This is a genomic window from Mycoplasma sp. 332, from assembly GCF_052378275.1.
Lineage (GTDB): Bacteria > Bacillota_I > Bacilli_A > Mycoplasmatales > Metamycoplasmataceae > Metamycoplasma.
In genome coordinates, this window is record NZ_CP198998.1 from 115,343 (window position 1) to 173,013 (window position 57,671).

Below are 57,671 nucleotides of genomic sequence, written 5' to 3' on the forward strand. Positions count from 1 at the left end.
ATGAAAAATATTTATAAATCCAGCAACCTGGATGAGGCTTCAAGGCTTCTTGAAATTTTTGAACAAAAATGAGATTCTAAATATGATTATGCAGTCAAAATTTGAAGAAATAATTTCGATGAATTAGTTACTTTTTTAATTTTCCAGCGGAAATTAGTAAACTAATTTATACAACAAATGTTATTGAAAATTTAAATAGAAATATTAGAAAAATTTCTAAAAATAAAACTTCATTTCCTACTGATGACTCTTTAATAAAAATAGTTTATTTTGCAATTCAAAATAAAGTTGAAAAATGAGATAAATCCGTTCCTAACTGAGGGGGTTGTTTATAACCAATTGCAAATAATTTTCGAATAATAATAATTTAAAATAACCAAATAACATTTCGGAGATTAAATTTCCGATTTTGTTATGTTATTTGGTTATTTTTGAATAATAAATTTAGATTTGTGTGATTGCTATTCTCAAATCTCTTACTCAAAAAGTAACCAGGAGATAAATTTACACAAAATTTACTACACTACCCCGGCGGAAAGAAATAATAAAAAATCTGGATTAAATCCAGATTTTATTTATTATATTTTCAACAATTAATGATGTAGTAATTTACAGCTTTTTGGAGTACTTCCCGGTTTGAGTCATGAGTAATGCGATTCACCATAGCTTCTTCAATTCCAACTCACTCAACTATTTCTATTTCTCCTGGCTTATTTTTTATATCAAAATTTTTTGGTTTTGCTAAAAAAAATATAACATCTTTAGTTGTGTTTTTGAATGGAGAATATGTTGTTTTTTCTTTGAAGCCATCAATGATTTCAATATCAACATTTGTTTCTTCTTTAACTTCTCTTAGTGTTGTTTCGATCTCTGTCTCATTTTTTTCCATATGTCCCTTAGGAAAAGTCCAATGGCCGGCTGTTTGTTGAACAAGCAAAACATATAATTTAGATTCAATATTATTTAACACTACTGCGCCGCATGATTTAACGTATTTCATTTAAGATGCCACCTCTTTTTTTAATTGTAATATTTATTCCCAATATTGTAATTATATTTAAAATTAGAAGAGAATCAAAAATTAACTTGATTATTTTTAAATTCATGAATAAATTAATATTCTTTTCCTTACTATGTAGATTTTTTTGTAAGTAAGCATTTATTATAGCCTGGTGAGTCCCATTGATTAGAAATATTAGTAGAAAAAAAATTAAAATAAAAGCAATTAAAGCAATAACTAGACCAAAAACGGTTTTTAATAATTTATTATGATTAAGATTTTTTCTTTCCTTAAATATTGGCATATAGCTAAGGCTAGTTAACAACATAATAATATTTGTTAGTGTAATTATAGCTAATATTCCAATTAATAAATTTTTATTGATGTCTTTTTTTAATAATGCTGAAGCAATTATTTGTATAACGGATGCCAATAGAGCTACTATTACTAATACAAAGAAAGTGTAGAAATTGCGCTTGATTTGTGACTTGATTAGGTTATCAATTTTATTCATATTTATTATTATATATATTAAAATAAATACTTTTTACTATTAGTTAGAACTTAGTAAATGTTTTTTAATTTCAATAATAATAGTTTGTTTTATGTTAACATGATTTTTTTAAAAAAAGAAGTTTTGATAATTTTTGCTTATATAATTTAATACAATAATAGCATAGAATACCTTTGCTTTTTTGATAGACCTTTAACTAAAGGTTATTGTGTTTTTTAAATTTAAAACATTGGTATAAAATATATTATTTATGTTTAGGGAGAGTTCTGTGATCACAAAAAAATATTTAGCTCTATATCGTCAATATCGTCCAAAGACATTTGAGGAAATTTGTGGACAACAACACATAGTAGAGACACTAAAAAATATTATTCATGAAAACAAAATTGGCCATGCCTATCTATTTTGTGGTCCGCATGGTAATGGTAAAACTTCGACAGCAAAGATTTTTGCAAATGCTATTAATTGTATCCACCGTAGCTCAGAAAGTCCATGTTTAGAATGCATTAAATCGATTGATAATAATATTGATATTATTGAAATCGATGCTGCTTCAAATACCGGAATTGAAGATATTCGAGAACTTAAAGAGAAAATCAAACATTTGCCTACGAATGGTAAATATAAAATTTATATTATTGATGAAGTCCATATGTTATCAAAAGCAGCTTTTAATGCTCTTCTAAAAACTCTCGAGGAACCGCCAAAACACGCTATATTTATTTTAGCAACCACTGATCCTCAGAAGATCCCGCTAACAATATTAAGTCGTGTTCAAAGGTTTAACTTTAAAAAGATTGATAAAAAAGTATTATTTAATCAGCTTGTTAATATCTTTAAGAGAGAAAATATAGTAGCAAAGGATGATGCCATTAAGTTAATTGTTGATTTGGGTAATGGCAGTTTTAGAGACACGTTAAGTATTGCTGATCAAGTCGCTATTTATTGTGCAAATGAAGAAATAACTAAAGAAGCAATAGAAAGGCTCTTCGGAATAGTAGATTTTCAAAATATCTGATACTTAATAAAATGTATATGTGCCAACGAGCATAAGCCCTTAATTGACAAGTTTAATTATTTGGTTGAAAATGGCGCTAGCATTGAAAAAATTGTTCTGCAAATATTTAAGGCATTTAAAGACTATATAATTATGAAAAAAACTCATGACGAATCATTATTAGAGTTTGCTAATAAACAGCAACTTAGTGAACTTGATATTGATGATGAAGCTTTATTTAAATATATAGAATTAATTCAAAGCGCAATAAGAGATTCAAAAAATTCTGATATTCCCAAAGAACTTATTGATCTTTATTTATTAAAGATGTCTTCTTATAAGAAAAATAATTTAAATGATGGGATTATCAAAAAAAATATTGAAGATAATAATTTTTCATTTAATAATAAAGAAAAAGTTCATCAATATAATTTGAATAATGATTTCCAACTGGTTGATGACGAAATTGCTAATAATGATAATCATAAACAATTTAATTCAATTTTTGATCTTAAAAGCATTTCTAATCAATTTGAAGCTCCTAATGAAATTAGCACACAATCAATCAAAAAAGAGCTCAAAGATGTTGGAATTGAAGAAATAAATGTTGATCAATTGCTTGAAAAAACATCAGAAATTCTTATTGTAGAAACGGCCAAGGAATATGAGAATTCAGATTTATTAAATGATATTATTAGTGCTGAGTATAATGATCTTGCCCCTTCTAAGACTGTCGAAATCCTTAAGGCAGAGTTAGACCAAGATGAGGTTAATTCGCTTGTTTTTATTTACCAATACGTGCGAATGAAGATTTATAATTACGATTCCAAGGCTAAGACAGATATTGATACTATGTATTACAATATGATTGAAAGAAGAATTAAGAAGGAACTTGGATATTTGATTCCTTTGTTGACAGATTTTAAAATATTTTATAGTATTGATGACCTCATTGTTTTAAAAAGTGAAGACATTGCAAGGGTTCATCAACTAAATTTAAAAAGAACTAGTCCTGATTTTATTGAGGCTGTTAATAGCATTTTTGGTAGATACACAAATGTTGTTGCAATAACGCGTAACCAGCTTGATAATGCTATAAAATATTGTAAAGAAAATTGAGCAAGCAAAAAAGGCGAAGAAATTAAAATTATTAATTTGCCAAATTTAGATAAGTATAAAAATAAACAAAATCCCAATGTAGAATTTGCTAAGAAATTATTTGGCGATATTGTGAAGACATAAGGAAATTAAAAAAAGTAAGGAGAATTATTATGAACATTAATGAAATGTTAAAGAATGCAAAGAGAATTCAAGGAGAAATGGAAAAGGATGAGCAAGCTGTTGCTCAACAAAAGTTTGTTGTTGAAAAGCAAGGAATCAAGGTTACAATGAGTGGCCAAAGAAAAATTACAGAGATTATTATAAATGAAGCATTAATAGATCCTGAGGATCCTGAATTAATACAGGATTTAGTTATGCTTGCAGTTAATGAGGCTCTTGAAAAAATTGAAGCTGCATATGATGAAATTGGGACAAAGTATTCAAATAGCGGGTTACCATTTTAATGAATTTACAACTTAGAGATAAAATCGTTGAAGCTCTAAAGATGATACCTGGTATTTCAAAAAAGCAGGCAGGCAAAATTGTGACTTATTTTCTTGAGGTTAATCCAGAATACACAAGTACATTGTTTTTGGATATTATAGACTTACAAAAGCAAACCAAGAAGTGTACACAATGCTTAGCATATACTACTAAGGATATTTGTGATATTTGCTTAGATAAAAAAAGAGGTAAAAAACTTTTTGTAGTCCAAGATAACAATGATATTGAAAAAATTGAGCAGTTGGACATTGAAAAAGGCAAATATTTTGTTTTTAATGAATATATCAATACTAAACAAATTAGTAATGAAACAACTAAAAAAATCAACCATTTATTAAGTGTAGCATCAAAAAATGATGAAATTATTTTAGCTTTAAATACTGATATAAATGGCCAAATAACAATGAAATTTCTTGAGAAAAAGATACGAGATGAATTAAAAAATAAGGATCTGTATCAGCTATCTGTTGGTATTCCTTTTGGAATGTCAATCGATGCCGCCGATCCGATTTCGTTAAAACAGTCAATATTAAACAAGAAAAAGGTGTAGGAGTATTTATGGGTCGAACAGGTAAATTTATTGCTTTTGAAGGAATGGACGGATCTGGAAAAACAACTATTATTCAAATGCTAAAGAATGATCTTATTAAGGATGGATTAATTGATAATTTTGTATTTACTAGAGAACCAGGATCTGCTTTTTCAAAAGAGGCTGAACACATTCGACAATTAATTCTTGATAATGAAAATTCATTTAGCTCGATGGTTGATGCTTTGCTTTTTGCAACAAGTAGACGCCTAAACCTTGAAAAAGGTATATGGCCTGCCTTGCAGGAAGAAAAACATGTAATTACAGATCGTTATACAACATCATCATATGTTTATCAAGGAGTTTTAGGTGATGCTGGCTTGGAAAAAGTGGAAATAATTAACCAAATAGCAACAAATAAAACTGAACCTGATTTAATAATATTTTTTGATCTTGAACCTTCTGTATCGGTTGAAAGAATTACTAAGATGCGTGAAGGAATGGATAGATTCGAGACTTCCGATGTATCATATTATTTTTCTTTGCGAGAGGCTTATAATAAGGTTATTGCAAAAAACCGCTCTAGATACCGTGTTATTGATGCAAATTGTTCTATTATTGATTTATATGAGAAAGTTTTAGAAATTCTTAAAAAAGAAAATATTTTATAATGATTGATTTTGTTTTTAAAAAAATAATTGATAACTCTCTCTTAGAGCAAAAATTAGGGCAAGTTTATTTATTTTCATCAAAAAATATTAAAAGTTTTGATGAATATTTTTTATATTTTATTAATAATGTTAATGGTGAATGTTTTGAAAAAATTAGCGACATTAAACTAGGCGATATTTATTTTTATGTGGATGGAAGAAAAAATACAATTGGCAAAGAAAATATTCTTGATGTTATGAATGAAACAACTGAAACATCGTTGTTATCTAAAAATAAGAAAAAAATACTAATAATTGACACTGTCGAAAATGGTACACAGCAATCACTTAATAGTCTCTTAAAGTTTTTAGAAAATCCACCCCAAAACACCGTTGTTTTAATGTCTTGTAATTATATTTCTCAGGTTATAAGTACAATTAAATCACGTGCATTCATTATTGAATTAAATAATACCTTAAATACAAGAGATATTAATGAATTTAAGCCATTTAAGAATTTTTTTGTTCATACAAATAGTGAATATAATGAAGACATTATTCCTATTTTTACAGAATTAAGCAAGTCAATAGTTAATTCCAATAAAGAGCCACAAAAATTATTAGTTAAAATTATTAGTCATTTTAATTATGATAATAAGGAAGCAATCATAAATTTTATGATCATGGCATTTATGGATATATATAAAGTAAAAAAAGGATTTAATGATTTACTAATCTTGAATGATTATAAAATACAACCAACATCATTTGATTATGTTCCTATTTATAAAATATTATGTGTTCTTCAAGAAACTAAAGTAAATCTAAAAAATGCAGCAAACTTTAATCTACAAAAGGCTATTTTATTGTTGAAATTAGAGGAGTTCTATGGAGTTTAAAATTTATATCGTTGGAACCCCTATTGGAAACTTAGAAGATATAACCTTGCGCGCTATTAGAATTCTAAATGAAGTCGAAATTATCTTGTGCGAAGATATAAGAGTAAGTAAGAAGTTATTAAATAATTTTAAAATAACAGGCAAAAAATTGATTTCTTATCATAAGTTTAATGAGAAAGAATTGGCTCCCCGTGTTATTTCCTATATATTATCTGGGAAAAAAGTTGCTTTAATTTCTGATGCTGGTATGCCTTGCATTTCTGATCCTGGTTTTAATTTAATTAGTGAAGCGAATAAAAATGGAATTTTTGTTGATGTTATAGGGGGAGTTACTGCATTTACTCATGCATTCATAAAATCTAACTTTGGATCTACATTTAACTTTATTGGTTTTTTGAAAGATAAAAGTGGCGAGAGAATTAATCAGTTAAAAAAAATTAATGAGGGTGTTTATGTGGCGTATATATCGCCATATAAGCTAATAAGTACATTAAAAGATTTTGATGAAGTTTTTTCTAAAAAAGTTGATATTTACTTATGCAAAGAGTTAACTAAACTTTTTGAAAAAGATTATCGCGGGACTCCAAATGAAATTATTAAATTATTAGAAAATGAGCCAATTAAAGGCGAATATGTAATTGTCTTTAATATTAAAAAAGAAAAGCATATTAAGATTAATAAATATGCAAAAAAATAAAAACCGGAATTTTCCGGTTTTTAAAAAATTATTTATTAAGAATTAATTCTTTGATTTAGCAATAAATGCATCTAAACGGCTAGCTTTTCTTGCACCATTATTTTGGTGTAAAACACCCTTTGAAACAGCTTTATCAATTTCATGGTGTGCTTTAGCAACTAATTCAGCTGCTTTTTCATCTTGTGATGTTGCTGCTAATTTAGCTTTTTTGATAGCAGTCTTTACAGTTGATTTAATAGCTGAGTTACGTGCGTTAGCTTTTTCGTTAGATAATATTGCTTTTTGTTTTGATTTAATGTTTGCCATTTTTTTGCCTTTCTTGCTAAAAAAAATAATTAGCATACTAATTTTACATAAAAACGCAATATTTTTTTGTATTTAGTTACTATTTTTGTTTTTTGTTACTTTTTTTAATAATTACACATTATTTATTTTAATTTATTAAAATATTTTTATATGAAAAGCCCTAATATGACTGTTTATAGAATAATAAATAAAGAAAAATATTTAATAAAACTTTATTATACTTACGATAATTCCTTTTTGCTATTGCAAGAAAATAATTATTATGTTTTGCAAGGTTCAATTATAAAATTATGCTCTAAGGAATGCTGAAGATTTGTGGATGAAACAATATTAAAAATAACTCAAAAAATCAATATTGATAATCAATATTTTCTTGGTGTTGATTATAATAAGAAAACATTTTATTACTTAGGCAAAAAAGTTAATTTTAAAATAAAAGAAAATCTTATCATTTTTGATGATGAAAAATTTGAGTCAATAAAAATCTCTAAAAAAATAACTCCTTTGTTAGCTGAAACTTATGTAAATGATCAATTGAATAAAAAACTAATTGCCGTATTTAAGTTTTATGCTGATGAGGCATATAAAAAAATTGTTGGTGAGGAATGCAATCTAAAATTTATTGTTATGAAAAAAAATACATCTTGAGCTTCAATAAATATAAGGACGCATAGGATAAGCATATGCAATAAATTAATTCATTTTAGTGAAGAAATAATAAGATATGTTGCCTATCATGAGATCTGCCATATAATTCATCCAAATCACTCAAAAGCATTTCGGGATTTGTTAGAATCATTTATCCCCAATTTTCGTGAACTTGATAAAAAACAAAAAAGACACATTTTGGTCTAAGGAGAAATTTATAAATGGAAAAACAAGCTGTGGTGTTGTTGATTGTTATTTACACAATGTTAGCAATAATATTAATCATTGACTTAATTTTTATTATAAGACATTTCAAAAACAAAAAAAGAAGTGAAATGCAAAATGAAGAAAGTGAAATTAATAAAGTTGATCTAAACACCGAAATTAAGAAAATAAGTAGGTTTATACCTAACACGAAATATATAAAGGAAGGTAAATATAGACCTGAAAAATTTGACTCCTTTATTAGTGGTGCCCTAATCATAAATAGCTATGGTCTTTTTGTTATTAAAAATATAAAAGATAATGCTATGCTAGTTGAAGGTGATTATAATAATCGTGAATGGTTTTTAACTACGCCCAAAGCCAAATATTGTATTAATAACTTATTTTGGGATTTGAATAAAAATATTGATAATTTACTCCCTTTACTTCCTAATAATCTTCCAGTGATTGGAATTTTAATATTTGAAGATATCGATAAAATTGATATTAATAATTATCCAGGATATTTAGGCTTCTCTAAACTCAAAGATTTATCAAGTTTTATGAATGATGCAAAGCGCCAATTAAAGCCTATAATAACTCCTGAAAATGTTGAAAAAATTGTTGAATTATTAAATAATAAACGTCTTGAATTTTAGTTTGATGTTCTTATAAGAAGTATTGCTAAAACATTGCTTGTTTATTGAAAATGATTGCTTTTTTAGTATTTAGTATCTTAAAAAAATAAAAATTGTTTATATAAATGAATTAAATTATTTTTTTTGTCTATAATTAAAGCATAATATTATATAAAATATAAAACAATAGAAAGGAAATAATGACCAAAAGTAAACTAGAAAGATATTACATTTCTGAAAAGATTGGTGATGATAAAAAAGTGTCATTTAATTTCAAAAAAGCAAATCAAAAAATTTCAGGTAATTTTACTGAATTTGTTGATGCTGTTTCAGAATTTATTAGAGTTAGTGAAAAATCAAAAAATGATACTCGTGTGTGATTTCATCAAGACGGGGCCTACCGTGGAAGTGTTGATATAAAGAAAGCTCGTAACATAATTGAAAAAATATTAGAAGTTAAAGTTGAAAATGAAAAGGCTATTGAATATATTGAAAAGGAGGATTTGGTGGATAAACCAATGCCAGTTAAAAAGATGAAAACTACCCCTATGATCGATTTAGAAGCAGAAGCATCACAAACAACTTTTTATGTTGAAAATATTGAAACAAGAAAGGCTTCACAAGTTTCGGCTCTTGATGTTAAATCATTTTCAAAATACATAACAATTATTGAAAAGGTTAAACAGTTAGGCAATACATTAGTTGTTTCATTTCATTTAGAAAACGAAGGCAATTCATCAATGACTCATGAATACATTATTACAGGTTTTGCTGAAGAAGCAATGAGCTCATGTTCATCATGCAAAGCAATGCCTCACAATAAAAAACTTGGTTTATGACGTGAAAAAAGAGCTTTCCTTGCTTTATTCACAATATTAACATTATTAATTATTGTTAACATTATTTTAATTGTATTACGTGTAAAGGCTATAATCTAAATTAGATATATAAAAAGTAAAAATTTTTAAAAAAGTTAGGGCTACCTAACTTTTTAAATTATTTTAATTCGCGTTTCAGCATTGATAATTTGGTTATAAATTCTTCTTTTGAATATATTTCGGTTTTTTCGCTGCCATATTCTCTTACAGCTAATTTGTTATTTTCAACCTCTTGGCGTCCGATAATAACTATAAATTTAGATTTTTGAATTTGTGCATCACGAATTTTTTTATTTATTCTTTCGTTTCTTAAGTCAACATTAACATTAAAATCTAAATCCAAAAATTCCTCAAATAGAGATTGACAATAATCATTTAAATCACTTACAATTGGCATTATTGTAACTTGTCTTGGACTTAATCAAAACGGTAGAATACCTTTGGTTTGTTCCAATAATGTAGCGATAAATCTTTCATAAGTTCCAATTAAGCCACGATGAATTAAAACAGGTGTTTCAAATTCTTCATTATCATTAACAAACTTCATGTTAAATCTATGAGGGAGCAAGAAATCAAGTTGAAGTGTTGACATTGTTATTATTCTATTTAACGCAGTTCTGACTTGAAAATCGACCTTTGGACCATAAAAAGCTGCTTCACCTATAAATTCCTTGTATTCAATGTTTAATTCCCTTAATACTTCACGAAGGTCATTTTCGGCTTTGTTTCACATTTGATCATCCTTAAAGAATTTTTCTTCATCATTTGGGTCTCTTAAAGAAAGCGAAACATGGTCTATTTCAATTTTAAAATCCTTGAGTGCCTGTAGAATCATTTTATAAAGGTGTTTAAATTCAGATTTAATTTGGTCTGGTCTAACAAAAATATGTCCTTCGGTTAAATCCATAGATCTAACTCTTTCTAATCCAGAAAGGGCACCTGATTTTTCATAGCGGTACAACCTAGATTGTTCAGAATATCGTATAGGTAAATCACGATATGAACGTCTTGTTGAATTAAATAAGATTATATGATGCGGACAAGTCATAGGGCGTGCCACAAGAGTTTCATTATCCATCAATATAGGACTAAACATAACGTCTTGATAATGTGATCAGTGACCACTTATTTCATATAATTTTTTTTCTCCAAAGTGGGGAGTTAAAACCTCGGTGAAACCAAATTTTTTATCTAACTTTAAAACATATCTTTGGATTGAATTATGAATTTTCATTCCATCTTCGAGTCAAATTGGGAAACCTTGGCCTGACAGTTGGCTAAACATAAAAAGGTTTAGATCCTTGCCTATTTTGCGGTGGTCTCTTTCCCTTCTTTCTTTTAGAATTTCTATGTAATCATCAAGTTCTTGTTTAGTTTCTCACGAAGTACCATAGATTCTTGTTAGCATTTTGTTATTAGAATTACCCTTTCAATAGGCCCCTGCAATTGATAGCAACTTAAAATGCTTAATTTCTTTAGTATTTTCGATATGCCCACCGGCGCAAAGATCTGTGAATAAAATTTCATTAGTTTTTGGGTGTTTGAATTGAAAGAAGGTTATTTCTTTTTTTTCATTTACGAATTTATCATATAATTCTTGCTTGTAGGGTTGATTCTCAAAAGAGAAAAAGTCTTTTTCGACTTTTTTCATTTCATAACCTTGTTCAGCTAGTTTTTTCATTGTTTTTTCAATTCGAGGTAAGTCTGATTCAAAAATTGGATTTTCAAATTCAAAGTCATAGTAAAAACCCTCCTCGATAGCAGGACCAATTGCCAGTTTTGTATTTGGATACATTTTTAAAATTGCTGCAGCTAATAGATGACTAGTTGAGTGATTTAATTTATTATTTGATTTCATTATTTAAACCTAGGCCTTTCATAAATTTTTTAAGAGTAATTGAAGCAGTTTTTGAAGCCTTTTGTGCTCCCTTTTGTGCTTTTTTTTCGATATCTTTTATTACTTCATTGTATTTTGATTGAATTTTAGTTAAAAAATCTTTAACTAAGGTGCCCACTTCTTGCTTTAATTCACCATAATTTTTTTCTTTGAAATGTTGTTCAGCTTCCCTTAAGTCTATATCTTTAAGTGAAGAATAAATTGATAATAAATTTTTAATGCCCGGCTTATCGTCTGAGATGTAAATTTTTCCTTCAGAATCAGTAACTGCTTTCATTATTTTTTTATATCCTAATTCAGGATCGTCCAATAAATAAATTGCTGATTTTTCATTTGCATCTGATTTTGACATTTTTTTAGTTGGGTCAACTAGTGACATAATTTTTGCCCCAACTTCCGGTATATATGGCTCAGGAACCTTGAATTTAATATTGAATTTATTATTTAGTCTTTGAGCTATATTTCTTGTTAATTCAACATGCTGCTTCTGATCAATTCCGACAGGCACTAAATCAGCATCATATAAGAGAATATCAGCAACCATCAATGTTGGATACATTAAAAGTCCTGTTGGAATTGTTTCCATACCATTTGAACTTTTTACTTTTTGAGATTTATCTTTAAATTGAGTCATTCTGGATAATTCACCAATAGTTGTATTTGTTAAAATTAACCAGTTCATTAAACCGTGTTCCATAACATCTGATTGAAAAAAAAGGGTCGATTTTTCAGGATCAATTCCACAGGCAATAAATAAAGCGTATATATTTTTACGATTTTCTTCAAGGATATGTGGTTCAATAGGGAGGGTTAGAGCATGGAGATCAGCGATAAATATATAGCTATCATAATTTTCTTGCAATTTAACCATATTTTTTATTGCTCCAATATAGTTTGCTATGGTTAATTTTCCTGTAGCCGTAATTCCACTTAAAACTCTTTTTTTGTCCATTTTGTGCCTTCTTTTTTAATAAATTCTTGTATAAATTTTATAACTTTTTTAAAAATATCATATTAAATAATTTATTATTTAATAATCCAACATTATAACTTTTTTATGCTTAAATTAAGTTGAAAAAATAATTAATAAATTTTATTTGATATCTTTGTTGAAAATTACTATTAATTAAATGTTTTTTTGATATTAATTTTAAATTAAAATATAATTTAAAAGTAGAAATTTTTAAGTGAAAAAGGTGTTAATATGAACCCAAAAAACAAATTTTTATATATCTTTTTAATCATAGTTACTTTTGGATTTATTTTAATTTATTGAAAGAAAAGATTTAGACAAACCAAACCCAAGAATTATCTCTCAAAGGAAACTAAATTAAGTTTTAATTTTGATGTATTTGTTTCGCTATTAGGTGGAAAAGAAAATATTAAATCGGTATCAGCTACACAAAAAATTTTAAAAATTAATTTTTTTGATAAGACCAAGATTGCTATACCGCAATTAAAAAATCTTGATGGTATAACCGGAGTTGCAATTCAAAGTAAAACTATTTCTTTTGTAGTTGGTAATGTAGCCAAACACATAGAGCACTTAATTAATGAGGTAAATTAAAATGAATAACAATACCAAATATCAAATGTTAATGGCTAATCTGCTAAATATTGATACCTTTGATTCTTCATTGTACAGTTCAATTGATAACGAAAAATATTTTGATGTGTTAAAAAATTTCGGTGAAGAAACTTTTGATCATATATACAATAATTTTAATATAAATTGCACGATTTCTGATATTGCAAATCGGATGATTGCAACAAAGGTTTATGAAGCTAAAAATAAGAATGAAGTAATTGCTATTTTTGAAGACTATAATAAACGAATTCCAGAAAATTTATTTAAGATGCTTGGTACAAATTTTGAAAAAGCAAAAGCCATTATTGTTGCTAGTCAGGAAACGGAGTTTCAAAAATCAGTTGTTAAGTGAAAGAAAATTTTAAATAAAGCGCAAAATATCAATATTGAAACCAATATTTGGCCTTTGCATATAGGCTTTTTCTATATATCAATAAAAACAGAAAATAAAACAATTTATGCTCCATTATTTTTTAAAGAGATATTAGTTGAAGTTAAAAATTCATTAGTAACCTTAAGTTCTAGTTCTGACATAAGAGTAAATAGCAAGCTAGTCACGTTTTTGAATCAAGAAGGCTTTTCACTCAATGTTGACTCATTTGATTTTAATAACCTATCAATTCGTGAAGTATTCGAAAGTTTTAAAAATGCTTGAAAACCACTCTTCAATATGCCCTTAACTTTGAAAGAAGGTATTAAAAATTTAACAATTGAAAATATTGAAAATAGCTCAATAGAATTTTATCCCGGAATAGTTCTTGGTTTTTATAATGTTTCGTCAGGATATTTGTGAAATCAAATGAAAAAAATTATTGAAAATGATGAGTTCGATGAGATTTTAAATCCAAATTTTAATAAGAATTTATATCGTGAAAAGGTTAATAGAGTAATTTTTGATAACAAATTTAAGCTTTTTAAAATTCAAGAAACTAATTTTTCTCAGGATGTTGCAACAATCTCGTCACTATATCAGGATACAATTATTTGAGGTCCTCCTGGGACAGGGAAATCACAAACTATTTCTAATTTAATAACTAATATTATGACAAGAGGCTACACTGCTTTAGTTGTAAGTCAAAAGAAAGCGGCATTAGACGTTTTACGTAGCAGGCTAAAAAAGCTTTCTATTTTTTGCTTATTTGCATTAAATGATAAAAATCTGAGACCTGAGAATTTTTACAAGCCATTGCGTGAATTTATTCATTTGTTAGAAAATTATGAAAATTCAAATGCTGAAGAAGGTCTTAGTGTTTTTAGCGATGAAGATGAAAGTTATGTTGATAATGTAAATTTAATTAAGCAAACTAAAAATATAGATAATATCATTAATTTTTATAGCGCGGTAATGAATGGTAATTTTAGTGTACAAACATATGAAAACCTTAAAAAAATGGATCATAATCTTAAATATAATCAATGTTGCGAATTTAGTGATAAGAAGTTAATTATAAAAAAACTATATGAAAAAAATTTTAATAAGAAATGCACTATTTTTAGTATTATTCCTAAAATAATTAAAAACATGGCGGAAATAATATCGAATGATCAAAGTTTAATGACTATTGATATTGATGAGGCGCTTAAATATGTAAATCTTGTTTCATTTGAAGAAATTACTAATTTTGAAAAACAATATAAAAAAATTCTCAACAAAAAAACCAATTATTTAAATGATGATAAAAATATTGTTAAGATGCTTCTTGAAAAAACATTTGATCGGATGACCAATTTTAGTGATGAGCAAAAAATGCAATATACTTCCTTTGCTATGGCTATAAGAACTGGCCATTTAAAGCCTTACAAGTTTTTTCACAAACATAAGGAGATGATTAAGATATTATTTCCAATAATTATCACTACTCCTGAACTTGATTTGTCGATGTGATCTAAACAAGAATTTGATTTTGCTATTCTTGATGAATCATCGCAAATGTTTATTGAAAAGGGCATTCCAATTTTATATTTAGCAAAGCGAAAAATTCTTGCCGGTGATAGCCAACAAATGCAACCCACAAGATGATTCTCTGCGACATATAGTTTTGATGAAGAAGATGACTTTGGCAATATTGAATCGTTGCTAGATTATGCTAGGGCAAGAGGTGTTTATTCACTGCTATTAGATAAAAATTACCGTTCTAAAAAGGCGACATTAATGACTTTTTCATCAAAGCATTTTTATGAATCAAAACTTGATGTTATTGATAACTATGAACTATCGGTTTCTAATGAAAAAGCAATTGAGGTTTTTCAAGTTGATGGAACTTGGGATAATAGCATGAATGTTGCTGAGGGTGAAAAGGTTATTGAATTATGCAAGCAAAATCTTGAAAAATATAACAAAATAATCATTTTAGTTTTTAATGTTAAACAACAAGAATATCTATTTAATAGAATATTCGGAAATGATCCAGAATTAGAAGATGCTCTAAATAGTGAAAAAGTTGTTTTGAAAAATATTGAAAATATCCAAGGCGATGAAGCTGATTTGGTTATTATGTCAGTTGTGTATGATAAAAATACTGCTTTATATAACACATACGTTGCAAGAAAAGGCGGGAAAAATGCTCTTAATGTGGCAATATCACGTGCTAAAGAAAAGGTCTTTGTTGTTAAATCGATTTATGCCGATGATATTGAAATTACAGATCGATCAACAGCTGACATGATAGTATTTAAGGAATGATTAAAATTTCTTGACTTATCAATTGATGAGCAAAAAAATTATTTAGATGAGGTTGAAGATTTTTTGGCTACTAAAATTATTTCATTACCCGAAGATATTAAATTCAAGGTTGATGTACTAGATGAACTTCGCAATTTTATTGATGACAAAAACCTTCAATTTCAAACAGATTACTCTGTTGGAACTAAAACCATCGATATTGTTTTAATTAATAAGCTTAACAACAAGCTTATTCAAGGATTTATTTTAGATAATTTTTTATATAAGAATGATTATCGTAAATATCTTATTTTTAGAGACAATATTAAGTTTCTTGAATCTAAGGAATATCCAATTATTACTATTTCTGAAATTGAATGGCCAATTATTAAAAATAAGATATTTGCATATTTAGAAGCATTGATATCACAACAACAAGTAGAAAATCAAGCTATTATAGAATTACAAAAAAATAATATGTATGAATTAAAAGAATATAAAGAAGTTAATTTTATTCCTCAATCTGGAGAAGAAGATATGAATATAGAAACTAAACTAAAAGATAATAATATTGTTAGTTTGAAAGAAAATAATATAAAAACAGGTGATGAAACAGCAAAAAGGAATGATCATATTGATGACGTCGATGATTTTTATGTCGCAGAAATGGATAATCATAATCAAATAGCGGTTGAAATTGATGAATTCGAAGAACAAAATAATTATTTGGAAATTCATCCAGATGAGACAGATGATATTGACTCTCTTACTGATGATTTTAAGGTAGAACAATTTAAGCAAGATGATTTGGAAGTTGCTCAGGATAATGAAGATTATTCTTCCGATGTTATTATGAATTTAAATGAAAATACACATGAAGAATTCGAAGATAGTGAAGTTTCATTAAATAATTTATCATCTGATTTTTCGGAAGATGATACCTATATAATTGATCAAGAAAATGATGAAACTATCTCAAAAACTGAAATTAATGATTTTAAAATAAATTCCAACAAGATAAACAATGAGACGGATGAGTTTAATAATATTGAATTATTAGGATTATCTAGTGTTGAAGAAAATGATTTTGAATTTGAAGAATTAAAAGAAACTAATGTTAGAGCAGATCAGGAAAAACAGGTTGATTTTAAAAAGATAGAGAATACACCGGATAATATAATTGATGAGTTTGGTTTAGTTGATACTGATGAAAAAACAACGGAATTTGAATTTGGGGATTAATGAAAAAAGATAACAAAGATTTGGAATTTGATTGGGTTGATTCGATTGACAAGGATGTTAGCTTTGAAGACCAATTAAAACATAAAAAAGTTGCTCAACGTCTAACGAAAGCAAAGAAGATAAGAAAAATATTATTTTGGTCACTTTCAGGTGGTTTGCTTTCTTCTGTTATTATTGCAACAGTTAGTATACAACTTACAAAACCTAAAAAAGCACTTATTTATTGGTTTAATAGTGTTAAAAAATACTCATTTAATTCAAATAATAATAAAAACAAAGATGTTAATATAAAAATAAACAACGATATAAAAATTGATGGCACTCCAGAAAGTGTCATGGCTAAAATTATTAATAATAGTGATTCTGATAATATTAGTCTTTTGTTTAAAAAAAATGTTCAAAAAGAAATAAGTGAATATGCAATTTTTGAAAATAAAAATTCTAATGTTAAATGGAAAATTGAATTTGAAAATTTTGTAATTGATACATTATCTAAAAATATATTGTTTGTTGATCTTGTTTTTAAACATCAAGAAGGGACAAATACTGAATTTGTTATTAGAAATTTTCCTATTTATACAACATTAAAAACAAAGCAATTCAATGAAGAAACAATAAAGAAAAAACAAGACCAATTTGATAGTAAATTTATTGAATCAATTAAGAATAAGGTCGCTTATAAGTTGTTTTTACCTATTGATGTAAAAGATAAATTTTCTAATGAAAAAATTAATAGATATAAAGCGGAATTTAGAAAATTTATACAAGACTTTAATGATAAATTTTCTTCTATTAAAAATGACTCATCAAAATTAATTGATTATTCTTGGGCTTTTGGTGAACCACATAAGATAAATAACGGCATTGAACAAATGACGGTTGTATCTAACTTTGTAACAGAAACTAATAATTTTTATTCCCCTATTTTATTTACATCTCCAATAAAAATTGAGGGTTTTGATAATGAAGATTGAAAAACATCAACACGAATAAAATTTAAGGGTAGAATTATTACCTTATCTACAAATAAAGAGAAACTAGGTAGATACCATTCTCAATATGGCATTTATATCGAACCTAACTATGGCAATAACCAAAAGGAAATAGAGTTTGATGTTCCATTATTTTTTGAAAAAGGTTAATAAGAAAAATAGGTTATTATCTAACCTATTTTTCTATTACAAAACTTGCAAATCTTTGTCTTTTGCTCATGGACTCTTTTTATTTATTCTATCTATAAATAATCCACCTTGTAAATGGTCAAATTCATGCTGAAATACGATTGCACTATAACCACTTGCTTCAAATCTTTTGTATTTCTTTTCCATATATGAATATCCATCAAAAATAACTCTTGCATATCTAGGAACTAAGCCTTCCTGATTTGGTCAATCTTCGCTAACACTTAGGCATCCTTCGCCTTCTGATAAGGCAATTTTATGCTCTGAGTGACCAATAAGTTTTGGGTTTATTATGGCATCATTAAAAATCACATTGTTATTATTATCAACTATCAGAATATAAAATATGTTTTTTGGTATTCCATATTGAATAGCTGCGACACCGACAGCTGGTCTAAATTTTGTATTTTGTTTTTGACTATCGCTGACATGAAAAATCATTTTTTCAATCAAATCAATATTTTCTTGTGATAAGGGAATTTCTACATCTTTTGATTTTTCTCGTAATATTTTTTTAGGTAATTGCACTATACTAACATCTTCAAATTTAAACATAATATAACATTATAAAATATTTAAATATAAATAATAATTATTTTTGCTATTATATAATACTAATGATAGTTATATTTTAAATTTTTGTATGGAGACATTTAGATGGACCTCGAACCTTGACATTACGCTTTATTAATAATTTTACTAGCCATATTGCTCGTTTGTTCTGGAATTTTTTCCGCAACTGAAACAGCATATACTTCTTTAACCAAGGCCAAAATCGAGACAATGATTGAAAAGAATCAAAAAAGATATAAAATAATTCTAAAACAGCACAATTTCTTTAATAGAACACTCGGAACCATTCTGATTGCTAATAATCTGGTAAATATTGGTTCTTCAACATTATTAGTTTATCTTTTAACACAAGCCTTTGGAGCTCCTAAGGCAGGCTTGGCATCAATTATTTCAACAATTGTAATGACACCAATTATTGTTTTATTTGCTGAAATATTGCCAAAATTGGTTGCAAAGCGCTATCCAGAAAAAACCGTTAAATCATTTTATTGGTTTATTGAAATGTTATATTGAATATTTATTCCCATAACATATCCTATTTCTAAAATTGGAAAGAAGATTTATATTACCAATACTGAGGAAGATGTTAAAAACTTATTAAATATCGCGCATGATGAGGGTGTTTTGGAATTTAAAGAATCTGCAATGGCCCAAAATGTCTTAGATCTTGATTCAACTAAGGTTTCACAGCATTATATTAAAATGAAAAATGTGGATTTTATCAGTTCTAAGGCTACTATGCAAGAAGCACTAAAAATGTTTAGAGAAACTAATTATTCACGAATACCAGTTGAAAAAGATGGTAATTTAATTGGCATATTGTTGCTTAAGGATATATTTTTTCTTAAAAAAGGAAATATTTTAAATTATATTAAAACTGTTCCTAAAGTTTCTGCTAACTCAATCTTATCATCAGCACTTGAAAAGTTGAGACAATCGCGCGCCCAAATGGCCTTCGTTACCGAAACTAACAGTGATGATAAACCAATAGGTATTATTACTATCGAGGATATTCTTGAAGAAGTTGTTGGCGAAATATATGACGAATATGACAATGATGAACAAATCTACGAAATTAGTCTTGAAAGATGCGAAGCTAAGGGTTCTGTTCTAATGAAGGTTCTATGAAAACAATTGGAGCTTTATGAATATCTCGATTATCAATTAACTGATAAGGAAAAGAATCAAACACTTTCAAGTTGGATTGAGTCAAAAAAAGGTCATTCATTAAGAAAAAATACCAAATTTGAACTTGAAGACAAAATAACGTTTTTGGTATTAGAAAAGAAGTCAAGAGAAAAAAAATATGATTATTTCGAGATAGATTGAAGCAATTAGCTAAATTTAAAAATCCGGAAACTAATTTCCGGATTTTATTAATTAATATCCCATAGCTTCTTCATATTCGTCGAGATTTCCATAAAATAAGAAACTTGATTTTGGTTTTATTTCAAGAATAACATTCGCGCATTCTTTAATCATAGCACGATTATAGGTTGTAAAAATGCATGAGCTCTTATATGATTTAACGCCTTCAATTAAGCTATCAATTGACTCCGAATCTAAGTGATCAAGAGGTTGATCAAAAATTAAAAAGTTGCTTTCTTCTAGCATCAATTTAGACATCATTAACCTAACCTTTTCTCCCCCACTTGTTACTTGGACGTTTTTAAAAACACTATCATTAGAAAATAACATTCTTCCCAGAAATGCTCTCATTCTAGCATCACTGTTATCTTTTGTTTCTTGTGTAGTGTTATTTAATGGTCATTTACTTAATCAATCAATAATACTTTCTGATTCATTAAAATATTCTTGATTATTTGAGGGAAAATAGTTAGGAGAAATAGTTATACCTCATTCAACAGTCCCAGAAGTTGGCTTTCTTCTATTCATTAATATTTCAAGGAATCTGGTTTTAGCAATATCATCATTGCCTACAATAACCATTTTATCACCAGGTTTTAAGGAAAAAGTTACATTTTCAAATAGTGTGTCTCCATTTTCATTTTTATATGTTAAATTATGAACATTTAAAATTTGTTTTCCGGGCAATCTATTTAGTTCAAATTTAATATATGGATACTTTCTTGATGAAGGTTTTAGTTCATCAATTACAATTTTTTCTAATAATTTTTTCCGGCTTGTTGCTTGTTTGGATTTTGAAGCATTGGCAGAAAATCTGGCAATGAATTCACGCAACTTTTGTGCTTGCTCTTCTTTTTTTAGATTGGTTTTTTGTTGCATTTCAACTAATAATTGACTCGATTGCTTTCAAAATGAATAATTACCAACAAATAACTTCGCTTCTGAATAGTCGATATCAATGATATGGGTACATATTGCATCTAAAAAGTCGCTATCATGACTAACAACAATGACAATATTTGGATAATCCATTAAGAAGTTTTCTAATCACTTTATAGTCTTTAAATCTAATCTATTAGTTGGTTCGTCCATGATCAAGATGTCTGGATTTCCAAATAGGGCTTTTGCTAATAAAACTTTAACTTTCTCGTTTGCTTTAAGATTAGACATTTGCATATTTCATTTTTCAGGTTCAATACCTAAATTTGAAAGAAGAGTTTGGGCATCATTTTCAGCATTTCATCCGCCCATTTCTCCAAAAAGTTGTTCTAAGTGGCTTGCCTTTTCATAATCTTCCATTGTAGCCTCAGGGTTTTCATAAATTTTATTCTTTTCAATATTTATTTGATAAAGTTCCTTATTGCCCATGATTACAACATCGGTAACATTAAAATCATTAAATTCATCCTGGTTTTGGCTCAAAACACTCATACGAGCATTTTTTTCTTTAATAATTTGACCCTCAGTTGCCTCGATCTCGCCACTTAAAATTTTTAGAAAAGTAGATTTTCCTACACCATTAGCCCCAATTATTCCATACACATTTCCAGGCAAGAATTTCAGATTGATATTGGTAAATAATTTTTTATCTGGAAAGATTTTGCTTATCCCACAAACATCTAGCATAGTAAACTCCTTAAAATATATCAGTATATAACTAAAAAATTTTACTAAATTTTGTAGGTTTTTATATTATATTGAAGGCTCGGATTATATAAACATGATTTATATTGCTTTTTATATTAAAACTTAATCTTTTAATAGACTTTTTTAATTATTTCATAGTATTTTATGCCTTGCGAAATATTAATAAAATTGGTTTAATTTATTGTATTCCTGAAAAGTCTTACATTTATTTGCAATAAATAATTATTTTTTTTAATATCATCAAAGATATTTGTTTATAATTTATTAGGTATTATTTTAAATGCATCCTTAGCTCAGCAGGTAGAGCAAGGGACTCTTAATCCCTGGGTCGTGGGTTCGATCCCCACAGGATGTACCATATAAAAATACAAGGCTAATTGCCTTGTATTTTTTTAATTCCCCTCATGATCTATTTCTATTTTAATTTCATTGTTTGCAATTGATAGATAAATAATCGAATCTTCTTCTATTGAGTTGCGTAATATAAAATCTGCAAGTTTATTTTCAATATTGTTTTGAATAAATCTTCTAATAACTCTAGCACCAAAAGCTGTGTTATATGACTTATCTGCAATATAGTCGATAACTCCTTGATCGTATTGCAACTCAGATTTAATATTTATCGAAATACGGTTGGCTAGTTTTTTTAATTCTAAATCAACAATTTCTTTTGTGACTGAGTTACTCAATTTATTGAATGGAACAATTTCATCAATACGGTTAATAAATTCAGGCTTAAACTTAGTTAACAAGATTTTTATAATTTCATCTTTGCTAGGCATTTTTGTCATAATTTGTTCTGACCCAATGTTTGAGGTCATTATAATTATTGTGTTTCGAAAATTTATTTTTCGACCTTTATTGTCGCTTAGTATCCCGTCATCCAATATTTGCAAAAGAATATTTAGAACATCAGCATGGGCTTTTTCAATTTCATCAAATAAAACTATTGAATAAGGGTTTTGTCTTACTTTTTCTGTTAATTGGCCGCCATTATCATCATATCCAATATATCCTGGGGGCGAACCGATTAGTTTTGATATGCTATGTTTTTCCATATATTCAGACATATCTAAACGAATAATATTGTTTTCATTGTCAAATAGATTGAGTGCTAATGCTTTAGCAAGTTCTGTCTTTCCTACACCTGTTGGCCCTAGAAATAGAAATGAACCAATAGGTCGATTAGGATCATTAATATTAGCTTTAGCTCTTTTGATAGCTTCGGAAACTAGGTTGATAGCATTTATTTGCCCCTTAACCCTTAATGCAAGATTTTCACTTAATTTAAGAAGTTTATTTTTTTGCTTTTCAAGCAATTTTGTTACCGGTATTTTAGTTCATTTGCTTACAACCTCAGCAATTTCTTCCTCATCAATTGTTTCTCTTATTAAACGATTTGGCAAATTGGTTAGTTTTTTTTCAATTTCTTTTTTTGAATCATCAAGTTCTGGTAATAAAACATACATAACTTTTGAAGCTTCAAGGTATTTGCCTTCATTTTGTAATGTGTTTAGCTGTCTTTTTAAATCTTCAATATTGTCTTTTAGTGAGGATAGTTTAGCAATTAAATTTTTTTCTTCTTCTCATTGGCTAGACAGCTTTTTATGCTCTGCCTTGATTTTTGTTAGATGTTCATTTATTTGTTTTATGCGGTCATTATTGTTGTTATTTTCTTTACCAACAGAGTTTTTTATTGCTGCCTTTTCGATCTCCAGTTTAGTTATTTCATAATTTAGTTTTTCAATTGGCTCGGGAATATATTTCATTTCTGTTTTAATAGATGCTGAGGCTTCATCTACTAGGTCTATTGCCTTATCGGGTAGAAAACGATCTTGGATATATCTGGCCGATAGGTTTGCTGCGGCTACTAGGGCCTCATCCTTGATTTTTACCTCATGAAAAGTTTCGAGTCGTTCTTTGATTCCCCTTAAAATGGTAATGGTGTCCTCAATAGTTGGTTCATTAATAAAAATCTTTTGCATTCTTCTCTCGAGAGCAGAATCTTTTTCAATGTGTTTTCTGTATTCGTCGAGAGTGGTAGCGCCAATTAGGTGTAATTGCCCTCTTGCCATCATTGGTTTTAACATGTTACCTATATCCATACTACTATCGCCTGTTCCACCAGCTCCGACGATCATATGAATTTCATCAATAAAAAGAATAATTTCGCCATTAGAATCTTTAATTCTTTTTAAAATAGCTTCAATTCTTTCCTCAAATTGACCTCGAAATTGTGTTCCTGCAACAATAGATGAAATGTTAAGCTCGTATACTTTTTTATTTTTTAAATTCTCAGGCACTTGGTTATCAATGATTTTTTTAGCTAATCCTTCAACAATTGCTGTTTTTCCAACGCCTGGTTCCCCAATTAAAACTGGGTTATTTTTTGTCTTGCGAGATAAGATTCTTACTAATGATCTTATTTCTTCGTCGCGATTTATAACTGGTTCTAGTTTTCCTTCCAAAGCCAGTTCAGTAAGATTGCGACCATATTTTAATAATGGGTCTTTATCTTCTTTGTTATCCTCTGCAGGTGTTCATGATGCATGCATATTTCGACCTCCTTAATTTAAATATATATTAATTATAACACAATTTAGCACTCTACTACTTAAAGTGCTAAAAAACTATTTTTTCATATTTGATTTTAGGTTTTAAGGATGTATATTTTTTGGCATTATTTTGTGAATATATTTATAAAAACAAAAAATTCAAAAGTAATATAATTTTACATTAGGTTATTAAAATATAAAAATAACCACTTGAGCATGAATAAAACACATGGAAAAAAAATTTGAATAACTTATACTACATTAAATGTTGCGTTGTTGTTAATATTTTCATCAATGTCATTTTTTGACTACTCGTTATTGTTAGGGTATTTAGTGGGTATAGTTAGTTTTTTATTATTTTTATTATCAGTATATGTGATCCTAAAAATTGTGAAAAATAGTATTAATGTTCAAGGTAAAAAACATTATAAAATAAGGATGCTTATTTCTGTTCTTATATTTTTTGCGTTGAATATTTTTAATGGAGCAATATTTGCTATTTTTATTTATATTAATACTTACCTTCACAAAGACTATCCCGGTTTAAATGCTGCTTTTTTTCCATTTAATACAATCACAATGACAGCACCTTATATTCTATTGTCCATTTTTTCAATAGTGTGGGCCGTTGTTACTATGGTTAATAAAAGAAAGGAGCTAAATGGATAAATTACTAAAAATTAATTGATTTGGTTCGACAGAAATTAATAGTAATCAAATATTTTCATTAATATCCTTAGTTTTTATTGTTCTTATTTTGTCAGTTTTAATTTATGTAGCAGTAAAACGACAAAAAGTTGACAAGGCACCTAATGCTGCTTTAATCCTAGTTGAAACAGCTATTATCGGCGGAGATAATTTCTTTAGTGATACACATGAATCGAAGTTTGATAAAGCAAATCCATACTTAATATCATTATTTGTGTTTATGTTCTTTGGAAACATATTATCATTAGTTGGTTTTGCTCCGGTTGGCTCGAGTTTATCTGCGGTTTTAGCTGCCACAGTGGTGTCTTGATTAGGAACGGCTGGTGTTGGGATAGCTTATAACAAAATTAAGCATATTATTAAATTGCTAAATCCATTAGAATTTGCTTCAAATTTCTCACCAATTGTTTCTATGACTTTCCGGGTATATGGAAATATCATTGGGGGAGTTGTTCTTGTTTCATTGGCAACAATTTTCTTAAACAATATATGAGCAAAAATTATTGGTCTTGATGTTAGTGCTGAAGCTTCGACATTCAATCCATTTGGTGTTGTGGTATTGCCGGCATTTAATCTTTATTTTGATTTATTTGATGGTATTATTCAAGCATTTGTTTTTGTAGTGTTGACAATGTCATATTGGGCGCAAGCAGCTGAGGAAGACGTTAAGGAAAAACATAAGAAAAAAATTAGAGATTGAAAAAGTAAAATTATCGCTAATAAACAATTAATTCAAGAAAGTAATTAAAATATTTTTAAAAATATAGGAGAAAAAAATGATTGATAAATTAGATAAAATTTCAGATGTTATTAATAGATTTGACCCAAGTAAAGCCGGTGATGCTAGCGGTCAAAATTACCCCTTTGCATACGGTTTAACAATGTTAGGCGCCGGGTTAGCAATCTTTGGAGCTGGATTTGTTTCGATTGGTCAAGGTATGGCCGTTGCTAAAGCCTGTGAAGCTGTTGGTAGAAACCCAGAAGCTTTATCTAAAGTTCGTACTTTATTAATTTTAGGTTTGGCTATTGTTGAAACTGCATCAATTTATTGTTTAGTTATTGCTTTATTATTAATCTTTGTATAGTTAAATTATTTTTTGATTTATATGAGAGTATTAACTTATCTTATGAAAGCCCCTGAAGGTAAGGGGGGGGTTAGTGAAGAATTAGAAAAAACCTTCTCTGGCTTAACATTTAATTGGCCTCTATTTGTTTTTTCTTTAATTGTGTTAATGCTAATAACCATTATTATTACTTTTTTGGTATACAAACCAATTAAGAAAATGGTTAAAAAGCGTCAAGAATTAATTCAAAGTAATATTGATGCTTCAATCAAAGCAAAAGATGAAGCACTAAAAATACAAGAAGAACATGATTTAAAAATAATTGAGGCTACTAATCAGGCAAGAACTATTATCAATAATGCAAAAGCTGAAAGTGAAAGAATTGTAAATAGTGGTTCAGCTATTGCGAAGAAAAAAGCTGAAATGATGTTAGAACAAGCAGAAATTTTGATTAATAAAAAGCGTGTTGAATTCAGTAAAGAGCAAAAGAAAATTATTATGGAAAATGCTGTTGAAATTGCTAAAAAAATTATTGGCCGTGAAATAAAAGATGCTGATAATGTCAAAATGATTAATGAGGTTATTAAGAAATAGATATGACTGAATTAAATGAAGTAATTAATAATTGATCATTTGCCTTATATGATTTAGCTAATGGGTCTGATCAACTTCAGGAAATTACTAATCAGACTGCTGACATTATTAAGGTTTTGAAACAAAATAAAGATTATTTAAAAATCTTAAATTCTTTTGATATAACGGAAGAAAAAAAGTTTATGTTAATTAGTGAGGCTTTTGATTCATACCATCCATATATATTAAATATTATTAAATTAGCAACCAGAAAACATATTGTTAAATATATGGATATTATATTTCATCGCTTTATTGAATTAGCAAATGAAAAATTAAATATTAAGTATGGTTATGTATATTCAGTTAAACCATTAAGTACTGATAAGATGAAAAACCTTGAAAAAAAGATTTCATCTGATCTAAATGCAAAAGTTACTTTAACTAATCATATAGACCCTGATTTAATCGGTGGAATAAGAATAAAAGTAGATGAGTACTTGATTGATAACTCTGTTTTGGGAAAATTAAACAAGATAAAATCATTAGAATAATGAAAGGAAAGATATGGCTTTAAAACCCAGTGATTTATCAGCTATCATTAAAAATCAAATTAAAGATTTCAACGAAACTGTTAGTTATGATGAAGTAGGTAGAGTTATTACTGTTGGTGACGGTATTGCTCTAGTTAGTGGTTTAACTAATGTTGAATACGGTGAATTAGTAATATTTGATTGCGGTATTGTTGGTATGGCCTTAAATCTTGAAGAAGAGTTGGTTGGTGTTGTTGTTACTGGCGATGATCGTAATATTGTAGAAAATTCACATGTCAAGAGAACACACAACGTTATCTCGGTTCAAGTGGGTGACGCTTTATTGGGCCGTGTTATTAATGCCCTAGCATTACCAATTGATGGTAAGGGTAAAATTAATAGTGAAATAAAGCGACCAATTTTCAAAATTGCGCCTGGTGTTATGACACGTAAGGAAGTTTCAGAACCCTTACATACTGGTATTTTGGCAATCGATGCTTTGATTCCTATCGGAAAGGGACAACGTGAACTAATTATTGGTGATAGACAAACAGGAAAAACAGCCATTGCCATTGATGCGATATTAAACCAAAAAGGCAAAGATGTTTATTGTATCTATGTGGCTATCGGCCAAAAAAATTCAACAATTACCCAAATTGTTGATCAGCTTGAAAAGAATGATGCAATGAAATACACAACTATCATTGCAGCATCAGCTTCTGAAAGTGCGCCATTGCAATATATAGCACCCTATACTGGCGTAACTATTGCTGAGGAATGAATGGCAAGAGGTAAAAGTGTTTTAATAGTTTATGACGACTTATCAAAACATGCCGTTGCTTATCGAACATTATCTTTATTGTTAAGAAGACCTCCCGGCCGTGAAGCATATCCTGGTGACGTCTTTTATCTACATTCGCAATTACTAGAAAGATCTGCAAAACTAAATAACGATTATGGTGGCGGTTCAATAACTGCCTTGCCAATTATCGAAACACAAGCTGAAGATATTTCAGCATATATTCCAACTAATGTTATTTCAATTACTGATGGTCAGATTTTTACCAAAGAATCTTTATTTAATTCTGGACAAAGACCTGCAATTGATATTGGTTATTCTGTAAGTAGAGTTGGTTCAGCCGCGCAAACCAAAATGACTAAAAAGGTGGTGTCAAGTTTAAAGCTAGAATTAGCTCAATATAATGAAATGCAAGCATTTGCACAATTTGGTTCTGATTTAGACCAAAATACAAGAATTATTTTGGAACATGGTGCTAAGGTCTATGAGCTGTTGAAACAGTCGCAATTTTCACCATATTCTCCTGGCCAACAAATTATCTTATTGTTCCTTGCTAAGTATCGCTTAATTAATGTAATCCCTAAAAACAACATTATTAAATATCGTCAAGAAATTCTAACTTATTTTGCAACAGAACCTAAAGCAATAAAAATCATGAGAAAGATCGATGAATCTAATGATTGAACTAATGAATTAATTGAAGAAATTTATAATCAAATCATTTTATTTAATGACCTGTTTATAAAGACTATTCCCCTATATAATCCTGAAAACTTTATGCCTATCCCTGAATTACCATGGAAAGCTTGCAAAAAATAAAGCAACGTATTAATTCAATTAATTCTACCAAAAAAATAACGAAGGCTATGGAACTTGTAGCCACTGCTAAGTTTTCAAAAATTAAAAACAAAATTAGTGAGGTTAAATCTTACTTTAAAAACGTTGAAGCTATTTTTATTAATCTTGTAAAAAATTCAACGCAGGATATTGATAAATTATTAAATAAGCATGCATGAAAATTTAGCAATCGTCGCAATTTATATATTATTTTTGGGAGTGATTTAGGTCTATGTGGATCATTCAATTCCGAAATGTATAAAATGATAAATGAAGTTGTTACAGGTGAAGATATTTTGATTGTTATTGGCTCTAAATTGTTAAGCCTAATTGAAAAAAATAAAAAATATCACATTATCCAAACCTTAACACAAATCGGTGATAATCCAACATATGAAATAGCTCAAGTGATTTCAAATAAGATTTATGATGTTTTAGAAATATCACTTTTAAATTCAGTTAAATTAATTTATACCAATTATGAAAACCCATTAAAGGCTGATCCTGTCGTTCAAGAAATTTTTCCAATTTCAGCAAACACGATTGGCAAAATCGAAAAAAATAATCAAAGTTTTCACCAAGATAAAGGGATCAGGGAGATTGTTTTTGAGCCCAACCCTGAAACCATTTTAATTAACTCATTTAGAATATTCTTTGAAGCATCTATTTTTCATGCTTTAACTAATGCAAAATTGGCAGAAACTAGTCAAAGAAGAACAGCAATGGAACAGGCTTCTGATAATGCCGAGGACCTTATTGATGAATTAAAAATTGAATATAATAGTTCGCGTCAATCAAAGATAACACAAGAATTGACTGAAATTGTTAATGGTGTCGGATCTTAAAGAAAGGATAAAGAAAATGACTAATAAAAAAAATAATGAATTAAATTATGGTGTTATTACCCAAATTCTTGGTGCTGTTATTGATGTCAGATTTAAGGAAGGCACTGCACCTAAAATGCTTAACGCCTTGGAAGTTATTGATGAAAAAAACCCTAACAACAAACAAATTCTTGAGGTTGCTCAACATATTGGTAATGACACTGTAAGAACAATAGCCATGAGTTTAACCATTGGTTTAAGACGTGGCATGAAGGTCTTAGACCTTAAAAGACCAATTACTGCACCTGTTGGTAAGGAAATTCTTTCAAGAATGTTTAATGTTTTAGGTCAACCTATTGACTTGCTAGGAGGCGATTTTGAGCAACAAATGCCTATCCATAGAAGCGCACCTAGTTTTGAAGAACAAAAATCCACTTTGGAAATATTTGAAACTGGTATTAAGGTTATTGACCTATTAATACCATACATTAAAGGTGGAAAAATTGGTCTTTTTGGTGGGGCTGGTGTCGGCAAAACTGTTTTAATACAAGAATTGATTAATAATATTGCAAAACAACATGGTGGTTTATCAGTATTTGCTGGTGTTGGCGAAAGAACAAGAGAGGGTAATGACTTATACCACGAAATGAAGGCAAGTGGTGTTTTAGATAAAACTGCATTAGTATTTGGACAAATGAATGAGCCTCCAGGCGCTAGAATGAGAGCACCATTTACTGCACTAACTATGGCCGAGTATTTCCGTGATCAAATGGGCCAAGATGTGCTTTTATTCATTGATAATATCTTTAGATTTACCCAAGCAGGTTCAGAAGTTTCGGCATTGCTAGGTAGAATGCCTTCTGCCGTTGGGTATCAACCAACATTAGCAGTCGAAATGGGGCAATTGCAAGAAAGAATTACTTCTACAAATAAGGGATCAATAACATCTGTTCAAGCAGTTTATGTTCCTGCTGATGACCTTACTGACCCTGCTCCTGCGACCACATTTACTCATCTAGATGCGAAAACTGTTTTAGATCGTGATATTGCAGCATTAGGTATTTATCCTGCTATTGATCCATTGGGTTCTAATTCACGTATGATGGATCCTAATATCGTTGGTTTAGATCATTACAATACTGCGAGAGAAGTACAAAATATTTTGCAAAGATTTAAGGAATTACAAGATATTATTGCAATATTGGGTATGCATGAATTATCAGAGGAAGACAAGAAGGTTGTTGCTAGAGCACGTAGAATAAGAAGTTTCCTGTCCCAACCATTTTTTGTTGCTGAAAAATTTAGTGGTATAAAGGGTAGATACATTAAATTACAAGATACCATTAGATCATTTAAAGAAATTTTAAGCGGAAAATATGATGATCTACCAGAAGAAGCATTTTTATATGTTGGTACTATTGAAGATGTTATTGAAAAAGCTAAAAACCTTGGATATGTATTTGACAAATAGTTATGAATGATAAATTCATTGAAATAGTTATAACAACACCAAATTGTGTATATTATCAAGGTAAAGGTAGTATCGTAACATTTACCACTACTGAGGGGCAAATTGGTCTAATGAAAGATGCTGTTCCATTTTTAGCGGCATTAGTTCCCTCACAAATAATTATTAAAGATCAAGATAATAATAACCGGATTTTTTACATCGATCGTGGGATTGTTGAATTTAGAGATAATTTGCTTTCATTGATTGTCAATAATATTGACGTTAAACCAATTGACACAGAAATCAAGTTTAAAAAAACAAATGAAAAGAAATATACTATTATTGAAGAAGTTGTTTTAAAAAAGAAATTGGCAGAACAAAATAAAAAACTATAAATACAGAGAAATCTGTATTTTATTTATTTTTTTAAGGACTCAAATAAGTTATTGGCGTTTGTTTAACTGCCAGTAGATATTTAAAATATATTAGCTAATATAAAAAACTATAAAAATAACTATAAATTAGATTTTTACATTAAACCTAAAGAAAACCCTAAATTTTCTTTAAAAAAAATTCCAAAACAAGTTAGAAAATAATGATTATTTTCACTCTGTACTACAATATATAATATATATAATTAAATTACAACTTAAACTTTCATAAAGGTATTAAAGAATGCGAAAATCTAGTAAATTATTAATAACATTATGTACCCTTAATGTGGGTGCTATTATTGCATCAGTAGGAATTTCTATTTCTACAACTATTAAACAAAAACCAAGAAACGCTCTGATTAAAAAGATTAAAGAAATTCAAGAAGAATTGGTAACTAATAAAAAGCTTAGTGAAGAACAAAAGGTTGCTATTAAACAAGCTATCGAAGAAGCTAATAAGGTTCTTATTGGGCAAAACATGGATGATGCTAATTTTGAAAATGCTATTTCGCAATTAGTTAGTTCATATGAAGCAATCATACAAAATTTTGAACCAGTCCCAGATATTAAAGAAAAGGAAAATTCTAAAAATAGATATAATGCAAAGTTGCAGCAAGCTATGAAATTGTCTTCTATATTAGTTGATTCAAAATATGAAGAAGTTAAGAAAAAAATAGATGGAACTATTCAAAGAAACACCAATTTAATTAATGATAAAACTACAAAGGATCAATATGACCGAGCTGCAAAGGAATTAGAAGATGCTATTACTGAAGCTAATATGCAAAAGAAAATGATTGATGATAGCGAAGATTCTGAATTAGAAAAAGCCAAAAAAGCATTTGAATCTAAAAAAAGTGAAGCTGATGAATTATCTAAACAGTTAATAGAATCTAAATTTGTTGAAGTTAAATCTACATTTGATAAAGAGGTTCAAGATGCATCACAAGGTTTATCAACAAAAGATCAATACAATGATGCTATTAATAAATTAGAAGAGGCAATTAAAAAAGCCAAAAAAGCCAAAGAAACAATTTTGGAAACTGAAGAGTCAAAAGCAGCTTATGATGCCAAGGTTAAAGAGGTTGAAAAGTTTGAAAATGATAATTTTTCAGATAGTAGATATAGTTCAGTCAAAGATAAACTACATTCAGAAGTGGCAGAAATAAAAACTAAATTAGGTAGTGGAGAACATACAAAAACAGAGTATGATGAAGCAACTAAGAAATTAGAAGAGTTAATTGCTAACGCTTATGATGAAATACTAGAAATTGGAGCTAGATTAAAATTAATAGAAAAATTGCATGAAAAAGTTGCCGAAGCAGAAAGAATTGCTACTGAGCTCGGTAGTAACAATGAATATAAAAATATTAAAGACGATTTAGAAAAGGTGGTTAAAGAAAAGAAAGATTCAGTAAATGTGAACAACACTAGACAAGAAATTGGTAATGCAATTAGTGAGGTAGATAAAGCCATCAAAAAAGCTAAGAGTGAGAAGAACAAAATTGACAAAAAATTAAATACTGAAAAAGAAAAAAAGGATGCTGAAGCAGAATTTATGGCCTTGGAACGAAAGGTCGAAGATTTTTTAAAAACATTAACAAAACCTAGTCAAATGAGCATTAAAACTAATTTAGAAGATGAATTAAATAAGCAAAAACAAATAGTTAATAACGAATCATCAACACCTAATAAAATCAAAAAAGCAACGGAAAAACTTACAAAAATATTTGAAAAAGCTAAATTAGAAGTAAACAAGGACGAAGAACCTGATGATGGATTAACACAAGAACAAAAAAATATAGTTAATAAGTTAAATAATAAAACATTATTAAAGACAGATAAAATTACAGAAGAAGTTAAAAATTATATTTTAGAAGTACTTAAAGACAATAGCAAAGTACCTGGTGAAAATTTTCATTATTATTTCGGATACATTGAATTTAAAAATAATAGTTTTGAGTTCTCATCGAAAAAGCCTACTAGAAAGAATAAAAACAAAATAAAACATAAGAATCTTGGTATTGGATTTTTTGATGAGGAATTTATTAAACTTGTCTATGAAAAGGAAATAATTTTTCCAACTAATAAAACAGGTAAAAGTGCTCGAAAGGCGTTAGCTCTTGAATTAAAAAGTGATGGAAAAATAGTATTGCCATTTAAGTTTAAAGATCATACCAAGGTATATGAAATTGAATTATTTACAAGCAATGAGAAACCTAGCGACTATAAATAGGTTCAATGAGTTTTAAATATATAATTAGTAATTATTTTTATAAATAAGGAGTACGTAATGAAGTCTAGTAAATTATTAATTGCATTATGCGGAGCCAATGTTGGAACTATTGTCGCAGCCGCGGGAATATCAATCTATACTGTACAACAATCTATGCCTAGAAATGTTTTAATTCAAAAGATTGATCAATATGAAAAAGAATTAAAAAATAATATTTCGTTTAACGAAAACCAGAAGACAAAAATTAAGCAGGCAATAGAAGCTGCCAAGGCTTTTCTTTCTGGCACTTCTTCACAAAACTTAAATTTTGAAAATGCCATTGCGCAATTAGTTAATTCTGTTGAAGAAATTAAACAAAATCCAAATACTGAAGAAATGGATATTGACAAGTTAAAGAGGTTTGCAAAAAAATCGTATAATAACAAGTTACAAGAAGCTAAACAATTACAAATACTATTATCATATCCAAGGTATGAAGCCATTAAATCTAGACTTGATTTATTTATCTATGAGTCAACAAAAAATATAAATGATGGCAGTTTAAAAAGCGACTATGACGAAGCAAAACAAAAACTAGAAGTAGCGATAAAAGAAGCTATACAAGCTAAACAAGAAATTGATACTCTCGAAAATATTAAAAATGATTTTAATGACAAAGTTAAAGAAGCAAAAGAACTATCAAACAAGCTTTTAGCTAATAAGTATTATGATGTTAAAGCAAGATTGGATCTATCCATCAAAGAAATAACTAATAATTTAAATAACAAAAGTAAAAAACATGATTATGATGAAGCTAAAATTAAATTACAAATGGCAATAAATGAAGCTTCGAAATTAAAAGAGCAAATTGATTTGGAAGAAAAGAATTTATTGGAAGCTAAAAATAAATATGAAGAAAAAATTAGTGAAGGAGATAAATTATCAAAAGAACTTGATGGTGATTTATACAAAGATATTAAACAAAAATTTGATGAATCATTTAAGAAATTAAAAGACCAAGTTACAAACAAGAGTACTAAACAACAATATGATAGTGCTACAAAGTTAATAACTGAATTAATAGAAAAAACTAAGAATGATAAAAAAACAATTGATGATAAAATACAACACCAATTAGAAGAACAACAACAGATTTTTTATAATAAATTATCCAATGATTTTCTTGATATATATGATGTCGAATTGGCTGGTGACAAATATAAAGATATAAAAGATAAATTACAGGAAGAAGTTCAAGCGATTGTTAATAGTGTTGGTGATAGCAGTACCATTGATGATTTTAAAGAAGCAATAAAAAAACTAGAAGAAGCTTTTGACAATGCAAGAAAAGCAAAAATGGAACTTGATAAGCAAACCACACCAAAGGTTGATGCCAAAAAAGATTATGAAGAAAAATTAAAGGAGGCTGAGGAATTATCAAGTTCTCTTAAGGATGCTAAATACGAAAATGTCAAGAAAAAATTAGATGATTCATTAAACCAAATTAAAACAAAGATTAATGATAAAACTACTGATCAAGAATATAAAAGTGCAACTAAGGAATTAGAAACTGCTATCGAATCTGCTAATAATGAAAAAAAGGAAATAGATAAAAAAGAAATTTTAAAACAAAAAATTGATGAAGCAAAAGCTGAATTTAAAAAACTTGAAACTGAAATTACTGAATTTATTCAAAAATCATTAACAAAGCCTGAGCATACTCAACTTAAGATGAAACTTGAAGCTGAATTAGAAAAAAGCAAAAATGACATTAATAAAGAAAATTTAACAGCCAAAAAAATTCAAACAATTACAAAGAAACTTATGACTTTCTTTGAACAAATTAAGAGAGAATCTCAAAAAAGCGAACAGGCATCAGAAAATTTAAATCCAGAACAACAAAAAATAGTTGATAAGATTAAGGATAAAACAATTATAAAAGAAGCTGCCGTTACCGAGGATGTAAAAAATTCAATTATTGAAATATTTAAAAAGAAATCTAGAGTTAATGAAGAAAAGGTAAATTATTACTTTGGATATATAAGTTTTGATAAAAAAACTCATGATTTTAAATTCTCAGAAAAAAGACCAAAAGGAAAGATTAAGGCGAAAAATCTTGGCCATGAAATATTTGCTAGCGAATTCGTTAACTTAGTATTAAAGAAAGAAATTGTTTTTCCAACTTCATCTAAAGCAAGCAATGCTAGAAAAGCTTTATCGCTTGAATTAAAAGAAGACGGAACTGTCGTATTGCCCTTTAAATTTAACGGACATGAAAAAATTTATGAAATAGTGTTATTCAAAAGTGATGAATTAAAGAATATGCTTAAAACAAATCCTAGCATTGTAGAATAATAACAGTTTAAATGATTTAATAAATTTGATTAGTAAAATTTATTTTTAAATTTAGGGAGATTATAAAAAAATGAAAAAGTCAAGTAAATTATGAATCACGTTAGGTTCTATTACAGGCGCAGTAGTTTTACTTGCTACCGGTTTATCGGTTGGTTTAGTTATGAAAGCAAAACCAAAAAAAGAATTAGCACAACAAATTCAAGCTTTTGAATTAGAATTAGAATCTAATAGTAAGCTTAACGAACCGCAAAAAACCGAGATTAAAAAGGTAATTGATGATGCTAAGAAAGTGTTAAATTCTGACAAATCATCAAATATTAATTTTAGAGAAGCATTATCAAAACTCGTTAGTCAGGTTAGTGAGATTAGGAAAAAAAGCTTTGATTCAAAACCTGATTTATTATTAAGCGAAGCTAAAAAAATATATGAATCTAAATTGAATGAAGCCAACGAATTACTAACTACGCTTTCAAAAGATGAATATAAAGAAATAAAAACAAAATTGGAATCATCTATTAATTTAGCAAAAAAAGAAATTAGCGATAAAAGTACAAAAGAACAGTATGAAAATGCTACTAAATCATTGATAAGTGCTATTGAAACTGCTAATAGTGAAAAACAATCAATTGATGTTCATAATTTAAATAATTCTAATAAAAATTTAGAAAATGCTAAAGAAGAATATAACGAAGTTATTTCTAAAGCCAATGAACTAATTAAAACATTAGAAGCAAAACCTGAATACGCAACTATTAAGAAGACATTAGAAGAAAAAGTTAATAAAAATAAAAAAACGATAACTGAATCAAGTTCTAAGGATGAATTTCTTGCTGCCACAAATGAAATTAATGACGCAATTAATCAAGCTAAGGCAGAAAAGAAAAAAATTGATAATAAATCAAAAACTGATGATACTAAAAAAGCAGCAAAAGACGATTTTTATAAATTAGAAAATGAAATTAAAGAGTTTATTAAGACATTAAAAAAACCTGAACAAGATGGTCTTAAAAATAAATTAGAGGCCGAGTTAAATAAACAAAAAAGTATTGTAGATCAGGAAAATACAACTTCTCGCAAAGTTAAAGATATTACTAAAGGTCTTAAAAATTTCTTTGAACAAATCAAAAGAGACGCACAAAGAGCAGATACTACAGAAGAAACTTTAACAGCCGAGCAAAAGGCATTAGTTGAAAAAATAAAAAATAAAACAATTTTAAATAATAGCACCATTAGCGAGGATGTTAAAAAAGCTATTATTGAAATATACAAATCTCCTAAAAGTCATGATAGAAATGAACATGTGAGATACTTCTTTGGCTATTTAAGCTACAAGAGGCCAACAAAAGGACAAGAACCAATCTTGCAATTTTCTGAAAATTCAAAAGGAAAAAAGAAAGATCTTGGAAATTTATTTGCTAAAGAATTTATGGATTTAATAAACAGAAAAGATGTCTTATATGCCGGTTCAAATAGCAGAAGAAAAGCGTTATGTCTTGAATTAAAGGAGGATGGCAAAGTTGTTCTACCTTTTAAGTTTAAAAGGCAGTGACAAGATATATGAAATAGAACTATTTACTAGCGATGAATTAAAGAAAATGACAAATAACTAATTTAGTTATGTTATAAATTAGATAAAACCTGTACAATAAGTGAATTGCACTAATAATAATTTTTGCGCTAAAAATGTGGGAGAAAATTAAAATGAAAAAATCGAGTAAATTACTAATTTCGTTAGGTTCTATTAGCGGTACAGCTGTCGTGATTGCAACCGGTTTATCAGTAGGGATCGTGTTACATGCTAAACCTAAAAAAGAGCTATCTCAGCAAATCGAAACCTTTGAGCAAGAATTAAAATCTAATAAGAAACTTAATGATTCACAAAAGTTAGAAATTAAAAAAGCTATCGATAACGCTAAAAAGGTGCTAAATTCTGATAAGTCAACAAATTCCAATTTTAAAGATGCATTATTAAAGTTAGTTAGTCAAGTTAGTGAAATTAAGAAAAATACTATAGATGTAAAAAATAATAATTCATTAGAAGCTGTTAAATCCTTATATAACACTAAATTGGATGAAGCAAATAAGTTATTATCCTCGTTGCTAGATGATAAGTATAAGGAAGCTAAAATTAAACTTGAATCATCTATTAATACTGCTAAAAAAGAAATTTCTGACAAGTCTAGTGTTGAGCAATTCAAGCAAGCAGCAAATAAAATAGCCAATGCTATTGATACTGCTAAAGAATCCAAACAAATGATAGATGGACAACACGGTAGTGATAATACAGATAATATTTTAGAAAAAACAAAACAAGAATATAAAAAGCAAAAAGATATCATCGATGATCAATTAACATATTTGAGTGGTCCTAAGTATGCGGAAATAAAGTCCATGCTGGAAAAGGAAGTTAATGAAATAGTTAAAAATATTAATGATAATAGTACTGCTGAACAATTTGAAGCAGCAACTAAAAAATTAAAAGATGCATCAGAAAAAGCAAAAAAAATGGCTGAACCAATCGATGATGAAATCGAGGCAAGAGTTGAATTTGATAATAATCTTAATGCCGCTAAAAAAATAAGCAAGGAATTGGAGTCAGATTCTAGATATAAAGCAATAAAGGATGAATTGGATAAAGTCATTCAAGAAAATGAAAATGCTATTAATGATAAAAGTACTAAGGAGCAAATTGATTCTATTTCATCAGTATTAATTGAAGCTACACTTAAAGCCAAAAATGCAAAAAGGGATATTGATGATGCACAACAAGAAAAAGATTCTAAGCTACAAGCACTAGCCTCATTCAATAAAATAGCTAAAGAAGTGGAAGATTATTCAAAAACTCTTACTAACCAAAAACATGATGATATTAAAAAGCAATTAGACGATGAATTAAAAAAACAACAGGAAGTTGTTAAACAAGATAGTTCAGATTTTGAAAAAATAGAAGATGCTACCAAAAAATTGTCTAATTTACTTGAGCAAGCAAAAAACAACTTAAATAAAAATACAGATGCCAAGAAAAAACAACCGGATGCAAATGTCGAGGAAAATCTAACTGAGGAACAACAAAAAATAGTTGATAAAATAAATAATAAGTCAATTGTATCAACTAGTTCAATTACTGATGATGTTAAAAATGCAATTATTACTATATTAAAAGGAAATAGTAGGTTGTCAAATGAAAGAAAACATCACTACTTTGGCTATGTTACTTTTGATCAAAAAAATGATTTTATGTTCTCCGAAAAGAAACCCAACAAGAAAAACAAAGCAAAAAACCTTGGATCAGGAATTTTCTCAAAGGATTTCGTTGATCTTTGACGTAAAAAAGAAATACTTTTTGCAAGTAATTCTAATAAGAAAAATAGTAGAAAAGCACTTTGCTTAGAAAAGAAAGCAGATGGTAAAATTGTTCTTCCATTTAAGTTTAAAGGTCACTCTACTATTTATGAAATTGAACTTTTTCAATTAGATACAAAAGCTTAATTTATCAAAAAAACACGCAAAATAAATGTGTGTTTTTTGATTGCGACTACTAAAAACTCAAACTTATAAAATTTGCTTTACATTGTAGATAATAAACCTAAAATTTGTAAAAAAACGTTTATTTATGTTAAAATAATAAAGCAATTTAGAAAATGGCGTTCGTGGCGAAGTGGTTAACGCTCCGGGTTGTGGCTCCGGCATACGAGGGTTCGATCCCCTTCGAACGCCCCATTTTTTATTTTATTTTTTGAACATTTTCACCTAATAAATGACACTTACGACATCTAGCTTCATATTCATTGTAATTACCTAATAAATTTAAACTCTTATTTTTTATTTTTCTATATGAAGTAGTTGCAACATTTTGACATATTACGCAAATAGCATGCAATTTAGTAATTGTTTCAGCAATAGCCATTAAATTAGGCATCGGTCCAAAAGGTTGACGTCGATAATCTTGGTCAAGTCCAGCAATTATTATTAAATATCCCTTGTTTGCCAAATCATCGGCCACTGAAATTAAATTATTTCCAAAAAAATGAGCCTCATCAATTAAAATTGCATCATATTTAGCTTTGTCAAGCAATTCATAAATATCTTCAATTTGTTTAATTGAAAAAGTTCTTTCTTTTAATCCGCAGCGACTTACTATTTCGCTATCAGAAAAACGATTGTCATATTCAGGCTTAATTACTAAACTATTAAATTTAGCATATGATAATGTTCTTAATCTTCTTAGTAGTTCCTCGGTTTTCCCACTAAACATGGGACCTGTGATAATCTCAATCATACCTTTTGAGAATCTTTTATACATAATAAACCTACCTTAAATTCTGTGAGTTATTTATTGTTATAATAATAAATTATTTTCTTATATTACATTAAAATTATTAGTATAAATTTTTTTCTTTATCGGAGGTTTTTATGTCATTAAAAGCAGGGATTGTGGGATTACCAAACGTTGGAAAAAGCACACTTTTTTCAGCCTTAACATTAAATGAAGCAGAGTCAGCTAATTACGCATTTACTACTATTGAACCTAATATTGCAATAGTTAATTTAGAAGATTCAAGATTATATAGTTTAGCATCTCTTGTTAATGCTAGAAAAATTGTTCCAGCAACATTTCAATTTGTTGATATTGCCGGACTTGTCGAAGGGGCCTCGAAGGGTGAGGGATTAGGTAATAAGTTTTTATCTAACATCCGTGAAGTGGATGCAATAGTACACGTAATTAGATGTTTTGAAAATGATGATATAGTTCATGTGAGAAATCATATTGATCCATTGGCCGACCTAAAAATAATTAATTTGGAACTAATTTTAGCAGATTTGCAGATGGTTGAAAATGTTCTAGGACGTATTGGCAAAAAGGCAATTAACTCAAATGATAAGGAATTAAAAAAAGAATATGAACTTTTGGTTAGAATTAAAGATTATTTATCTGATGAAAAAATGCTAAAGGATATTGACTTTTCATCTGAGGAATTGGCAATTATTAAAAATTATCAATTTCTTACAATTAAGCCTACTATTTATGTTGCTAATCTTGATGCAAATTCATACAAAAATCTATCAGAAGCAAAACATTTTTTAAGATTAAAACAAGAATTAGAAAAAAATAATGAATATATAATTCCAATTTGTATAAAAATTGAATATGAAGTATCTAGCTTTTTAAATGAAGAAAAAACAATGTTTTTAAATGAATATAATATCGATAAATCCGGACTTGCCGAACTTATATCTAAGAGTTTTTATTTATTAGATCAAGCTACCTATTTCACTGTTGGAGAAGTTGAAACAAGAGCTTGAGTGTTTAAAAAAGGAATGAATGCAGCTGAATGTGCCGGAATTATTCATACTGATTTTGAAAAGAAATTTGTTAAAGCTGAGGTTATTAAGTGCGATGACTATATTGCTTGTGGTGGTGAAAAACAAGCGAAAGAAGCAGGTAAAATGATGCTAGAAGGCCGAAATTATCTAATGAAGGATGGAGATGTTTGTTATTTTAAGATAGCTAAATAAAATTACAAAAGAAATTTTCATAATGTATTTGTTTATTAAAGACATGGATAATATATTAATTTTTATTTAATGTTTTAATTTTTAAAATATTAAATTGTAAGAATGAAGTATTTTATTAATGAATATTTTATAAAAAATAAAGGTTAATAATAGAACCAATAGGCCTAAAACTAGTTAGGGTTTTGGGTCTATTTTTTGATATTAAATATGTATTTTTTTGTAAAAAACGCCTCATTTATTGTTGAAAAAATTTAAAGTTTTAAAATTAAGTTAAGGGGGATATATGAAAAAGATAAGTTTTTTACTAGGATTGCCGCTAGTGGTTAGTCCAATATTGGTTATCTCTTATACTAAAAATAGTAACAATACAGATGAAGCATTAGAAATAAAATATAAGGAAAAAGTTGGTGCTTATTGTTTGTGCGATTTTATAAGACTAACAGGGCGACAAGATACCAAAATTAAATTTATATCAGGTAATTTTTTTAATATTGATAAATATAACTATATAGTCGGCTATGAAAATGGTGGTTATTCAATCTTTGATCATGGTAGAGAAAAAATAGTAGAAGTTAATCCTTATTATATTTTTACGCCAGAAATGATGCTAATGTTTCCTAATAAGGATACAATAATATTAAGAAATAGCGAAACATCATTTGATTATACAAATATTCGCGATAGGGATAAACCATTTCCCGGTGACGTTCATAGGCCTATTAAGAAAACCAAAAATGTGACCGATGATTGAAAAGATCAATCTAAAAAAATTGAAAAAAATTTTAAAAATGTTAATTTTAGCAATTTTAATATTTGGAATTTAAACACCGTAAAAAATTCTAGTTTAACAGATTTCAAGAAAAATGGTATAAGAAATGAATACAACGGTTTTTTATATGCTGATGATGAAATTAGGTATTCATGATTTTTTAAATCAAACAACAATAAGGTTTTTGGAATTAATGATGCTAAATATTACACAAACGAAGAAGACTGAGGTGGAATATGCGGCTATATTGCCATAAATCAGATGATACTTTATAATAATTATTTTTTAAATCCTAGATATTTAGGATTTCAAGAAGAAGAAAAATATATAGATAAAACAGAATCCTTTGATGCAGGAATAATGTATGATTATGACTCAATGCCATGGGAAATTATAAATGGTGACCTTGTTTATGATTATGAGTATGAAAAAACTCATCAGCTCAGAACATATTTTGCCAATTTAACTAATAATGAAAAAGTTAAATATTTAAAAGAAAATTATTTTTCTCCAAAATTAAATGATGTTTATATGAAAGATCTTTTAGAAAAATTTAAATTCAAGAAGGGTACAACATACTGAAATAGGAAAGACATTATTAAAAATCTATTAAACAAAAAATATGTTGATTATACATTTAGTTATTGATATAACAGAAGCAATAATATTGTAAATTTTATTAAGGATAAAAAAATACCAGCATTTCTAGTTTCGGATACAAGAGAATTTAAGAATGGTGGATATGAATTGAATGGCGAATCTTCGCATATTTATGTAGCTTATGGAGTTTATGAAGATGGAAGAGCACTAGTTAATTTTAATTGATATGACCAATGAAATCAAGTTATTATTGATACAAACAACATTAAATGGCTTGAATATTTAGAAAATAAAGATCAAGGTGAACTAGGAAAATATTTTTGGGATGGTGCTAATTTTGTTACTGGAAGTGAAATTACAGAAAGATTAAAGGATTGCGAGTTAATAAAATAATGAAAAAGAAAACAAAAATTGCATTAATAGGCGCGCTGGTGCCAACTGTTGTGATTGGTGCTCCATTGCTTGGCTTTAGCATATATTCGGTGATAACACATTTAGATCGTCTTAATATGCCAATCGGACCATCAATGCCTCATAGAAATTATTTAGAAGATGTAACTCTTTATAAGGATGCCTTTAAGGGCGATAACATTTTAATTAAAAATCCTTTTAAAAAATATGAATTTAAAACCTCTAATAAAATAGAGGAAGTTAAAAAATATATAAATAGCATTAAGAAAGAGGGTTTTTATGTTATCCCATTGAAAATTAAACTTATAAATACATCAAAAGATAATAAAGGAGATTTTAGAGAAGAATTTGAAGAAAAAATATCAAATTTAAAGGATATAGTGCTATTTTATCTTCCTAAAAAAATGATTACTCAATTTCTACCCTATGGGTTTGAATTTGAGCAATGATATGCTACACCATTTCAGGATTTAGAAGATTTTAAAATTTTTAAAACAAGCTCAGAAGACACTTATAAAGACGTAACAAATTGAAAAAAAACAATTCATTCACCTTATCCCAGTTTTTTACAAACAAGATCTTTTCTTTCAGCTATTAATAAACATAAGGTTAAATATAATGATAAGGAATTGGACATTGCAGATATTATAATAATTGGAATAGATAACGATAAAAAAGATGCAACTTTAAAAATTTTTATAAATAGATACATACCTAGTGATTATTCAAAAATAAAGGAATATGAAGAATTGGAAGCAAAGGATGGTAGCAAAAAAGAGATAAATATTTATAATTTGCATTATTAATAGGTAGTGTAGTAAATTTTGTGTAAATTTATTTCTTGCTTACTTTTTGAGTAAGAGATTTGAGAATAGCTTACATAAATCTAAATTTATTATTCAAAAATAACCAAATAACATAACAAAATCGGAGAATTTAATCTCCTAAATGTTATTTGGTTATTTTAAATTATTATTATTATTATTATTATTATTCGAAAATTATTTGCAATTGGTTATAAACAAACCTCTCAGTTAGGAACGGATTTACCTCATTTTTCAACTTGATTTTGAATTGCAAAATAAACTTTTTTATTAAAGAGTCATCAGTAGGAAATGAAGTTTTTTAGAAATTTTTCTAATATTTCTATTTAAATTTTCAATAACATTTGTTGTATAAATTAGTTTTCTAATTTCCGCTGGAAAATTAAAAAAAGTAATTAATTCATCGAAATTATTTCTTCAACTTTTGACTGCATAATTATATTTAAAATCTCATTTTTGTTCAAAAATTTCAAGAAACCTTGAAGCCTCATCCAGGTTGCTGGATTTATAAATATTTTTCATATCTTGGGTAAATTCTTTTAAATCTTTATAGTTAACATGTTTTGTCGAATTTCTTATTTGATGAACTATGCACTTTTGAATTTGTGTTTTAGAATAAACAGCTTTGATTGCTTCGTTAATTCCCGCTAAATTATCACTCGCCATGAGATATATCTCATGAACCCCCCTTAATTTAAGGTTATTTAGTACTTGAATTCAATATTTTGCACATTCAGATTCCCCAATTTCGAACCCAAAACATCCTTATATCCTTCCAAAGAGTATCTCATAACTATGTAAACTGACTTTTTAACAAGTTTATTTTCTTCTGTAACTTTAACCTTATTCCATCAATAAAAACCATGGCATAAGTTTTTTTAAGGGTCTATTTCTTCATTCCGTTATGTGTGGAATTATCTTATCAGTTACTCTGCTAACAAAAGCAGCATCAACTTCAACTCCGTACATTTCCTTAAGAGTTTGAGATATATCTCTCGTTGAAATTCCTTTTTAATAAAGACCGATAATTTGGCTTTCAATTTTAGAAATATCATACTGGTATTTTGGAACTATTGTTGGTTCAAATTCAGAGTTTCTATCCCTCGGAATTTGAAGTTCAATTTCACCTAAATTTGATCTTAGATTTTTAGAATAACTACCATTTCGATAGTTATCTTTTATCGCTTTTTCATGCTCATATCTATCGTAACAAGGTGTTTTTTCATTTCTTCTTCTGGTATTATTTGAATAAGATCTTTGGTGTTTTGCTTAATAATTTTGCAAATCTTTCATTAATTAGCGTGAAAAATGAGCCACCGATATTTTGAATTTGTTTAATTATACATTTTGCATAATTTCTAATAAAAAAATATAAAAAAATAGCTCTACTTTAGGAATAGAATAATTTATTATAAAATTACAATTTTATTTATATCTCTTCTTATTTTTTCTAAATCTTCATTAATTGATCGCATTAAATCTATTTCTCTTTGTGAAATAAGACCAGTTTTAACAAAAGATTCTAAAATTTCTGTTTTTTTAGATAACATTTGATTGTAGTAATATCCGGATTCTTGATGTTTCACAATTTTTTTAACCACCGATATTTCAAGAGGAAGCTTTTTACTATATGCTATTTTCTCATACATTTGAATGTCATTTTCATTTAATTCAAAAGCTTTATATCTTTTATTGTTTATGTGAAAATAGTATTGTTGATCTGCACCAATCATAAAAGTTGCATCATTTTTTGATGTGACTTTTATTTTTTGATTTTTTTCATTTTTAGGAATATATTTTTTATTTTTAAATGTTACAATTCCATTAAAAATTTGTCTTTTAATTGGCAAATCAAAATAAGCTTCAAGAGTTGCACTGTTTGGTTTTCTAAATTCATTTTTTTCAGAATCGGTAATTGATTTTCTTGTTTTTATATCATTAAGCATTGCAATAATTTCGTGTCTATATTTATTAGCGTCTTGGTTTGTTTTAATATTTCTATCTTTTAAAAATATTGGAATTCTATTATGTGCAATTCTCCAAAAACTTTCTATATGTGGTTTTTCATTAGATACTGATGTTGTTATAAATTCAGTACCTAATTTTGTGACTGCATCATACAAAATAGCGCTAGATTCAAGACTATTATGAAAATTCATTCTATTATCGCTAATCATTACTTTTGGTATCCCATATTTATTAATCATATCTTGAATAATAATTTGATAACCTTTTACTGATTCGGCTTTTTCGTCAAAATAAAGTGATAAAACTTTTGAAGTTGAAACATCGATACATGCAACAATTGTTCATAAGGTTTGATCAACATAAAAATGAATAAATCCATCAAGTTCAACACATTCACCCATATTTACTAATTTTCTTTTTGAGATCATGGTTGGTTTTGCAATCTTTTCTTTAGGCAAAATATTTGGCTTATAAGGTATATATTTTTTTACAAAAGTTTTTTGTCTTTTTATTGTATTTTTATGAGCAAAAGCACTTAGAAATCCGCTTTGCGTAAGTCTTCTTGTTAATTGACTATATGATATTTTTACATTAGCTATTCTCTCATAAAACAAACGGTAAGACATATATGAATTACAAGAACTATTTTTTGTTCCAGCAATTAATTTTTCACTTTCGTATTTTTTCCCATAATTGATAATTAAATCATTACTGTAAATCTTTTTTCTATCGCCTCATTGATTGCCATGTGCTAAATTAACCTCTTTTTTGCATAATTTAGCATTTCTTAATTTTTGTTTTAATCTTTTTATGGTTGATATTGAACATTTTGCTTTTAAGGATAATTGCTTATTTGTTAAATTAGAATATGTAGTTATAACATCTAATTTTCGTTTTCTATTTAATTGAAAATAGTTTAATTCTATTTCATGCATAATAAGACCACCTATAACATTTTACTATATATGTTAGGTGGCTCATTTTTGTTGCAATTTAACGGTTTTGCTTAATAATTTTGCAAATCTTTTCCTAAGTTGCTGGTTTATATTTATCATATAATTCTTTTGCACTTAGCATTTTAATTTCTTTTTTGGCATATTAAAAAATCTTCTATATAAATATTTTAATTTTAAATATTTGCTATTAGGAGATTTTTACACAAAATTATCTACAGTTCCAAAAAATCTCTTTTTCAATAAGTTTGGTTATTTCTTTACAAAAATTAAACTATTTTTCAAATTCTTTAATTACATATGAAGAATTGAATAGATATAATAAACTTCCTCAGTCAAGACCAAAAGTAACGATGTCACCGGCTTTATATTCAATATTTGAATCTTGAGCGTTGATAATCATATGATCTGAAGATCCACCTAAAATTTTTAGTTTTTCATCATATGGGATCATGGCATCAAACATTGTATCCAATTTACCGATTGCCAAAATAATTCTTTTTATATCACCAATGTCTTCAAAATAAGGAACATGTCCAAACGCATCAATTCCACAAGCACCAATTGGCATTGAGCTTTTATAATCAACTTCAACAACTTCAACTTCGCATCTAAATGCATCACGATACATTCCATCAATTGTTTGACGATACATATCTTCAGTACCAAAAATCATTGCAAAACCCATTCTTAAAACATTGATTTCTTCTGGCATACGATTTTCTCACACCATATGTAAACTTAATGAGTTTCCGCCTGACATATGAGTTAATTTGATATTAAATTCACTCTCAATTTGATGTTGGATTTCAACGAATTGTTTCATTGTTTCATCTGATGGTATTCTAGCACCATAACACCCAAAATTGCATCCTAAACCAATTAATTTAACACCTTTCATTTCATTAATTAATTTAGCTGATTTTAAAGCATCTTCTGGCAAAACACCTTCTCTTCTATCACCTAAGTCCACCATTAAAACAATTTCATGTGGTTTTTTATTGTTTTTTAAACAATAATCACTAATTTTTTTAATAACATCTAAATCGCCATTTAATGATGAATCACATAATTCAATCATTTTTGGTATTTCAGAAATCATTGGTATTCTTAAAAGTTGTTTGTGACCTGGTATATCCTTATATATTTCAAAATTATCTAGCCGTGAATCTCCAAAGTTTTTTATGCCGGCCTCAGCATATAATTCCGCCATTCTTCTATTTCCGCAAAAACCTTTAGTTACTGCTAAAACTTCAATATTTTTAACCTTGCAAATTTCGATTGCTCTTCTAACGTTAGTTTTGAATTTAGTTTCATTAATAATAATTTTTGGGTATCCCATTTTTATTCCTTTGTTTTAATTTAATTCCTATATTATTTGCTATTTTTAATAATTATAAATTCTTTTTTGCCATTTCTTAATAAGGCATATTTTTGTTCGTAATTTGTAAATTCTCAATCATTTTGTAACATCCTATAGTTTAAAATCATTATAGGAGGTAATGTGAAATATAAAAAAATAGAAATCCGGAATTTAACAGATTTTGAGAAAAAAAGATATTTAAACCGATATAACTAATTAAAAAATTAAAAATAAACCTAATCGCCATAAAACATGAAGTTAGCCGTTTTACATATCCTATTAAATCTATTAATAAGAAATGCTTTACTTTTTTAAAAAACAAGATACATTTGTAATGCATCTTGTTTTATTAACAATTTTATGATATGGCAGGGGATGCAGGAATCGAACCCGCACAAATGGGTTTGGAGTCCATTGTTCTACCATTAAACTAATCCCCTAGACACATATAAAATTATAATTTATCTTTTTATATTTTTAAAGAAATCTTTTATTTCATTTATTTTGTCAATTTTTTCTCAACTTAAATTAAGGTCATTTCTACCAAAATGACCAAAAGTTGCGGTTGGTAGAAAAATTGGGTTTAATAAATTTAGTGTGTTTATAATTCCTTCAACACTTAAATCAAATAATTTATAAACGGCATTAATTATTTCCTGTTCTGTATATTTAGAAGTACCAAAAGTCTCAATATAAATTGATTGTGGTCTAGGCAATCCTATGGCATAAGATAATTGGATTTCCATTTTTTTTGCAATGCCAGCAGCAACAAAATTTTTGGTTATATATCTTGCCATATATGCTGCAGAACGGTCTATTTTGGTTGCGTCCTTACCTGAAAACGCCCCACCACCATGTCTTGCAAAACCACCATAAGTGTCGACAATTATTTTTCTACCAGTCAAGCCAGTATCTCCGGTTGGCCCCCCTATTACAAATCTACCGGTGGGATTTATTAATAATTCATAATCTAAATTGAAATTATGTTCTTTTAAAACATAGTCAACGATATTTGTTTTTATAAAGGTTTTAAATTTATCATAATTAAAATTTTCCTCATGTTGAATTGACATTAAAACTTTTTTAATAGTATATGTATTTTTTTTATCATCATATTCAACTGTGACTTGGCTTTTCATATCTGACTTTGCATATGGAAATTTTTTATGTTTTCTTAAATTTTCGGCACGCTTTACTAATTCATGAGCTAGCACAATAGGTCATGGCATATAATACTCATTTTCGCAAGTGGCATAACCAAACAAAATCCCTTGATCGCCAGCACCTAATTCTTTATTGTTGTCCTTGTTTACTCCCTGAGCAATATCAGGACTTTGTTCAGTAATTGCGTTAATTATTTTAAAATCGTTTTCCTTATAGCCTAAATTTTTAAGTATTTTTCATGCTTCCTTAATAGTATCAATATAACCTTTTGTTGAAATTTGGCCACCAATATATATGAGGTCATCATTTGCTATAACGTCACATGCTACTCTTGAATATTTATCTTGCTTTAATAAGGCATCGACAATTGCATCTGAAATTTGGTCACAAATTTTATCTGGGTGTCCCGCACCCACAGATTCGCTTGTTAATAATCTCTTCATTGTATTTCTCCTTTAAATTTCTATAGCTATAATTAAAAACATAAAAAAACAACTCTATTTTATAGGTTGTTTTTTGACTAAATAAACTTACAAATGATACATGTTAGATTTTTTACAAAAATCTCTGACTATCCACCTTATTCTATATGAACAGGTTGGCATGTTTCATCGCCGTCAAGCTAACAACTCTTTATGTATTTTAATTATGATAAAAGTATATCATTTTATAAGAGAATTATGCCATTTTCACTGATCGTTTTTTTAGTCTCATCATTTCAAATGCTAACTTGAACTTCACCAATATGTCTTTTTTCTAATAAAAACATTGCAATTCTTGATTGCCCTAGCCCCCCACCGATAGTTAAAGGTAATTTGTTTTCTAAAATAGCCTTATGATATGGACTTATTTTTGCTATTTCATAGTCATTTAGTTGATATTGTTTTCTTAGTGAATCACCATCCACTCTAATTCCCATACTGCTTAGTTCCAAAGCGATATCGTTGATTGAATCATAAACAATTAAATCACCATTAAGCATCCAATCATCATAGTCCTTAGCTCTTTTTGAATGTGGCTTATTATCATTTAATAGATAACCAATTTGGTAAATAAAAATAGCTTTGTGTTCTTTTACTATCTCGTATTCTCTCTCCTCAGGCGAAATATTTGGATAGAGATTATATAGTTCATTTGAACTAATAAAGAAAATTTTTTCTGGAAGTTTTGTTGCGAAAATTTGATAAATTTTATTAATGGTTTTTTCTGTTTCTTTGAGGCATTTATATATTTTTTTAACAACCTTTTTAAGAAAACTAATATTACGATCCTTTTTATTTATAACTAATTCTCAATCTCATTGGTCGACATAAAAAGAATGGGTTTTATCAATATTTTCTTGTTGTCTTATTGCGTTCATATCAGTATAGATACCTTCATAAACGTTAAAATTATATCTTGCCAGGGCATCTCTTTTTCATTTTGCTAGTGAGTGAACAATTTCGATATCTTCATTAATATTTTTAGGTCTAAATATAACTGGTTTTTCTCCTGAGAGACCATCATTTAAGCCACTACTACTTCTTAGAAACATAGGTGCCGATACTCTTGTAAGATTTAAGGCTCTTCTTAATTTATGTGAAAAAACGTCTTTTAGTTTTTCAATCGCAAACTGAGTTTCTTTTAATGTTAAACATGTTTTTTTCATAAAAGAATTTTAACAAATTAAAACAAAAAAGTCCATTGAAAAATGAACTCTCTTTTAATTTATATTAAACTATTACTCTTTATCTTGAATTGCTTCAAAACCGGGCATTTTATTACCTTGAATGAATTCGATAGAAGCTCCGCCACCGGTTGAAATAAAACTGAATTTTGATTGGTATCCTAGTTTGTTAATAGCAGTTACTGAATCACCGCCACCGACAACAGAGTAAGCTCTTTCATTATTTGCAATAGCTATAGCAATACCTTTTGTTCCATTTTCAAAGTTTTTGAATTCAGTTACTCCCGCAGGTCCGTTTCAAAATATTGTTTTTGCGGAAGCGATAATTTCGTTAAATAGCTCAACTGATTGTGGGCCAATATCTAATCCCATATATCCATCAGGAATGTTGATATTATCTTTTGTTGTAAATAAAGGAGTTTTATCAGCGAATTCATCAGTGTAAGCATTGTCAATTGGTAAAACAATTTTGTCCTTATATTCAATTAAATATTGTTTTGCCATTTCTACTTTGTCATCTTCACAAATTGATGTTCCCACTTTGTGACCTAATGCTTTTTGGAAGGTATATGCCATTCCACCAACAACTAGAACTTTATCAGCAACATTGAATAATTTTTCAAGTACCTTGATTTTGTCACTAACTTTTGCTCCTCCAATAATAGCAACATATGGTCTTTCGAATCCATCTAATATTTTAGATAAGTGTAAAACTTCATTGTTCATTAATAAACCAAGTGCTGATTCCTTGATGAATTTTGCAATACCTGCCGTTGAAGCATGAGCACGATGTGAAGCACCAAAGGCATCATTAACATAAACATCTCCTAGGCTAGCTCAATATTTTGCTAATTCTTCATTGTTTCCCGATTCAGCCTTATCATTTAAATCCTCAAAACGAGTGTTTTCTAAGAAAATAATTTCTCCGGGTTTTAGGTTTGAAGCTGCCTTTTTAACTTCTTCACCTCTAGTTTCAGGAATAAAGTCCACTTTTTTGCCTAGAATTTCAGAAAACTTTTCTACAACAACCTTCAACGATTTATTTAATTTGTCTTCAGGAGCTTTTATTCTTCCTAAATGTGAAAGCATAATTAGTGATGCGCCATGGTCTAAAATGTACTTGATTGTTGGCAATGCTGCATCAATTCTTTTCGTGTCCATAACCATTCCGTTAGAAACAGGGACATTAAAATCAACTCTTAGAATTACTTTTTTTCCTTTAAGTTCAATATCCTTGATTGTTTTTTTCATTTTATCTCCTATATTTTTTAGTAATTTAATATAAAATTTTTATTAATATATGTGTAATTATAATAAAATAATCTTAATTAATAATCAAACATATTAAAATGATGATTTATTGATTGTTAGGAGAAAGATGGCTCAAAAACAAAAAGATACAAGAACCCTGAATTATGATCCTGAGAGCGATAATATCTCAAGAATCATTACTGAATTTCAGTCATATAAGAAGAATGCTAAATTTTTTAAGGATTATTCTGAGATGGAAATTTTTAATTATTTTCAAAAGATGAGATTTATGAATATTATGGATGAAAGAAATAAGGAAATAATTAAGCAAGCCCAGAATAGACAAACACAATTGCAAATGAAGTATCAAACATATATTGAGTTCGATAGATGATCTGATTCTCCACAGGCAACACAAGCAAAACCAATTAGTAAACTAAGAAGAATTTTGGCAATTATTTTTGTAATAATTATTCAAATCATTGTCTTGATAATAATTATTAAATTAGCAAATGGTAATTCATAAAATTAGATGAGGTTTTTAATGGTTGAATATATTATTTTATTTTTTGTAATCTTTATTTCGGTTGTTTTATCAGTTAATTATATTATTAACATTGTAAATGCTAAGAAGAAAAATAAGTCTATTAAAAAGAGTCTTGGAAGCTCAACTAAAATTAGAATAATTTATCAATTGAGAGAAGCGCTAGAGAAGCTTTCGGCAACAAAAACTGGTGCAATTATAACAATTGAAAATAATGATAATTTAGACCCACTAAGAACAGATGGAATTATTTTGGATGCGAATATTTCTTCCTCGATCTTAATTTCTATTTTTAATAAACATAGCCCCTTACATGATGGCGCGGTTATTATAAGAAATAATAAAATTTACTATGTTGCTACATTTTATAAAATAACTAAGAAGTCAATTGATAATAAATATGGTGCAAGACATCGCGCCGGAATGGGAATTTCTGAAATGAGTGATGCTTCAACATTAATTGTGAGCGAAGAAAACGGTGGTATAACGCTTGCTGAAAATGGCGTACTACAGTCTGTTCCTTTAGAACAATTGCAAATAGTTTTAGGTAGAATTTTAAGGGATTCTAATTAATAACTATTAATTTAGTATTATTATATTTTGTGATTTTTTGATAATTAAAAATGAAAAAACGACTTAAATTAAATTGAAAAATTTATATTACTTTTTTAAAGTTTTTATAATAAAAGTTTAAAAAAATTTTAAAAATTTTTATTTTTGTTAAAATTATTTCATTACTTATTTACTTTAAAAATCAATGTTAAACGCCTTAATTTGGACAGGACATAGATGAAAGGCTATGCTTAGGTGGTTAAACGCGTTTAATCTTAAAGATTTTAATATCTATAAAAAAATTAAAAATTTATATAGTTAACTCGAAAGGAAAGAAAATGGCAAAAGTAGATTTTGACCGTTCAAAAGCTCACGTTAACGTTGGAACAATTGGTCACGTTGACCATGGTAAAACAACATTAACAGCTGCGATAGCAACAGTTTTATCTAAAAAAGGTTTATCAGAAGCTAGAGATTACGCTTCAATCGATAATGCCCCAGAAGAAAAAGCACGTGGTATTACAATTAACACCTCACACATCGAATACCAAACAGAAAAGCGTCACTATGCACACGTTGACTGTCCAGGTCACGCTGACTATGTTAAAAATATGATTACAGGTGCCGCTCAAATGGATGGTGCAATATTAGTAGTTGCTGCTACTGATGGTCCTATGCCTCAAACACGTGAACACATTTTATTGGCAAAACAAGTTGGTGTTCCTAAAATTGTTGTTTTCCTAAACAAAATTGATATGTTTAGTGATGATGAAAGAGAAGAAATGATTGGTTTAGTTGAAATGGATATCCGTGGATTGCTAAACGAATATGGTTTCGATGGAGACAATACACCTGTTATTGCCGGTTCAGCTCTTAAAGCATTACAAGGCGACGCCGCTTATGAGCAACAAATTATGGACTTAATGGATGCTGTTGATACATACATTGAAGAACCAAAACGTGAAACAGAAAAACCATTCTTAATGGCTATTGAAGACGTTTTCACAATTACAGGACGTGGAACAGTTGCAACTGGTAGAGTTGAACGTGGTGTTTTATCACTTAACGAAGAAGTTGAAATTGTTGGATTAAAGCCAACTAAGAAAACAGTTGTTACCGGTATCGAAATGTTTAGAAAGAACCTAAAAGAAGCTCAAGCTGGGGATAATGCTGGTTTATTACTACGTGGTATTGATAGATCAGAAATTGAACGTGGACAAGTTTTAGCAAAACCTAAAACAATCGTTCCTCACACAGAATTTGAAGCTACAGTTTATGTTCTTAAAAAAGAAGAAGGTGGACGTCACACACCTTTCTTCCAAAACTATAAACCACAATTCTACTTCCGTACAACAGACGTTACAGGTGGAATTGCATTCATCGGACAACGTGAAATGGTTATGCCAGGGGATACAGTTGAATTAAAAGTTACTTTAATTGCACCTATTGCTGTTGAAGAAGGAACAAGATTCTCAATCCGTGAAGGTGGTAGAACTGTTGGTGCCGGAACTGTAACAAAGATTACAAAATAATTTTAGTTTGAAAAATATGCTGCACAATATGTGCAACATATTTTTTTATTTTTTTAAATGTCATCAGAAATTAGGGCATTTATTTTATTTTTCTTCTTTTCAGTGGTTTCCTTTATAACGGGGGCAGGAATGCCTAATTCATTAGAGTTTTTGCTAATTTTATTAATGACTTCGTTTGTATATTTATATGCTTTTCCAATCTTTTTAGATGCTTGTCCAATAGATTCTAAACCATCAATAATATTGTTATTAACAACATTGTATTTATTTTGAATTTCGATAAATAAATCTTTAATTTTTTCAATATCTTTTGCAACTCTATAATTTTGGTTTTGAACAGAGTAACTATATATAAAAGCCATCATAAAACTTGGGCCTATTATTAATATTTTATAATCATTGAATATTGCGGGTATAAAGTTATTGTCTTGAATTAATGTTAGGTGTATGCTCTCAGATGGCAGAAATAATATGGCAAAAGGTGTAGTATTATGATATGGTTTGATATATTTATCTCTAATACTTTTAGCCATTTCTTTAAGTTTATCTCTTAATTTTTTAAGAGCATCCTTTTTATCTACTTCATTTTCCTTATCAATATATTTATTTCATGTATCTAAAGGAAATTTGCTATCAATCGGAATAATGATTTCTTGTTCTTTGCCATCAATAATATTTTTTGACCTAATAACAAAATCTACTTTTTCATCACTTTTTGGATCAATTTTATATTGTTCAAATCAGAGATTATTTTTAAGTGACGGAAAATGGTTTTCTAAAATTTGTCTTAATGAGAATTCACCAAAATTTCCTACAGTTTTATTGTTCGAGAAGGCTTTGTTAAGATCAATAACACTTTTTTGAATAGTGCTAAATTCAGTCATGCCTTTGTTCATTTCATCCATCGAGCTCTTGATATTATTAAAATGTTCATTGATTTGTTTTGTTAATTTATCTTCAAAGTGTTTATCTATTTTTGTTTTAATTTCTTCAAATCACTCACGATTTCTTTTAGTTATATCTTCAAGTTTTGTATTAACATTTTCTCTTAAAACATTTGATAATTTATTTAGATCTTCATTTTGAACCTTATTACTTTCTTTTATAACACTAGCTATTTGAACCAAATTATTGTTGATTATTTCATTATAAGACTTTCCAAATTCATTTATTGTTTTGTTTAATTCATTTTTTAAATTATTTATTTTATCACCAATGATTTCAGCTAAAAAACCTTTTTGATTTAGTTCTAACTTATCTAATTTTATTTCAATATGGTTATTAATTTCATTTAGATGGTTTTGGATTTCATTTTTTATAATTTCATCAGTTTTTGTTTTTGCCTTTTCAGCTCTTAATCTTTGTGTGATTAAATAAGATAATATGGAAACTATTCCTATTAGTGCTAATGCACTAATTACAATCAAGGCAATTAAAAGATTATTCATATTTTTACCTCCTTATTTTTAGAATAATGCTATTAATAATTTAAACATAAATAATGTAATATTTTTTGGTTATTTCAAATATTCAAAAAATAGCCTTAATTATTATAAAATTTATTGTAATTATGAAGAAAATGCAAAAAAAAATATTTCTATCATCATTAGTTACATTACCTGTTTTTGCAACTGCACCATTAGTTGTTTCATGTAAAAATAAAAATCAAGTTGAAGAAGATAAAAGCCTTGAATTTAGTGCTATTAAACAAAAATATGAAAAGCTTAATTGAGATGATTTTCTTTTGGCTAAAAAAGTAAAAGATGAAAATATTTCTTATAAGGATTATACTTATGAATCATTCTTTGAGTGGGGTAGTGAAAAAGGGTTAAACGCCTTGGATAAAATAGAAATAAATGGTAAAAGTTCTGATTTAACATCAAAAGAGTCACAAGCGTTGGATAATAATATAACTGCTAAAAAATATATTTCTAAGGATTTTATTGATCTTGTTGATAACTATAATAAAACAAAAAATGATGATGAAAAATTGATAGTAATTTTGAGAAGTCAAAAACTCCCCTTGCCTGAAGCAGCCATATTAGTTTGAACTTGGTTAACAAAGAAAAAATATTTAAAAGAAGCCAAAAAAATTGAGGAATTAAAAAATATTAGTAGCAACAAGATTGTTCTATATGGCCATTGGTTTTATAATAGAGAATATGATAAAAATAATGATAGCAATAAAAAGTGGAAAATTGTTGGATATGTTGTCCCCACAATTAGCTTTAGTGCATTATTTTTATATATAATAATAGCAATATTGGTTAAGCGCAAGAAAATAGCTTTTAAAGCTAAGAAAGGAAGAGCTAAATAATGTATGCAATAATTAATAACAAAAAACCTGTTATTTTTAGCGATGTAGATGGTACGCTATATCGAAATTTTGATTTAAGACCAGATACCGAATATGATATTAGGTTTGCTATTGATAATGGTGCTGATTTTAACATATGCACCGGAAATCCGGTGCAAGAGCGCATGTTA

53 protein-coding genes, 3 tRNA genes and 1 pseudogene (2 of these 57 running past the window's edge) are annotated in these 57,671 nt (G+C 28.0%); 39 read left to right on the top strand and 18 right to left on the bottom strand.

All coding sequences use genetic code 4. The annotated features are described in order from the left end of the window. Positions 1 to 17: the 3' end of an IS256 family transposase gene (locus tag ACT1UH_RS00485; protein WP_444705037.1), read on the top strand. It extends 841 nt beyond the left edge of the window; the window shows 17 of its 858 coding nt (coding positions 842–858); its start codon lies beyond the left edge, outside the window; it ends in the stop codon at positions 15 to 17. Next, a complete protein-coding gene (locus ACT1UH_RS00490; protein WP_444705038.1) occupies positions 1 to 165 on the top strand; it encodes a transposase in 165 nt (54 codons plus the stop codon). Before ACT1UH_RS00485 ends, ACT1UH_RS00490 begins: the two co-directional genes overlap by 17 nt. A 26-nt stretch (positions 166 to 191) precedes the next feature. Next, a complete protein-coding gene (locus ACT1UH_RS00495; RefSeq protein ID WP_444705175.1) occupies positions 192 to 335 on the top strand; it encodes a hypothetical protein in 144 nt (47 codons plus the stop codon). 236 nt (positions 336 to 571) lie between these two features. On the opposite strand, the gene ACT1UH_RS00500 is transcribed toward ACT1UH_RS00495, so the two are convergent. Next, on the bottom strand, positions 572 to 1,000 hold the full coding sequence (locus tag ACT1UH_RS00500) for a bis(5'-nucleosyl)-tetraphosphatase (RefSeq protein ID WP_444705039.1): 429 nt from the start codon (positions 998 to 1,000) through the stop codon (positions 572 to 574). Beyond that, a complete protein-coding gene (locus tag ACT1UH_RS00505) occupies positions 987 to 1,514 on the bottom strand; it encodes a hypothetical protein (protein ID WP_438340680.1) in 528 nt (175 codons plus the stop codon). Before ACT1UH_RS00505 ends, ACT1UH_RS00500 begins: the two co-directional genes overlap by 14 nt. 268 nt (positions 1,515 to 1,782) lie before the next feature. Here ACT1UH_RS00505 and dnaX point away from each other — a divergent pair, with 268 nt between their 5' ends. Genes dnaX through rsmI form a run of 6 tightly spaced genes read left to right on the top strand, consistent with a single transcriptional unit; the run spans position 1,783 to position 6,891 of the window. After that, a complete protein-coding gene (gene dnaX, locus ACT1UH_RS00510) occupies positions 1,783 to 3,753 on the top strand; it encodes a DNA polymerase III subunit gamma/tau (protein ID WP_444705040.1) in 1,971 nt (656 codons plus the stop codon). A 29-nt stretch (positions 3,754 to 3,782) separates the two neighbouring features. Next, a complete protein-coding gene (locus tag ACT1UH_RS00515; RefSeq protein WP_444705041.1) occupies positions 3,783 to 4,076 on the top strand; it encodes a YbaB/EbfC family nucleoid-associated protein in 294 nt (97 codons plus the stop codon). Continuing rightward, positions 4,076 to 4,666, top strand: a complete 591-nt coding sequence (locus ACT1UH_RS00520; protein WP_438340683.1) for a toprim domain-containing protein — start codon at positions 4,076 to 4,078, stop codon at positions 4,664 to 4,666. Before ACT1UH_RS00515 ends, ACT1UH_RS00520 begins: the two co-directional genes overlap by 1 nt. 8 nt (positions 4,667 to 4,674) lie before the next feature. After that, complete coding sequence (gene tmk / locus ACT1UH_RS00525) at positions 4,675 to 5,316, top strand: dTMP kinase (RefSeq protein ID WP_438340684.1); 642 nt, start codon at positions 4,675 to 4,677, stop codon at positions 5,314 to 5,316. Then, positions 5,316 to 6,194 (top strand): hypothetical protein, encoded by an 879-nt coding sequence (locus ACT1UH_RS00530; RefSeq protein ID WP_444705042.1) that lies wholly within the window; start codon positions 5,316 to 5,318, stop codon positions 6,192 to 6,194. Before tmk ends, ACT1UH_RS00530 begins: the two co-directional genes overlap by 1 nt. Further along, positions 6,184 to 6,891, top strand: coding sequence for a 16S rRNA (cytidine(1402)-2'-O)-methyltransferase (gene rsmI, locus ACT1UH_RS00535; protein ID WP_444705043.1), 708 nt, complete (start codon positions 6,184 to 6,186; stop codon positions 6,889 to 6,891). Before ACT1UH_RS00530 ends, rsmI begins: the two co-directional genes overlap by 11 nt. Positions 6,892 to 6,933: 42 nt before the next feature. Here rsmI and rpsT read toward each other — a convergent pair whose 3' ends face one another. Further along, positions 6,934 to 7,197 carry a 30S ribosomal protein S20 gene (rpsT, locus tag ACT1UH_RS00540; RefSeq protein ID WP_438340687.1) on the bottom strand — a complete coding sequence of 88 codons (264 nt, stop codon included), beginning with the start codon at positions 7,195 to 7,197 and terminating at the stop codon, positions 6,934 to 6,936. A 150-nt stretch (positions 7,198 to 7,347) separates the two neighbouring features. Here rpsT and ACT1UH_RS00545 point away from each other — a divergent pair, with 150 nt between their 5' ends. The 3 genes from ACT1UH_RS00545 (at position 7,348) to ACT1UH_RS00555 (ending at position 9,625) form a co-directional block, all read left to right on the top strand. After that, positions 7,348 to 8,052, top strand: coding sequence for a YgjP-like metallopeptidase domain-containing protein (locus ACT1UH_RS00545; protein ID WP_444705044.1), 705 nt, complete (start codon positions 7,348 to 7,350; stop codon positions 8,050 to 8,052). Between the two features lie 14 nt (positions 8,053 to 8,066). Next, positions 8,067 to 8,708, top strand: a complete 642-nt coding sequence (locus ACT1UH_RS00550; RefSeq protein ID WP_444705045.1) for a hypothetical protein — start codon at positions 8,067 to 8,069, stop codon at positions 8,706 to 8,708. Between the two features lie 179 nt (positions 8,709 to 8,887). Continuing rightward, the gene (locus ACT1UH_RS00555; RefSeq protein WP_438340690.1) at positions 8,888 to 9,625 is read left to right on the top strand and encodes a hypothetical protein; all 738 of its coding nucleotides are present in this window, start codon (positions 8,888 to 8,890) and stop codon (positions 9,623 to 9,625) included. Between the two features lie 58 nt (positions 9,626 to 9,683). Here the strand turns inward: ACT1UH_RS00555 and thrS are convergent, their stop codons facing one another. Together thrS and trpS are read right to left on the bottom strand one after the other, a co-directional pair. Next, positions 9,684 to 11,423, bottom strand: a complete 1,740-nt coding sequence (thrS, locus tag ACT1UH_RS00560) for a threonine--tRNA ligase (protein WP_444705046.1) — start codon at positions 11,421 to 11,423, stop codon at positions 9,684 to 9,686. Beyond that, positions 11,410 to 12,414 carry a tryptophan--tRNA ligase gene (gene trpS, locus ACT1UH_RS00565; RefSeq protein WP_444705047.1) on the bottom strand — a complete coding sequence of 335 codons (1,005 nt, stop codon included), beginning with the start codon at positions 12,412 to 12,414 and terminating at the stop codon, positions 11,410 to 11,412. Before trpS ends, thrS begins: the two co-directional genes overlap by 14 nt. A gap of 252 nt (positions 12,415 to 12,666) precedes the next feature. On the opposite strand from trpS, the gene ACT1UH_RS00570 reads away from it, so the two are divergent. The 3 genes from ACT1UH_RS00570 to ACT1UH_RS00580 are packed head-to-tail and all read left to right on the top strand — an operon-like array spanning position 12,667 to position 18,096. Beyond that, on the top strand, positions 12,667 to 13,029 hold the full coding sequence (locus tag ACT1UH_RS00570; protein WP_438340693.1) for a hypothetical protein: 363 nt from the start codon (positions 12,667 to 12,669) through the stop codon (positions 13,027 to 13,029). A 1-nt stretch (position 13,030) separates the two neighbouring features. Then, positions 13,031 to 16,954, top strand: coding sequence for an AAA domain-containing protein (locus ACT1UH_RS00575; protein WP_444705048.1), 3,924 nt, complete (start codon positions 13,031 to 13,033; stop codon positions 16,952 to 16,954). Then, on the top strand, positions 16,954 to 18,096 hold the full coding sequence (locus ACT1UH_RS00580) for a hypothetical protein (RefSeq protein ID WP_444705049.1): 1,143 nt from the start codon (positions 16,954 to 16,956) through the stop codon (positions 18,094 to 18,096). The genes ACT1UH_RS00575 and ACT1UH_RS00580 overlap by 1 nt, the downstream gene beginning before the upstream one ends. A 36-nt stretch (positions 18,097 to 18,132) precedes the next feature. On the opposite strand, the gene def is transcribed toward ACT1UH_RS00580, so the two are convergent. After that, the gene (gene def / locus ACT1UH_RS00585; protein ID WP_438340696.1) at positions 18,133 to 18,690 is read right to left on the bottom strand and encodes a peptide deformylase; all 558 of its coding nucleotides are present in this window, start codon (positions 18,688 to 18,690) and stop codon (positions 18,133 to 18,135) included. 102 nt (positions 18,691 to 18,792) lie between these two features. Between def and ACT1UH_RS00590 the strand changes: the two genes are divergently transcribed. After that, complete coding sequence (locus tag ACT1UH_RS00590) at positions 18,793 to 20,046, top strand: hemolysin family protein (protein WP_438340697.1); 1,254 nt, start codon at positions 18,793 to 18,795, stop codon at positions 20,044 to 20,046. 42 nt (positions 20,047 to 20,088) lie between these two features. On the opposite strand, the gene ACT1UH_RS00595 is transcribed toward ACT1UH_RS00590, so the two are convergent. Beyond that, a complete protein-coding gene (locus ACT1UH_RS00595; RefSeq protein WP_444705050.1) occupies positions 20,089 to 21,702 on the bottom strand; it encodes an ABC-F family ATP-binding cassette domain-containing protein in 1,614 nt (537 codons plus the stop codon). Positions 21,703 to 22,005: 303 nt separating this feature from the next. On the opposite strand from ACT1UH_RS00595, the gene ACT1UH_RS00600 reads away from it, so the two are divergent. Then, positions 22,006 to 22,081, top strand: a tRNA-Lys gene (locus ACT1UH_RS00600). Positions 22,082 to 22,115: 34 nt separating this feature from the next. Here the strand turns inward: ACT1UH_RS00600 and ACT1UH_RS00605 are convergent. Then, the gene (locus ACT1UH_RS00605) at positions 22,116 to 24,278 is read right to left on the bottom strand and encodes an ATP-dependent Clp protease ATP-binding subunit (protein WP_444705051.1); all 2,163 of its coding nucleotides are present in this window, start codon (positions 24,276 to 24,278) and stop codon (positions 22,116 to 22,118) included. Positions 24,279 to 24,494: 216 nt separating this feature from the next. Here ACT1UH_RS00605 and ACT1UH_RS00610 point away from each other — a divergent pair, with 216 nt between their 5' ends. The 14 genes from ACT1UH_RS00610 (at position 24,495) to ACT1UH_RS00675 (ending at position 39,790) form a co-directional block, all read left to right on the top strand. After that, positions 24,495 to 24,947, top strand: coding sequence for a hypothetical protein (locus ACT1UH_RS00610; RefSeq protein ID WP_438340700.1), 453 nt, complete (start codon positions 24,495 to 24,497; stop codon positions 24,945 to 24,947). Beyond that, a complete protein-coding gene (locus tag ACT1UH_RS00615; protein WP_438340701.1) occupies positions 24,940 to 25,734 on the top strand; it encodes a F0F1 ATP synthase subunit A in 795 nt (264 codons plus the stop codon). Before ACT1UH_RS00610 ends, ACT1UH_RS00615 begins: the two co-directional genes overlap by 8 nt. A gap of 28 nt (positions 25,735 to 25,762) precedes the next feature. Further along, positions 25,763 to 26,071 carry an ATP synthase F0 subunit C gene (atpE, locus tag ACT1UH_RS00620; RefSeq protein WP_438340702.1) on the top strand — a complete coding sequence of 103 codons (309 nt, stop codon included), beginning with the start codon at positions 25,763 to 25,765 and terminating at the stop codon, positions 26,069 to 26,071. Positions 26,072 to 26,113: 42 nt separating this feature from the next. Next, positions 26,114 to 26,644 carry a F0F1 ATP synthase subunit B family protein gene (locus ACT1UH_RS00625; RefSeq protein WP_438340703.1) on the top strand — a complete coding sequence of 177 codons (531 nt, stop codon included), beginning with the start codon at positions 26,114 to 26,116 and terminating at the stop codon, positions 26,642 to 26,644. Between the two features lie 2 nt (positions 26,645 to 26,646). Next, positions 26,647 to 27,177, top strand: coding sequence for a F0F1 ATP synthase subunit delta (locus ACT1UH_RS00630; protein WP_438340704.1), 531 nt, complete (start codon positions 26,647 to 26,649; stop codon positions 27,175 to 27,177). A gap of 13 nt (positions 27,178 to 27,190) precedes the next feature. Continuing rightward, positions 27,191 to 28,774 (top strand): F0F1 ATP synthase subunit alpha, encoded by a 1,584-nt coding sequence (gene atpA, locus ACT1UH_RS00635; protein ID WP_438340705.1) that lies wholly within the window; start codon positions 27,191 to 27,193, stop codon positions 28,772 to 28,774. After that, positions 28,753 to 29,637 (top strand): ATP synthase F1 subunit gamma, encoded by an 885-nt coding sequence (atpG, locus tag ACT1UH_RS00640; RefSeq protein WP_444705052.1) that lies wholly within the window; start codon positions 28,753 to 28,755, stop codon positions 29,635 to 29,637. Before atpA ends, atpG begins: the two co-directional genes overlap by 22 nt. Next, entirely contained in the window at positions 29,621 to 31,087 is a 1,467-nt protein-coding gene (atpD, locus tag ACT1UH_RS00645) for a F0F1 ATP synthase subunit beta (protein WP_438340707.1), read from the top strand. The genes atpG and atpD overlap by 17 nt, the downstream gene beginning before the upstream one ends. 2 nt (positions 31,088 to 31,089) lie before the next feature. Beyond that, positions 31,090 to 31,461, top strand: coding sequence for a hypothetical protein (locus ACT1UH_RS00650; protein WP_438340708.1), 372 nt, complete (start codon positions 31,090 to 31,092; stop codon positions 31,459 to 31,461). A gap of 280 nt (positions 31,462 to 31,741) precedes the next feature. After that, complete coding sequence (locus tag ACT1UH_RS00655) at positions 31,742 to 33,736, top strand: hypothetical protein (RefSeq protein ID WP_444705053.1); 1,995 nt, start codon at positions 31,742 to 31,744, stop codon at positions 33,734 to 33,736. A gap of 57 nt (positions 33,737 to 33,793) precedes the next feature. Next, entirely contained in the window at positions 33,794 to 36,070 is a 2,277-nt protein-coding gene (locus tag ACT1UH_RS00660; RefSeq protein WP_444705054.1) for a hypothetical protein, read from the top strand. A gap of 70 nt (positions 36,071 to 36,140) precedes the next feature. Then, the gene (locus ACT1UH_RS00665; RefSeq protein ID WP_444705055.1) at positions 36,141 to 37,649 is read left to right on the top strand and encodes a hypothetical protein; all 1,509 of its coding nucleotides are present in this window, start codon (positions 36,141 to 36,143) and stop codon (positions 37,647 to 37,649) included. Positions 37,650 to 37,771: 122 nt separating this feature from the next. Then, the gene (locus tag ACT1UH_RS00670; RefSeq protein WP_444705056.1) at positions 37,772 to 39,559 is read left to right on the top strand and encodes a hypothetical protein; all 1,788 of its coding nucleotides are present in this window, start codon (positions 37,772 to 37,774) and stop codon (positions 39,557 to 39,559) included. A gap of 155 nt (positions 39,560 to 39,714) precedes the next feature. Beyond that, positions 39,715 to 39,790 (top strand) — tRNA-His (locus ACT1UH_RS00675). 4 nt (positions 39,791 to 39,794) lie between these two features. On the opposite strand, the gene ACT1UH_RS00680 is transcribed toward ACT1UH_RS00675, so the two are convergent. Further along, positions 39,795 to 40,373: a thymidine kinase gene (locus tag ACT1UH_RS00680; RefSeq protein WP_438340723.1), complete on the bottom strand. Its 579-nt coding sequence runs from the start codon at positions 40,371 to 40,373 to the stop codon at positions 39,795 to 39,797. 110 nt (positions 40,374 to 40,483) lie between these two features. On the opposite strand from ACT1UH_RS00680, the gene ychF reads away from it, so the two are divergent. From ychF to ACT1UH_RS00695, 3 genes are all read left to right on the top strand, one after another. Continuing rightward, positions 40,484 to 41,587: a redox-regulated ATPase YchF gene (gene ychF / locus ACT1UH_RS00685; RefSeq protein ID WP_444705057.1), complete on the top strand. Its 1,104-nt coding sequence runs from the start codon at positions 40,484 to 40,486 to the stop codon at positions 41,585 to 41,587. 283 nt (positions 41,588 to 41,870) lie between these two features. Beyond that, complete coding sequence (locus ACT1UH_RS00690) at positions 41,871 to 43,349, top strand: putative cysteine peptidase (RefSeq protein WP_444705058.1); 1,479 nt, start codon at positions 41,871 to 41,873, stop codon at positions 43,347 to 43,349. Beyond that, positions 43,349 to 44,173, top strand: coding sequence for a hypothetical protein (locus ACT1UH_RS00695; RefSeq protein WP_444705059.1), 825 nt, complete (start codon positions 43,349 to 43,351; stop codon positions 44,171 to 44,173). Before ACT1UH_RS00690 ends, ACT1UH_RS00695 begins: the two co-directional genes overlap by 1 nt. A 288-nt stretch (positions 44,174 to 44,461) precedes the next feature. Here the strand turns inward: ACT1UH_RS00695 and ACT1UH_RS00700 are convergent, their stop codons facing one another. From ACT1UH_RS00700 to ACT1UH_RS00735, 8 genes and pseudogenes are all read right to left on the bottom strand, one after another. Further along, the gene (locus ACT1UH_RS00700) at positions 44,462 to 44,938 is read right to left on the bottom strand and encodes an IS256 family transposase (protein ID WP_444705176.1); all 477 of its coding nucleotides are present in this window, start codon (positions 44,936 to 44,938) and stop codon (positions 44,462 to 44,464) included. Positions 44,939 to 45,034: 96 nt separating this feature from the next. Further along, a pseudogene (locus tag ACT1UH_RS00705) lies at positions 45,035 to 45,388 on the bottom strand (transposase); the annotation flags it as partial. 212 nt (positions 45,389 to 45,600) lie between these two features. After that, positions 45,601 to 47,094 (bottom strand): hypothetical protein, encoded by a 1,494-nt coding sequence (locus ACT1UH_RS00710; RefSeq protein WP_444705060.1) that lies wholly within the window; start codon positions 47,092 to 47,094, stop codon positions 45,601 to 45,603. A 292-nt stretch (positions 47,095 to 47,386) separates the two neighbouring features. Then, on the bottom strand, positions 47,387 to 48,454 hold the full coding sequence (locus tag ACT1UH_RS00715; protein WP_444705061.1) for an alanine/ornithine racemase family PLP-dependent enzyme: 1,068 nt from the start codon (positions 48,452 to 48,454) through the stop codon (positions 47,387 to 47,389). A gap of 387 nt (positions 48,455 to 48,841) precedes the next feature. Further along, a tRNA-Trp gene (locus tag ACT1UH_RS00720) sits at positions 48,842 to 48,915 on the bottom strand. A gap of 21 nt (positions 48,916 to 48,936) precedes the next feature. Next, entirely contained in the window at positions 48,937 to 50,082 is a 1,146-nt protein-coding gene (gene metK / locus ACT1UH_RS00725) for a methionine adenosyltransferase (RefSeq protein ID WP_444705062.1), read from the bottom strand. Between the two features lie 224 nt (positions 50,083 to 50,306). Then, positions 50,307 to 51,287: an aspartate--ammonia ligase gene (gene asnA, locus ACT1UH_RS00730; RefSeq protein WP_444705063.1), complete on the bottom strand. Its 981-nt coding sequence runs from the start codon at positions 51,285 to 51,287 to the stop codon at positions 50,307 to 50,309. Positions 51,288 to 51,359: 72 nt separating this feature from the next. Further along, complete coding sequence (locus ACT1UH_RS00735; RefSeq protein ID WP_438340731.1) at positions 51,360 to 52,556, bottom strand: phosphoglycerate kinase; 1,197 nt, start codon at positions 52,554 to 52,556, stop codon at positions 51,360 to 51,362. Between the two features lie 127 nt (positions 52,557 to 52,683). Between ACT1UH_RS00735 and ACT1UH_RS00740 the strand changes: the two genes are divergently transcribed. From ACT1UH_RS00740 to tuf, 3 genes are all read left to right on the top strand, one after another. Then, complete coding sequence (locus ACT1UH_RS00740; RefSeq protein WP_438340732.1) at positions 52,684 to 53,082, top strand: hypothetical protein; 399 nt, start codon at positions 52,684 to 52,686, stop codon at positions 53,080 to 53,082. A gap of 18 nt (positions 53,083 to 53,100) precedes the next feature. Next, positions 53,101 to 53,673 carry a diadenylate cyclase gene (locus tag ACT1UH_RS00745; RefSeq protein WP_438340733.1) on the top strand — a complete coding sequence of 191 codons (573 nt, stop codon included), beginning with the start codon at positions 53,101 to 53,103 and terminating at the stop codon, positions 53,671 to 53,673. Positions 53,674 to 53,990: 317 nt separating this feature from the next. Beyond that, a complete protein-coding gene (tuf, locus tag ACT1UH_RS00750; protein ID WP_438340734.1) occupies positions 53,991 to 55,184 on the top strand; it encodes an elongation factor Tu in 1,194 nt (397 codons plus the stop codon). 53 nt (positions 55,185 to 55,237) lie between these two features. Here tuf and ACT1UH_RS00755 read toward each other — a convergent pair whose 3' ends face one another. Continuing rightward, on the bottom strand, positions 55,238 to 56,632 hold the full coding sequence (locus tag ACT1UH_RS00755; protein WP_444705064.1) for a DNA recombination protein RmuC: 1,395 nt from the start codon (positions 56,630 to 56,632) through the stop codon (positions 55,238 to 55,240). A 122-nt stretch (positions 56,633 to 56,754) separates the two neighbouring features. Here ACT1UH_RS00755 and ACT1UH_RS00760 point away from each other — a divergent pair, with 122 nt between their 5' ends. Together ACT1UH_RS00760 and ACT1UH_RS00765 are read left to right on the top strand one after the other, a co-directional pair. Next, complete coding sequence (locus tag ACT1UH_RS00760; RefSeq protein WP_438340736.1) at positions 56,755 to 57,501, top strand: hypothetical protein; 747 nt, start codon at positions 56,755 to 56,757, stop codon at positions 57,499 to 57,501. Beyond that, a protein-coding gene (locus ACT1UH_RS00765) for a Cof-type HAD-IIB family hydrolase (RefSeq protein WP_438340737.1) crosses the window boundary here: on the top strand, positions 57,501 to 57,671 show its 5' portion. The gene runs 726 nt beyond the window's last position; 171 of the gene's 897 nt are visible here — the first part of the coding sequence; its start codon is at positions 57,501 to 57,503; the stop codon falls past the right edge of the window. The genes ACT1UH_RS00760 and ACT1UH_RS00765 overlap by 1 nt, the downstream gene beginning before the upstream one ends.